The organism is Euzebyales bacterium, assembly GCA_036374135.1.
Classification (GTDB): Bacteria; Actinomycetota; Nitriliruptoria; order Euzebyales; family JAHELV01; genus JAHELV01.
The window spans coordinates 1-57,671 of the sequence record DASUUK010000066.1 but is presented as its reverse complement, the minus strand read 5'-3'; the positions used below and the strand labels follow the sequence as shown (position 1 = coordinate 57,671).

Genomic DNA, 57,671 nt, shown 5'->3' with positions numbered 1-57,671 from the left:
CGTCGCCGACGACGACGGTCCGGCGCTGCTCTACGTCGACCTCCACCTCGTCCACGAGGTCACCAGCCCGCAGGCCTTCGAGGGCCTGCGGCTGGCCGACCGCCCCGTGCGGCGCCCGGAGCTGACGCTGGCGACGATGGACCACAACGTCCCCACGACCGACCGTTCCCAGCCCGTCGCCGACGAGCTGTCCGCCGCGCAGATCGAGGCACTGCGGCGCAACTGTGACGAGTTCGGGATCCGTCTGTTCGATCTGCACTCCCGGCGGCAGGGCATCGTGCACATGATCGGGCCCGAGCTCGGGGTCACCCAACCTGGCATGACGATCGTGTGCGGTGACAGCCACACGGCAACCCACGGGGCGTTCGGTGCGTTGGCGTTCGGCATCGGCACCAGTGAGGTCGAGCACGTGCTGGCGACCCAGACGCTCATGCAGGCACGGCCCAGGCAGATGGCGGTCGAGGTCGATGGTGAGCTGCCGTTCGGCGTCACGGCCAAGGACGTGATCCTGTCGATCATCGGCCGCATCGGCGTCGACGGCGGGGTCGGCCACGTCATCGAGTACCGGGGCAGCACGATCGCCGGCCTGTCGATGGAAGGCCGGATGACCATCTGCAACATGTCGATCGAGGGGGGCGCTCGTGCGGGTCTCGTCGCACCCGACGAGACCACGTTCGTGTACCTGAAGGGCCGGCCGCACGCGCCCCGGGGCGATGACTGGGACGCCGCTCTGGAGCACTGGCGGTCCCTGCCGACCGATCCCGATGCGACGTTCGACCGGGTCGAGCACTTCGACGCGACGACGATCGCGCCCACGGTCACGTGGGGCACGACACCGGCGATGAGCGTCACGGTCGACGGCCACGTCCCCACCCCCGAGGAGACGGCCGACGCGGATCAGACCCGGCGTGCGCTGGACTACATGGGCCTGCGCGGTGGGGAGGCGATCACCGACATCCAGCCGGACCGCGTGTTCCTGGGGTCGTGCACGAACGCACGCATCGAGGACCTGCGTGCGGCGGCCCGGGTCGTCGACGGACAGAAGGTCGCCGGTGGCGTCCGCGCGATGGTCGTTCCGGGGTCGTACCCGGTGAAGCTGCAGGCCGAGGCCGAAGGGCTGGCCGACATCTTCACCGAGGCCGGGTTCGAGTGGCGCGAGCCCGGCTGCTCGATGTGCCTGGGCATGAACCCCGACATCCTGGCACCCGGTGAACGGTGCGCGTCGACCTCCAACCGCAACTTCGAAGGCCGGCAGGGCCGCGGCGGGCGGACCCACCTGGTGTCGCCGGCGATGGCCGCCGCCGCCGCCATCCACGGCCACTTCGTCGACGTCCGCGAGTTGGGCGACAGCGGCCGGGGCGGGGACCGCCATCACATGAACGGAGCCGCCTGATGCAACCGGTCACCACGATCACCGGGACGATGCTCCCGCTCGACCGGGCCGACGTCGACACCGACCAGATCATGCCCAAGCAGTTCCTCAAGCGGATCGAGCGGACGGGCTTCGGCGAGTTCGTGTTCCACGACTGGCGCCGCGACCCCGACTTCGTGCTCAACGACGAGCGGTACGCCGGGGCGAACGTGCTCGTCACCGGGCCGAACTTCGGTTCGGGCTCGTCACGGGAGCACGCACCGTGGGGGCTGCAGCAGTACGGCTTCGACGCGGTCATCGCTCCCTCGTTCGCCGACATCTTCCGCAGCAACTGTGACCAGATCGGTCTGCTGACCGTCGCGCTGCCCGTGGACCGCTGCAGGGAGCTGATCGCGCTCGCGACCGACGAGCCGGCGGCCACGGTCCGCATCGACCTGCCGGAGCAGGTCGTCGTGACCGGACTGGGCACCGATCACTTCGAGGTCGACGCGCATACCAAGCGGCTGCTCGTCGAGGGTCTGGATCCCATCGCGCTGACGTTGCGGCGCGAACAGCAGATCGCCACGTTCGAGGCGCGTCGACCGTCGTTCATGCCGGTCACGGCGATCTGACGTACACGGGCGCAGCGTCGGCTACAGTGCCGTGCCATGCGTGTGCTGCGAGCCGACCAGGTCCGCCGGATCGCATTGGCGGCGCAGGGCTTCGACCGGCCGCGGCCGGGTGGACGCATCGACATCCGCCACGTGCGCCGGGTGCTGCGGCACCTCGATCTGCTGCAGATCGACGCGGTGCAGACCGTCGAGCGCTCGCAGTACCTCCCCCTGTTCTCACGCCTCGGGCCGTACCCGCGGCACCTGCTGGACGAGACGGCCTACCGTCGCCGTGAGCTGTTCGAGGCCTGGGCGCACGAGGCGAGCCTCGTGCGGGTCGAGCGCTGGCCCACCCTCGGCCCGCGCAGGGGTCACTGGTCCAGCCGGAAGGCGGCCCGGCTGGAGGCAGAGCGCCCCGGCTACATCGCGCGGGTCCGCGACGAGGTCTCGGCCCGCGGCCCGTTGAGCGTGGGTGACCTGTCCGAGCCGGGGGAGCGGACCGGGCCCTGGTGGGGCTGGTCGCCCGGCAAAGCCGCACTCGAGGCGCTCTTCGCCTGGGGTGAGGTCGCGATCGCGGAGCGTCGCGGACAGATGCGGACGTACGACCTCGCCGAGCGGGTCATCCCCGACCGGATCCGGGCGCAGCCCACGCCCGACCGCGATGCGGCCCACCGGGAACTGCTGCTGGCGGCGGCCGAGGCGCTGGGCGTCGCCACTGCCGACGACCTGGCCGACTACTACCGCCTCGGTGTGGCCGAGACGCGTCCGGCGCTGGACGGTCTGGTCCGTGACGGCCTCCTCGAGCCGGTGACCGTCGAGGGCTGGGATCGTGCCGCGTTCCGCGCGTCAGGCGCGCGGCTGCCACGACGCATCCGCGCCGCGGCCCTGCTGACGCCGTTCGACCCGCTCGTGTGGTACCGCGACCGGGCGGAGCGGGTGTTCGGCTTCCACTACCGGCTGGAGTTCTACGTGCCCGCGCCGCAGCGGCGGTACGGCTACTTCGTCATGCCGTTCCTGCTCGGCGACGCGCTCGTCGCCCGCGTCGACGTGAAGGCGGACCGCCGGACAGGGGTCCTGCGGATACCCGGCGCCTTCGTCGAACCAGGGGTGGACGTCGCCGACGTCGCCGGCCCGCTGCTCGACGAACTGCACCTGCTCGCCGACTGGTTGGACCTGGACGGGGTGGCCATCGCCGGCGACCGCCCGCTCGACGTCGCGCTCAGGCACGCGGCGGGGCGCCCGCGCGGGGCGTTCAACGGCGTCACCACCGCATCGTGACACGCGGCGAGCAACGCTGGTGCGACGAACGTGCACGCGTCCCGGTACCCCGCCGCGCGGGCAGGTCCTTGATTTCCGAGCGCGTGGCCGTCACGCTGACACCGCGTGCGGGGTCACCGGCCGCGGTCACGGCCACGACGGATGTCGCCACACCACGATCTCAGGCGCGCGACGACCCGCGGCCGACCGGGGTCGCGACCGTCCGACGATGCCTGACCCCTGGAGTGCTGGTTGGCTGCTGAGCCCGTGCCGAGCGCCGGACCCGTCCGCGACGCACCGGCCCATGCGTGGGCGTGGCTGCAACGGTCGCGGCCCGTCGTCGAGCGACTCGCCGACGTGCTGACGGGACAGCCGTCGCGGGCGGGCTTCGTCGACGCCGTGCGCCGCAGCTACGTCGACGACCCGCTCGTGCGAGATGCCGTCCACGGGGTGGTCGCCGAGGTGGCGTTCCGGGGCCGCGTGCCGCCACGTCGTCCGCCGGGTGCCTCTTGGGATCGGGGGCTGGTGTGGTGGGCCGCGACGCTGGTCGGTCGTACACCGGAGGACTACGCCGCCTCGCCCGCGACCGTCGAACAGCCGGCGCTGTTCGCCGAGGTCGACGCGCCTGCCGTCGATCCCGAGCGTGCGATGCTGATCGCGGCGCTCGAGGACCTGTTGGCTCAGCGCAGCGGCGATCAGATACCAGCAGCTGCCGTCCGGCAGTTGGTCGTCCACCTGCGACGTGGTCCGGAGCGGACCGACCCACACCGGTAGCGTGGGGGGTTCCGTCGCGACGAAAGGCGCACGCGCTGTTGGATCTCGTGTTCTCGCCGTGCCCTGGGCTGCCGTCGGACGGTCGTCTCCTGTGGTACCACCCGCGGTCCGGGCGTGCGCCCGTCGCGCAGGTGGCCGAGCTCGGCATCGTCGCGGAGCCGTCCACCGCATCGCTGTACATGCCCGGCGGCGACCGGGTCGCCCGCTCGGACCATCCCGTCGCCGCGTCGAGAGTGAGCGACGCGCTGCCTGGCATGCTCGAGCTCGGCGGCACCGGATGGGCGACGGTTGACACGTATGCCCGGACCGCCCGCCTCGCGGTCGGACTGATCGCCGAGCATCAGCTCGCGCCGGTCCTGACGGGAGTCGGAGACGACGTCGTCGCCAACTGGCAGGCGCTGCTGCCGAGCGGGAGCATGGCCACCGACGCGCTCGCGGCGCTGGCCGATGCGCTCCCGCCGGCGGGACATGCGCTGCCGTGGCAGGACGGCGAGGTGTGGGATCCCTGGGCGTTGCTGCGCACCTTCGTCGACGCCGTCGCCGACGCGCTCGTGCGTCCGTCGGTGCCCGCCGACGATGGCCGATCCCGGCCACGGGCGCGTCTGCTGCCGTGGACGGCGCGGTGGCAGGAGGCCGGCACGGATCCCCGCAACGCCGTCGTGCCGCTCGGCGCCGAGCGCGGCGAGATCCTGGCGGGCGTGCGCGAGTGGATCAGGCCCTACGAGCGGCCGCGTACCGATCACGTACCAGAGCTCGTGCTCGCGCCTCCCGCGGATCCCGCGGATGCCTGGTCACTGCGGTTCGGGCTGCGGGGCCGCGACGGTACGGACCTCCCGGCCGCGCAGGTGTGGCGTGACGCCGACGCGCATCCCGAGCACATCGAGGACCTGCTGGCGGCGCTGGCGCGCGCGGCGCGGGTCTGCGAACCCGTCGAGCGCGCGCTTGACGAGCGCCAGCCGCAGGCGGCCAGGCTCGACAGCACCGACGCCTGGCGGTTCATCGACGAGACCGCGCCCGTGCTCGGCGATGCCGGGTACCGCATCGTGCTTCCCGAGACCGTCGCGGAGCTCCGCCCGCGCCTGCAGCTCGGGGATCACGACGGCACTGGGCCGCGTGACGGCACCGTGCAGGCGCGCTGGCTCGCGACCATTGACGACGAGGTCGTCGGTGCGGAGGTCGTCGCGGACCTGCTGGCGCCGGATGTGCCGCTCGTCCACTGGAGCGGACGGTGGGTCCGGATCACGCCGGCGGTGCGTGCGCAGTGGCGCGAGCGTGCTGGCGCCGACACCAGGATCCCGCTCATCGAAGCCATCGGGCTCGCCGTCGCCGGCGTCGGTGCCAGCCGTGCGGTTGCCGGTGTCTCCGACGAGACGCGGGTGGTCGCGATCGGACCGCTCGCACCGGTGGTCGACCGGTTGCGGCGGGGTGGCGTCGGCGAGCGGCGGGTGCCCGTGCCGTCCGGCTTCCGCGGCGAGCTGCGCGGCTACCAGCGCGACGCGGTCGACTGGCTGCGGATGATGCGTGAGCTGGGCCTCGGTGCGGTGCTGGCCGACGACATGGGGCTCGGCAAGACGGTCATGCTGATCGCCCACCTGCTCGATCGGCCCCAGGGACCGCACCTGGTCGTCTGCCCGACGTCGGTCGTGACCAACTGGGAGCGGGAGATCGCGCGCTTCGCGCCAGGGCTGACCGTCTACCGCCATCATGGCCCTGAACGCGTCGATCGCGTGCTCGACCCCACCGGCGTCGTGGTCACGTCCTACGGGACGTTGCGCCGCGACATCGACATGCTCGCGTCCGTCGACTGGCAGGTGACCGCACTCGACGAGGCGCAGCAGGTCAAGAACCCCGAGACGCTGGGTGCCCGGGCGGTCCGCCGGCTGCGGTCGGTGCACTGCGTGGCGCTGACCGGGACGCCGGTCGAAAACCGTCTGCGCGAGCTGTGGTCGGTGCTCGATCTCACCAACCCCGGCCTGCTCGGCGCGAGGTCGACGTTCGACCGCCGGTTCGCCCGGCCCGTCGAGCGCCGCGGCGACCATCGCGTCCGGGCGCAGCTGCGCCGGCTGATCGCGCCCTTCGTGCTGCGGCGTACCAAGTCGGATCCGCGGGTGGCGCCGGACCTCCCTCCACGCATCGAACGCACCGTCGCGTGCGCGATGAGCGACGAGCAGCGCCGGCGCTACGCGGCGACCATCGACGAGTTCCGCAGGGAGGGCATCCTTGGCCGCAGCGGCATGGCCTACCGCGGTGCCGTGCTGGCGCTGCTGACCCGGCTCAAGCAGATCTGCGACCATCCGGCGCTCGGCGCCGGAGGGACCCCCACCGTCGGACGGTCCGGCAAGCTGGCCGTCACGCGGCAGCTGATCGCGGAGGCCACGCAGGCGGGCGAACGGGTGCTCGTGTTCACCCAGTTCGTCGGGATGGCACGGATCCTGGTCGACGACCTGTCGAGCGCGCTCGCCACCGCGATCCCCATCCTGCACGGTGGGCTGTCGGCGTCAGTTCGTCAGAACGTCGTGGACCTGTTCCAGGGACAGACCGACCAGCCCGCCCCGCCGGTGCTCGTCGCGAGCCTGCGCGCGGGGGGGACCGGGATGAACCTGACCGCGGCCACGCAGGTCATCCACTACGATCGGTGGTGGAACCCGGCGGTCGAGGACCAGGCATCGGACCGCGCGCACCGCATCGGACAGACCGACCGCGTCCTGATCCACCGGCTGATGGCCGTCGGCACGCTCGAGGAGCGCATCGACGCCCTGCTGGCGTCGAAGCGGGAGATGGCCTCGGCGGTCGTCGGTTCGGGTGAGACGTGGATCACCGAGCTCGAGCCCGACGCGCTCCTCGAACTGGTGGAGCTCAGCGACGGCACCGGCGCCGCACGCGAGATGGTGACGGCCGACGCCGGAACACCGAGCGCGGGTGCCCCGTGAGCGGCGACCGGTGGCTGACATCGATCGGCCTGGCGATCGACGATCCCGGCCAGGCGCTCCGGCTGCGGGAGGCCGAACGGCTCTGCTCCGCCGGCCGCGTCATGTCACTGCGGACGACGCCGGGCCGTGTCGAGGCCCGCGTGCAGGGCACGCATGCCCGCCCCCATCTGGTGGAGCTGGCCGTGCCGGTGTGGACCGACGAGCAGTGGCGCACCGTCAGTGACCTCCTGGCGCGCCAGGCGCGGCACCACGCGCGTCTGCTCGCCGGCCAGCTGCCCGATCAGTTCGACGTCGCGTTGACCGAGCTCGGGCTGTCGCTGACGCCGAACGCCGACGAGTGGTCGTTGCACTGCACCTGCGGTGACCGAGCGGTTCCGTGCATCCATCAGCTGGCGGTGTGGCTGGCCGTCCACGATCAGCTCGACACCGACCCGTATCTGGTGACGCGCCTGCGGGGGCGCAGCCGCGAGCAGCTGCTCGCCGACATCCGCGACCGGCGCGGCAGAGGTGAGCGACGGGGGATCCCGATCGCCGAACTGGATGTCGCGCGCTGGTCACAGGGCAGCGTGCATTCCAGTGAGGTGCCGCTGCCGGTCGTCCGGCAGCCCGGCACGGTCGCAGGTCCGCTGCGCATGCTCGGAGACCCGCCGGGCTGGTCCGGGCCTGCGGACGTCGTCGCCCTGCTCGGTCCGGCGGTCGTCGCCGGAGCCGAACGCGCACGGATGTTGCTGTCCGAGGATCCCGACGAGTTCGCCGACGGGACCTGAGAGCCGGCGAGGACCGGTCCGGCTCAGGCGACGTCCTGGAGGCCCGGCGGCAGGGTGCCGGTCGCACGGCGCCAGCCGGCGGCCGCACCCCGGCTGGCCACCATGCGCGCGACGCCGATGACCAGGCCGGTGGCCGCGGTCCACGCGACCGCCTCCCCCCAGCCCGTGGCCGGATCCGCCGGGTTGTTGGGTGGCTCGGTCTTGACCACGCCACGCCACAGCGCCATCAGCAGGTTGCGCACCGCGATGCTGGCCAGCACCGCGGCCCCCGTCGCAGCGATCTTCCAGACCGTCTTCTCCATCGCCCGTCCCATCTCTGCACGGATCTCGTCATTGAACACGTCGAGGTCGCGCCCCAGGCGCTCGCGGGCGGCACGGACCGCTTCGTGCTGGGGGAGCAGCCCGTCGGCCGCGTTCACCGTCCTGGCAGGTGTGTCTTGAGCCACGCCACGTCCTCCTGCACGTTCGTCTTCGCCTGATCGACCGACACCGGGGTGCCCAGCTTGCTGCGCGCCATCAGCCCGAGGATCGCGGCGATCACGAGCAGCACCACGGTCACGATCAGCGCCGCAGCCCACCCCGGCACCCACAGCGCCAGCAGGAAACCGAAGAAGATCAGCAGGCCCTGGACCGCCAGCCACATCAGCACCGCGGCGCCGATGCCCATACCCAGCCCGATGCCGTTGGCCTTCAGGCCGTGGGTCAGCTCGGCCTTGGCCAGGTCGATCTCCGCGCGCACCAGTTCAGAGGTGTCCTGGGCGACCGCCTTGAACGCAGTTGCCGCGCCGACCGTCGGCTTGGCGCCGAAGGTGTACCGCGAGCCCGGGGGCGGCTGGCCGCTGTTGTCGGTATCCGTCATCTCCCACTCATCCATCGTGCGACGCCATGGCCGCGACTGATCGTACCTACTCGTCGTCTGTACCCACGTCTTCCGGTGCACACGTCCGTCGATGTGGAGCACGCACCCCCGAGCCCGGGGATGGGTACGGAATGGTATGTCCGGGTATCTGTCAACGTCAGCATGGCGAGACGCTCAGTTGCGAGCACGGACGTGGCCGCGCACCATGTGCAACGCGCCTGGTGCCACGGGTGCACGTCACGCGGCTCGGTTCGTCGTATCTTGGCTACCAGGCACGTGCGTGCGCACGCCAGGTCGTACCGGATGTTCGTAGCAGTCCGGCGGACCAGTGGAAGCTGGCTCCGTCTGCCGGGGCACGCGCAGGTGATGGTCGGTCGAACGAAGGGTGACGGCGACGGTGCCACAGATCGTTGAGGAGATGCCGCTCCACGATCACGTGCAGTTGTACCTGCGCGAGATGGCGCGGACCGCGCTGCTGACCGCTGAGGAGGAGGTCGACCTCGCCAAGCGGTACGAGGCCGGTCTCGAGGCCCACCGCCTGATATCGACGACCCAGGATCTCGTCAGGACCAGGCTCGTCCAGCTGCGTCAGGTCCTGCGCGACGGCGAGCGCGCCAAGGAGCGGCTCGTGCAGGCAAACCTTCGCCTGGTCGTCTCGGTGGCGAAGCGCTACCAGGGTCAGGGCCTGCCACTGCTCGACCTCATCCAGGAGGGCAACCTCGGCCTGCTCCGGGCGGTCGAGAAGTTCGACTACCGCCGCGGCTACAAGTTCTCGACCTATGCGACCTGGTGGATCCGTCAGGCCGTCGGCCGCGGCGTCGCCGACAAGGGACGCACGATCCGACTGCCGGTCCACATGATGGAGCGTGTGCGGCGCGCGCTGTCGATGCAGCGCGATCTCGCGGAGAGCCTGGGTCGCGAACCCGCGATCGAGGAGCTCGCCGAGGAGCTCGGCGAGGACGTCGAGACGGTCGAGGAACTGCTCACCTATGCTCGCACGCCGACCTCGCTCGAGACGCCGGTGGGCGAGGACGGTGACGCCGAGCTCGGCGACTTCATCGAGGACCGCAACGCCGACGACCCGATGGAGGTCGCGGCCAAGGGCATGGCCCGCCGTGAGCTGCTCGACGTGGTCGCGGGACTCCCCGAACGCGAGCGCATCATCCTCGAGCTGCGGTTCGGCCTGCTGGACGGTGAGGCGCGCACGCTCGACGACGTCGGCCGCTACTTCGGCCTGACGCGCGAGCGCATCCGGCAGCTCGAAGCACGGGCGTTGTCGAAGCTGCGCCACCCCTCCCGGGGTCGTGCGCTGTCCGACACGGCCGCCTGACGGCGCCGATCGGATTGACGATGCCGTCGGGCTCGAGCGCCATCCAGGCCGCGGGCGGTGTGTTGTGGCGTGCCGACGACGACGCCCGACGCTGCGCCGTCATCCACCGGCCCAAGTACGACGACTGGACGCTGCCCAAGGGCAAGCTCGACCCCGGCGAGACCCACGAGCAGGCCGCGGTACGCGAGGTCCACGAGGAGACGGGCTGGCGCGCCGAGGTCGGCGTCGGGCTGGGTGAGGTCCACTATTTCCACAACGGCCGTCCCAAGACCGTCATCTACTGGGCGATGCAGGCGGTCGACGGCCGCTTCCAGCCGAACGACGAGGTCGACGAACTGCGGTGGATGGTGCCCGACCTGGCCCGGGCGCTGCTGACGTACGACCGCGACCGAGAGGTGCTCGACCGGTTCCTCGCCGCGGACGTCGCCGGCTGATGGGTGTCTGACCTGCACCGTCGCGGCTGCCGTCCGCGCTCGCCGGCCCGCTAGATGTCCTCTTCGAGCAGGTCCATCAGCAGGCAGTCCTGCCAGGTGCCGTCCAGGGCGCGCTCGTACTGCCGCATCACACCGACGGACCTGAACCCCACGCGGGAGAACGTGCGGATCGCCGGTTCGTTGTCGACCGCCGGATACACGGCCACCCGGTGGTGGCCGCGGTCGTAGATCAGGTGACGCACGAGCGTACGCACGGCGTCGGTCGCCAGGCCCTTGCCCTGCTCCTCGGGGTCGAGGAACAGGTCGAGGCTCGCGTGCCGGTAGTCGCGCGCCGGTTCCTCCACGTACTGCACCGACCCGATGACCCGGCTCTCCAGCGCGATCACGTAGACCGTCATCTCGGTGCTCTCGACCAGCACGTCGCGCACCCGGGCGTGGTCGTACCGCGGCCACCACCGGGTGACCTCCGGCAGCGAGAGGATGTGCGTCAACGGCTCTGCATCGGTGTCCGTGGCCGGACGCAGCGTCACGTGCGCTCCGTGCAGCCTGGATGCCATGGCTGGCGGTCACCTCCGCAATGCGGTGCCGTCGGCCACGGCACCCGCCGCGTATCGTGCCAGATCCGCACGGTCCGCGCTCGCATGTCGTACATCGTCCGATGCGTCGTGCAGTGCGCGCACCGCCCGGTGCGCCCGGGGGCCGGCGTGTGGCAGGCTCGGTCCGCACATCGATCACCAAGGGGACGGCCATGGCCACCGACACGACGGACAGCGCGACGCCCGCTGCCTCAACCGATCTGCAGATCGCTGTCATCGCGGGTGACGGCGTCGGGCCGGAGGTGACCAACGAGGCGTTGAAGTCACTGCGCGTCGCCGCGACCCGGTACGGCTTCTCGGTGGACACCACCACCTACGACCTCGGCGGCCAGCGCTACCTGCGGACCGGCGACGTCCTGCCCGACAGCATCCTCGAGGAACTGGCGGAACACGATGCCATCCTGCTCGGGGCGGTCGGCACACCGGACGTGCCGCCCGGGGTACTCGAGCGGGGACTGCTGCTGCGCCTGCGGTTCGCCTTCGACCAGTACGTCAACCTGCGTCCCGTGCGGTTGCTTCCGGGCGTCGAGTCGCCTGTCGCCGGGCTGACGCCCGAGCAGTGCGACCTGGTGGTCGTGCGCGAGAACACCGAGGGCGCGTACACCGGCGCCGGTGGCACGCTGTACCGCGGGACGCCCGCCGAGGTCGCGACGCAGGAGTCGATCAACACCCGACACGGTGTCGAGCGTGTCGCCCGGTTCGCCTTCGAGTTGGCCCGGCGTCGGCGTGGTGAGCTGACGCTGTGCCACAAGACCAACGTGCTCACGCACGCGGGTGATCTCTGGCAGCGGACCGTGGACGAGGTGGCGGCCGACCACCCCGACGTGACCGTCGGCTACACCCACGTCGATGCTGCGTGCCTGTATCTGGTCACCGATCCGGGCCGCTTCGACGTGGTGGTCACCGACAACCTGTTCGGCGACATCATCACCGACCTGGGCGCCGCGGTGCAGGGTGGCATGGGCCTGGCGGCCAGTGGCAACCTCAACCCGACCGGTGCCGCACCCAGCATGTTCGAGCCCGTGCACGGCTCGGCGCCGGACATCGCCGGCACGGGACAGGCCAACCCGGTCGCGGCCGTGCTGTCGGTCGCGCTGTGCCTGGAGCACCTCGGTCACGACAAGGCGGCCGCGGCCGTGGGTGACGCGGTCGCGGCGATCCTTCCGCAGCTGGGGTCGATGGCTGGGGACCGCATGGGCTACTCGACGAAGGAGATCGGGGACCGGATCGCCCAGGCGGTCGCGTCGAGTGCGACCTGACGTGGTGTCGATGACCCCGCGGTTGCGTCCACCTGACGGGTCCGGCACACTCGCAGCCATGCGCGACCACGCGTCGACCTGTGCGCGCCGGCTCCCGGGTGCCGGCCACTTCGGCGTGATCATCATCCGCAGGTCCTGAGCAGGACCGGCTGGTGCCGGGCCGCTCGGGGCCCGCACCACCGTGCTCCGACGGCCTTGGCAGCGGCCACGCCGCAACGAAAGGCCATGCCGTGACCGAGACATCCGAGCAGTCCCCCGCACGACGCGGGCTCGTGCCGGAGCTGTACGACACCACGCTGCGCGACGGGACCCAGCAGGAGGGCATCTCGCTGACCGTCGACGACAAGCTGCGCGTCGCACGGATCCTCGACACGTTGGGTGTCGCGTTCATCGAAGGCGGCTGGCCGGGCGCGAATCCCAAGGACACCGAGTTCTTCAAGCGCGCCGCGTCGGGCGAGCTGGCGCTGTCCCGCGCGGTGCTGACCGCGTTCGGGATGACGCGCCGACCCAACGCGGACGCCGCCGGCGACCCGACGCTCGAGGCGCTGCTGGGTGCGGACACGTCGGTCATCTGCCTGGTCGGCAAGTCGGACATGCTGCACGTCGACGCCGCCCTGCGCACGACGGGTGACGAGAACGTCGACATGGTGGCCAGCTCGATCGCGTTGCTGCGCGGCGAGGGCCGGCGCGTGCTGTTCGACGCCGAGCACTTCTTCGACGGGTACCGACGCGACCCCGCGTACGCGCTGTCCGTGCTGCACGCGGCCGCCGACGCCGGCGCCGACTGCGTCGTGCTGTGCGACACCAACGGCGGCGCCCTGCCGGCCCAGGTCCGCGACGTCGTCTCGACCGTCGTCGACGATCTCGGCGGACGGGTCGACGTCGGCGTGCACGTGCACAACGACGCCGACTGTGCCGTCGCCAACTCGGTGGTGGGTCTGCAGGCCGGTGCCACGCACGTCCAGGGCACCGTCAACGGCATCGGCGAACGCTGCGGCAACGCGAACCTGATGTCGCTGATCCCCAACCTCAAGCTCAAGCTCGGTCTGGATGTCGTCGGCGACGCGGACCTGGCGCGGCTCACCCACGTCGCGCACGAGGTCGCCGAGATCATGAACCTCACTCCGGATCCGCACGCGCCCTACGTCGGGCACGCGGCGTTCGCGCACAAGGCCGGCCTGCACGTGTCGGCGGTCGCGCGCCGCGCCGACCTGTACCAGCACGTCGAGCCGGCCTCGGTGGGCAACTCGCTGCGGCTGCTCGTCAGCGAGCTGGCGGGCCGGTCGACGGTGGTGCTGAAGGGGCGCGAGCTCGGCCTGGACCTCGAGTTCGACCGCACGGCCGCGGACCGCATTCTGGAACGCGTCAAGGAACTGGAGCACATCGGCTACAGCTTCGAGGCGGCCGACGCGTCGTTCGAGCTGCTCGTGCGGACCGAGACCGGTCTGGCGCGCGAGTACTTCCGTCTCGAGAGCTACCGCACCATCGTGGAACGTCGCGAGGACGGCACGACGGTGGCCGAGGCGACCGTCAAGGTCTGGGTCGGCGACGACCGCTTCATCGGCACCGGCGAGGGCAACGGCCCCGTCGACGCACTCGACCATGCGTTCCGCGCAGCGCTCGCGGGTCGCCTGGGCGCGATCGGGGACATGCACCTGCGCGACTACAAGGTGCGCATCCTCGACGCCAACGCCGGCACCGGTGCGACCACGCGGGTGTTGATCCGGTCGACCGACGGCGCGCAGGAGTGGGACACCGTCGGCGTCTCGTCGAACGTGATCGAGGCGTCCTGGGTGGCCATGGAGGACGCGTACGCCACGGCGGTCCGCCTGCACGAGCACGCTGCCGCTGACGGTAACGCCCCTGCGTCCCGCCGCGCAGACCCCGCAAGGTGAGCCACCGCATCCCGCATGCGGCACCCTGCGTCTGCGCGGCGCCAACGCGCGGGTGGTCGACCCGGCACCCCGCTGCTGTGGCGTCGCGACCACGACACCGGTGCGGCGAGCTATCGTGCGGTGCTGTGCGACCGCGACGGCCCGTCGCGGTCGTGTGACGGTCGTAGGGCCGGCATGACGCCGATCACGGCGAAGGAGAGAGTCGCGATGGCACCGCCCGCACGTCCACCACGGGTCCGCTTCTGCCCGGCCCCGAGCGGTTGGCTGCACGTCGGCAGCGCGCGCACGGCCCTGTACAACTGGTTGCACGCTCGCCGGCACGGGGGGTCCTTCGTGTTCCGTGTCGAGGACACCGACGCCCAGCGCGCGACCGACGAGTCGATGCACCAGATGCTCGACGCGCTGGCCTTCCTCGGTCTTGACTGGGACGAGGGCCCACACGTCGGCGGTGCGTACGGACCGTACCGGCAGAGCGAACGGCAGGCGCTGTACCGTGACGTCGCGCGGCGCCTCCTGGCAACGGGAGCAGCCTACGAGGCGTTCGAGACGGCGGAGGAGCTGGCGGCCCAGCGTGAGGCGGCGCAGGCCGCCGGTCGCCCTCCGGGTTACGAGGGTGGGCACCGCGACCTCACCGACGCCCAGCGGGAGGCGTTCCGGGCGCAGGGTCGTCAGCCCGTGCTGCGGCTGCGCACGCCCGACACCGGCAGCGTCGAGATCAGCGACGAGGTGCGGGGCACCGTGTCGTTCGCATGGTCGGACGTCGCCGACTTCGTCATCCAGCGTGCCGATGGCACGGCGACCTACGTGCTCGCCAACACCGTCGACGACCTCGCGATGGGCATCACCCTGATCGCCCGTGGTGAGGACCTGCTGTCGACGACACCGCGCCAGGTGCTGCTGATCGAGCGACTGCTCGCGCCCGGAGACGACGGTCGTCCACTGCTCGCCGCGGCACTCGACGAGGTGGGGCTGGCGGGAGCGCCGGAACCGGAGCAGCCCCGCTATGCACACCTGCCGCTGATGGTCGCTGACGACCGCAAGCCGCTTTCCAAGCGGCACGGCTCCGTCGCGATCGACGAGTTCCGGGCGCAGGGTGTGCTCCCGGAGACCCTGGTCAACTTCCTCGCGCTCTGCGGGTGGAGCTATGACGGCGTCACGGAGCGCTTCACGATCGACGAACTGATCGCGCGATTCTCGTTCGACCGGGTCGGGCGGAACCCCGCGGCATTCGACACCGACAAGCTGCGGTCGATGAACGGTGACCGCATCCGCGACCTGCCCGTCGACGATCTCGCCGACCGGCTCGTGCCGTACCTCGAAGCGGCGGGGGTGCTGGACGGTCGGCCGACCGAGCGCGAGCGTGCGCTGCTGGTCGCGCTGACGCCACTCATCCAGGAGCGCATCCAGATGCTGGCCGAGGCCGTGCCGCTGATCGGGTTCTGCTTCGCCGACGAGGTGGCCTACGACGACGCCGCCGTGCGCAAGCACCTCAAGGGTCGCGCGGGGGAGGTGCTCGACACCGCCGTCCCCGCGCTCGAGAAGCTCGACGCATGGACGACCGGCGACATCATGGCCGCTCTGGACGGGGTCGCCGCCGAGCTCGGCCTCGGTCGTGGCAAGACCTTCCAGCCCGTGCGCGTCGCCGTCGCCGGGACCGCCGTCAGCCCGCCGTTGCCCGAGACGCTGGCGGTCATGGACCGCGACGTCGTCATCGACCGCATCCGCGCCGCCAGGCCACTGGTTGCCGCACCTGGCGACGCCTGAGGCGTGTTGTTGGCGCATCCCACCGCTGCTATCGTCGGGTCCGCCCTTCGGGGGTGGTGTAATTGGCAACACAGCTGGTTCTGGTCCAGTCGTTGAGGGTTCGAGTCCTTCCCCCCGAGCGAGTGCTTCCAGCACGCATGCAGTAGCATTCGGGAGGCACGAGGCCCCGTCGTCTAGCGGCCTAGGACACTGCCCTCTCAAGGCAGCGGCGCCGGTTCAAATCCGGTCGGGGCTACTCTCTGTATCTCGCAGTTGACCGCTTGTTGCGTCTTCATGTGCCGTGAGCAGATCAGGCCGATAGCGGCTCAGCATTGTTGTCGCGAACGCGATCTTGTCGGCGATGCGCTGACCCCTGGGGTGGGCCGTCGACCAGAGCTCAAGGTTCTCGATGCGGTTGTCGGTCCGCACACCGTTGCGGTGGTGGACAGTCTCATCAGGGTGGAGCGGTCTGCCCAGGGCCCGTGCCATGACGAGCCGGTGCTCGAGGGCCTGTGTGGCTCCGTCCGTCAATGGACGCTCCGAAGGCGTCACCGGAACCTTCCGGCAACCATGGCTGATGGATCCCTCCCCGGTCACCGAGCGGATCGGGACGTCGGCCTGCACCGACCCGGTCGCCTGGAGTCTCTTGTGGTGGGCCTTGCACAGGCCGCGGGAGTGGCAACGGCGCCCGCACGCGTCGACCGTGCACGTCTCGGGTTGCGTGCGTCGTGTCAGCGGCTTGTCGGGTTGCACGTCGCCGGTGCGGTGCCAGCGCAGATAGTGGCCGTGACACCAGCCACGAGCCTCGACGGGATGCTCGCAGGTGGGGACAGCGCAGGTGGTCGGCGGTTCGGTGCCCTGTGCGGGAACGTCGGCTCTGGGATCGCCGTGTCGAAGGACACGCTTGTAGTGCATGCCACATAGACCGCGGGCGTAGTGCCGCCTGTCGCAGCCGTCCACCGTGCAGGATCGTCGCGGCACCCCAAACCCCGCTGTCGAATGTGTGTTCGATCACCGTAGCGGGGCGGAGTGCGCCGAATCGAACCTGCGCCACGCGGGCTGTGGACAACGATGGATGGTCACCCGCGGGCGGTTGTCGAATGCGTCCCGGTCGACGATTCAGGACGAGATGCGCGACGCGTCCGAGCGCGAAGGGAGCAGGGCCGAGCGGACGCCCCCGCTGAGCAGCAGCCCCAGCTGGAGTCCTGAGAGCGCGATGCCGGCGATGCTGCCGGCCCCGCGGAACGGCACCGCGGCGCCGAGCAGCGTGACGCCTGCCGCGAGGACACCCAGCGGCCACGCCCACGTGCGCCGGCGTGCGACGCCGTACGCCACGGCGCCGTGCAGGCAGGCCGCCGCCGTGAACGCGATCGCGACCGGAACGACCGCGCGCGAACCGCCGGGTCCCAGCCCGGACACGACGGGGATGCGCACGCCGGCGTGGCCTACCGCCAGGAGCGCGGATCCGAGGGCCAGGGTGCCGCTGATCCAGCTGGTGGCGCGCAGCGCCCGCCCCGACCCGCGGTCATCGGGCGTCACAGGCTGACGACCTGCAGATCGGTGACCCGGTCGTCGTCGCGGCGGAAGCGCACGCGCTGGCCCAGCCGCAGCTCCTCCAGGCCACTGTCGAGGAACGCCTGGCTGTCGAACGCCAGTTCCTCGCTGTGGTCATCGACCAGTGTGCCCGCGCCGGTCTCGATGTTGAAGTCCTTGATCGTGCCCTGCGGCATTGCAGCTCCTCATGGTGGCCCGGGGGAGGGTCGCGGTCAGCAATCCTAGGCGGCACGGACGCGACCACGCGACGCGCCTCCGCGACCGCGTCAGCGGTGGTCAGCGCGCGCGGACCGGCCAGCGTCGGCGGCCGCGTCGAGGTCGGCCGGCCGGTCGACGTCGTGACGCAGCCCGCGAGAGGAAAGGAGTGTCGCACGCAGACCGACCCGTGCGGCCGCAGCCAGGTGGGCGGCCGCCGACCGCTGCCCGAAGGCAGGGGCCACCGCCGCGCGTGGGCGGCGCAGCAGCGCGCCGGTCCCACCGTCGCGCGTCGCCGCGACCACGACGCCCGGCCACTGTCCGCAGTCCAGCACGAACGTCAGGTCGGCGACGCGCAGCAGGGGCAGGTCGGTGACCACGACCAGCGACGCGTCGCCACCCGCCCGCGCCGTGGCGTGGGCGACCGCGGCGTTGAGGTCGGGCGTCGGCTCGGCGACCCACTCGATGCCTGCGGAGCGCGCCAGCCCGGCACCGGTCGCGTCCCCGACGACGGCGCACACCCTGTCGATGCCGGGCGTCGCCGCGCAGACGCGCGCCACATGGGTGAACAACCGGGCCATCAGCGCCTGCCGCTCACCGGCGTCGAGCCTTGCGGCGAGCCGCTGCTTGGACCGGTCGAGCGCCTTGAGCGGCAGGATCGCGCTGATGGACACCCCCGCACTGTAGGTCGTGGCTCCCGCACAGGCTCTACACTGCGTCCACGATGTCTTCCCGCGCACCTTTCCGAGTCGTCCGAGCTGCGGTGCGACCATGACCGCGCTGTACCCGGTGCGCGTGCTCGTGCTGTTCGGCGGCCGCTCCGCCGAGCACGAGATCTCGTGCCTGTCGGCGCGCAACGTCGTGGCGGCGCTCGATCCCGACCGCTACCGCGTCACGATGGTCGGTATCACCCGTGCGGGCCGTTGGACGCTGGTCGACGAGGTGCCTCAGTCCGCCGAGGGTCTGCCGGAGGTGCCCGACGACGGTGACACCGTCGCGCTCGTGCACGGCGTCAAGGGCCCCCGGCTCGTGCGGTTCCTCGATGACGACCGGGTGGACGTGCTCGGTCCGATCGACGTGTGCTTCCCCGTGCTGCACGGGCCGTACGGCGAGGACGGAACGGTGCAGGGCCTGTTGGCGAGCATGGGTGTCCCGTACGTGGGGTCGTGCGTCGCGGCCAGCGCCGTGGGCATCGACAAGCGCCAGATGAAGAACGTGTTCACGGCCCGCGGACTGCCGCAGGTGCCGTACGTGGTCGTCTGGCGCTGGCGGGTGGAGCAGGACCGCGACCGGGTGCTCGACGACGTCGAGGCGCAGGTGTCGTATCCGATGTTCACCAAGCCCGCGCGCCAGGGGTCGTCCATCGGCATCCGCAAGGTCCGCAACCGCGATGAGCTGAGCGCCGGCATCGACGAAGCGCTCGGCTACGACCGCTGCGTGCTGGTCGAGCGCGGGCTCGACGGACTGCGCGAGCTCGAGTGCGGGGTGATGGGCAACACGCAGGTCGACGTCACGCCTCCGGGCGAGGTGCTGACCGGTAACGAGTTCTACGATTTCGAGGGCAAGTACCTCGACGAGGAGTTGCGCCTGCACTGCCCGGCGGACGTGCCGGCCGACATCACCGTCCGCTGCATCGACCTCGCGCGACGTGCGTACCGGGCCATCGGCGCACGCGGCATGGCCCGCGTGGACCTCTTCTACGTCGACGGCCAGGTGCTGGTCAACGAGATCAACACGATCCCCGGGTTCACGGCCGCGTCGATGTTCCCGCACGTGTGGGAGACCCAGGGCGTGTCGGCTCGCGAGCTCGTCGACCGCCTGCTCGCGCTGGCGCTGGAGGCGGGCGACTCGGAGGGGCGCTTCTCGCCGTGACCTTCTGCCGTCAGAGGTCGACGACGGGGCAGGTCAGCGTCCGGTCGATGCCATCGATCGCCTGGATCCGGGCGACGACCAGCCGACCCAGTTCGTTGATGTCGTCCGCGCACGCGCGCACGATGACGTCGTAGGGCCCGGTCACGTCGTCGCTCGACTCGATGCCGGGAAGCGATCGGATCGCGGCGGCGACATCGGCCGACCGCCCGACCTGGGTGAGCACGAGGATGTAGGCCGTGATCATCACTGGTCGCCGATCGGTTCGTCGCCTGTTGTCGGACCGGGCGACCGACCAGCCGACCGTGTCAGGGGGACGTACGGCCGCCCAGGCCGCCCGGGCATGCAGGTCGATCCTCACATGTCACGCGCTCGAGCACCAGCGAGCGGTGCCGTCCCGTGTGCGACACCCGGGTGACGGCCGCGTCGAGCGCGCTCAACGGGCTGCGTGACGCCGGTTGCGTGGACGACGCAGGCCGGCATCGCGCAACCGGCGCACCAGCTCGCGGCTGTCGATCGGCGTGGCGCCCAGCGCGACGGCGTCGTCCCACGCATCCTCGGGCAGATCGTAGTGGTCGCCCTGGAACCACTCGCGACGAAGACCGAGCCGTGCCGCGAACTCGTGGAGCTCGTCGTAGTCGGTGTCGCTGGCCAGATGTGACCAGCGTCGACCGCGCCACCGCCACAGTGGCCGGTCGATGACGATCACGCTCGTCGGCGTCAGCTGGTGCGCTGCGGCGGACGCTGGACCTTGCCCGCCTTCATGCACGACGTGCACACGTCGGCGCGCCGCGTCCTCGTGCCGTCCCACACCCGGATGCGCTGGATGTTGGGGCTCCACCGACGCTTGGTGCGGCGATGCGAGAAGCTCACCTGGTAGCTGAAGTGGGGACCTTTTCCGCAGATCTCGCAGACGGCAGCCATCGGAGGTCGTCCTTGTGGTCGGTCATGGATGTTCGTGGGCCCGCGTCCTGGCGGTGTGCGCTGCGTGCCCACGGTTGCCTGGCCGTCGCGACGCACAGGTCGCGGGCTCGTCGGGTGAGCGGATGCGCACGGTGCCGAGCGGCGGGGCATGGATGAACCGCCGACGCGTGGACCGGCAGCCCGAATGGTATCGGCGCCGTGGTGCTTCGCAAGCGGTGGCGGCCCGCTGCATACACTGCGCACGCTGGCTCACCCGCCCCGACGTGTCAGGACCATGGCCGACCCCGACCTCTCCGACCTCACCGGTCACCGCGACGGCGCCGCCGCGCTGCTCGATGCGGCGGTCACGACCGTTCCCGGCGTCAGTACCAGGGTCGCGGGCATCCTACGTTCGGCGTTCGGCATCACGACCGTGCGGGACCTGCTGACCCACTACCCGGTGCAGGGCAAGTACCGGGACCTGGGCGCGGTGACCGAACCCACGCTCGACCTGCTCGACGAGCAGGTGACGATCGTGGGCACCATCGACCGGTGGCGGATGATCCGCCCGCGCGGCCGCAGGTTGACCATTGCGCGGGCGCGGGTCCGGACCGACCACGGGGTGTCAGTCGACGCGCCGTTCTTCAACCAGGACTGGCGCGCCCGCCGCCATCCGCAGGGCAGTCGTGTGGCGCTCTCCGGCACGCTGGCGCGGTTCCGCGGCGATCTGCAGCTGAAGAACCCGACGGTGATCGAGCTCGACGACGACGGCGGCGTGGCCGCGCAGGCACGCATCGTCCCCACCTATCCGGCGACCGAGAAGCTGTCGAGCGCCCGACTGCGCACGCTGATCGAGTCCGCCTTGGATGCGCTGCCGCCCGTCGAGGACTTCCTGCCCATCGTCCTGCGCGCGGAGCACGGACTGGTCGAGCTCGACGACGCGCTGCGCACGATCCACCGCCCCGAGTCGCTCGCCGCCGTGCGCCCCGCCCGCACGAGGCTGGTCTACGACGAGCTGCTCACCCTGCAGGTCGGCCTGCAGCGTCGCCGGCGCCGCCTCGAGGTGGAGGAGGTCGGCATCACCCAGCCGCCGGTGGCGGGCGGTCTGGTCGCCCAGCTCGAGCTCGCGCTGCCGTTCATGCCGACGAAGGCGCAGCTGGCGGCCTTCGCCGGGATCGAGACCGACATGACGCGGCCCCGGCCCATGCACCGCCTGCTCCAGGGCGACGTCGGTGCCGGCAAGACGCTCGTGGCCGCGCGGGCGATGCTCACGGCGGTCGACAACGGGCGGCAGGCGGTGCTCATGGCGCCCACCGAGGTACTCGCCGAGCAGCACCAGCGCACCTTCGAGCAGCTGCTCGCGCCGCTGGGGTTGAACATGTTCGACGGCCCGCGTCTGGCGTTGATCACCGGCAGCACGACGACGGCGCAGCTCCGGCAGGTCCTCGCGGAACTGGCGGCGGGCGACATCCAGATGGTCGTCGGCACCCACGCCCTGCTCGAGCCGCGCGTGCAGTTCCACGACCTTGGCCTGGTGGTCGTCGACGAACAGCACCGCTTCGGCGTGCGCCACCGGGCGCGGCTGAAGGACAAGCGTGCGGACGGCGGGTCGCCGGATGTCCTCGTGATGACAGCCACGCCGATCCCCCGATCGCTGGCGTTGACGATCTACGGCGACCTCGACGTCACGACGCTCGACGAGCTGCCGCCGGGTCGCCAGCCGGTGACGACGACGGTGCTGCACAGCTCGTCGCCGCGCCGGCGGCGTCTGTACGACTTCGTGCGGGATCGGGCGGCCGCCGGTGAGCGGGCTTACGTCGTGTGCCCGCTGGTCAGCGACTCGGACGCGCTGCCCGACGTCGCTTCGGCCGAGGCGATGCACCGGCACCTGACGGAGCAGGTCTTCCCCGACCTCGACGTCGGCCTCGTGCACGGGCAGCTCGCGTCCGCGGACAAGGACGCGGCGATGGCGGCGTTCCGCGCGGGAGGGACGCAGATCCTGGTGTCGACGACGGTGATCGAGGTCGGTGTCGACGTACCCGAGGCCACGATCATGATCATCGAGGACGCCGACCGGTTCGGCCTCAGCCAGCTGCACCAGCTGCGCGGACGGGTCGGGCGCGGCGCCGCACGCAGCTACTGCGTGCTGTTTGCGCGGGTCGCCGACGACAACGAACGGCTGGCGGCGCTCGCCGGGACCAGCGACGGGTTCGACCTCGCCGAGATCGACCTCCGTCTGCGCGGCGAGGGCAGTCTGTTCGACACACGGCAGTCGGGGCTGCCGGACCTCAAGCTGGCCCAGCTGATCCGCGACGCGTCGTGGGTCGCGCGGACGCGCGCCGACGCGCGCGCCCTGGTCGAGGCCGAAGGCGGCCTTGACCTGTACCCGGAGCTCGAACAGGAGGTCCGCCGACGTTACGGCGACGAGCGCATCGCCGAGCTCGAGACGTCGTGAGCGGCGACGCGACGGGCCGGCCGACGGGTGAGGGCGAGCGTCAGCGCGCCGTGGGGCGGGGAGCCTCGTGACGCGGGTCGTGGCTGGAGCGCTGGGCGGCCGGCGGTTGCGGGTGCCGCGGGGGAGCGCGGTGCGACCGACATCCGACCGGGTCCGCGAGGCGCTGTTCTCGACGCTGGGAGCCCGCGTCGTCGATGCGGTCGTGCTGGATCTCTTCGCCGGGAGTGGCGCCCTGGGCATCGAGGCCCTGTCGCGGGGCGCCCGCGCCGTGACCTTCGTGGAGCGGGACCGTGGGGTCGCCAGGATCCTGCGGGCCAACCTCGCGGCGCTCGACCTGAGGGCCGATGTGCGCGTGGCCGACGCCGCTCGGTTCGTCGATGACCTGGCCGTCGCGTCGGCCGTGACACCATTCGACCTCGTGCTGTGCGATCCCCCCTACCGCGTCGCATCCGGGCAGGTCGCGGACCTCCTCACGCGCCTGGCGGCGACCGGCCACGTCGCCGCGGATGCGATGATGGTCGTCGAGCGTGACCGCCACGGCGAACCGTTGGACTTCCCCCAAGGCGGCCCGCGGGTGACGGATGCGCGCCCGTACGGCGACACGGTGCTGTACTACGTGTCGGCCGCCATCATCGACGCAGGAGGCTGAGGACATGCGGGCCTTGAGTCGCGGCAGCGACAGGACCCGGCCGTGAACGCATCCGCGCGCAGCGCCGTGTGTCCGGGCACGTTCGACCCGGTCACCAACGGGCACGTCGACGTGATCGAGCGTGCCGCGGTGCACTTCGACCAACTGCTCGTCGCCTGCCTGCGCAATGTCGGCAAGAAGCCGCTGTTCGAGCTCGAACGCCGCGTCGAGCTGCTGTCTTCGGCCACCGCGCACCTCGACAACATCGAGATCGCCACCTTCGACGGCCTGCTCGTCGACTTCTGCCGCCAGCGCGACGTGCGGATCGTCGTCCGCGGCCTGCGGGCGGTCAGCGACTTCGAGAGCGAGCTGGAGATGGCGCAGATGAACCACACGCTGGCCGACGTCGAGACGTTCTTCGTGGCGACCAGCCCCCTGCATTCCTTCCTCTCGTCGACACTCGTGAAGGAAGTGGCACGCTTCGGTGGGGACGTCACGCCGTTCGTCCCGTCGGCGGTCAACCACAGCCTCCGGACGCAGTTTGCGGGCAAGGGGACCAGACATGAGTGAGATCACCCTGGGCGAGCTCGAGGAGCGTCTCGACGAGCTCGAGCTCGCCCTGTCCGAGGCCCGCCCGATGCCGTTGTCCGCGTCGGTGCTGGTCAGCCGCGAGGCCCTGACCCAGCTCGTCAGCGAGATCCGTGACCTGCTGCCCGACGAGCTACGGCAGGCACGATGGGTGCTCCGCGAGCGGGAGAGCCTGCTCGAGGAGGCCGAGCACACCGTGCAGCGGATGATCGCCGATGCGCGCCAGGAGTGCCTGCGGCTGACGGGCGAGACCGAGGTCGTGCGCACCGCCGAGCGTGAGGCCAGGCGCGTCGAGCGCGAGTCGACCGAGCAGGCGCGCGCGATGAGGATCGAGGCCGAGGACTACATCGACGGCCAGCTCGCCCGTTTCGAGCTGGTGCTCACCAAGACGCTCAAGACCGTCTCGGCCGGTCGCGATCGACTGCGAGCCGACGGCGAGGAGGCCTCCGCCGACCTGACCGGGACCGACCAGGCGCTCTTCGATCATGAGCGCAGCTGACGACGCGTTCGAACGCCGGGGTCGTGATAGACTCCGGTGTTCGAACCATTGATGCTCATACCACCGAGGCGCAGAGCGCCTCCTTTTGGTTGCCCACACGTGATCTTCATGCCTTCGCACGCTGACACGACGATCGACGTCCGCGCGTTGATCGACCGCCCGGGAGCGACCCGATCGCTCGACCGGGAGCTGCCCGTGCCGAGGGACCTGTCCGACGACCTCGTCGTGCCCGGTCCCAAGGTGCGCGCAGACGTGCTCATCGAGCGGGTGGTCGACGGACTGCTCGTGCGCGGGACGGTGACGGCGCAGGCGCGGGTGGCATGTGCGCGGTGCCTGGTGACGCGCGACGGGACGCTGCGCACCGACGTCATCGAGCTGTTCAGCAGCGAGGTCGGCGAGGACGACGAGCCCGGGTACGCGATCGTGGACGCGACCATCGACCTCGACACGATGCTGCGCGACGCGCTGGCCGACGCGATGCCGATGCGTCCGTTGTGCCGGCCCGACTGCCGCGGGTTGTGCCCCGTCTGTGGCGCAGATCTGAACACGCAGCCCTGCGACGGGCACGAGGAACGCGCCGACCCGCGGTGGGCGACGCTGTCCGAGCTCCAGCTGCCCGACGCCAACCAGTCCTGAGCCACACGAGAACCGAGAGAGACCATGGCTGTCCCGAAGCGCAAGAAGTCCCGCTCACGCACCCGTCACCGCCGGTCCAACTGGCTGGCCGCACGCACGCCGACGGTGGCGAGTTGCGCGCGGTGCTCGTCTCCGGTCCAGCCGCACACTGTGTGCGGCGTCTGCGGCTACTACCGCGGCCGCAAGTTCCTCGAGGTGGATTCCTGAGGCTGAGGATCGGTGCACGCCAGCGCCCCTGACGGCGACGACCCGGCAGGAACCTCCGCGCCGGGCGCACCCGCGCTGCAGCGTGCGCTGGGCGTCGACGTCCGCAACGAACAGCTGTGGGACCGGGCGCTGACCCACCGCAGCTACGCGTTCGAGGCCGGCGGAACACCGAACAACGAGCGGCTCGAGTTCCTGGGCGACGCCGTGCTGCAGCTCGTTATCACCGACGAGATCTTCCGCAGCCTGTCCGACGCACGTGAGGGTCGGCTCGCCAAGCTGCGTGCGGCGATGGTCAACACTGCGCGGCTGGCCGATCTGGCACGGACCGTGCAGCTGGGCACGGCGATCAAGCTCGGGCGCGGCGAGGAGCAGTCCGGCGGCGCCGACAAGGACTCGATCCTGGCCGACACGCTCGAAGCCGTCTTCGGTGCCATCTACCTCGACCTCGGCCTGCGGACGGTCACCGACGTCATCCTGCGGCTGTTCGGACCACTGATCGACGAGCTGTCGACCCAGCACGCGGCGCTGGACTACAAGACGTCGCTGCAGGAGCTGGCCGCGGCCCGGCTGTCGGCGTTGCCGGTGTACCAGGTCACGGACTCGGGTCCAGACCACGACAAGGCGTTCGTGGCGGAGGCGATCCTCGAGGGCGAGCGGCTCGGGCGCGGCGAGGGGCGCAGCAAGAAGGCCGCCGAGCAGGAGGCGGCGCGCGAGGCCTATGGCGTGCTCGCCGCGCGCGTCGGCGAGCCGGCCGACGTGGTTGACGCACCCGGTACGGTTGCCGCCAGTCCCCCGGATGCGACAGGAGAACGCCCGTGACCTACCTGCCCGAGGTCGAGGTCATCCGCAAGGAGCTCGAGAAGGAGGTCCAGGGCAAGCGCTTCAAGACCATCAACGTCAAGAACGCCGCCGCCGTAGGTCGCCACCGCAACCGTCCGGAGTTCTACAAGGCGCTGGACGGGCGCAAGATCGAGTCGGTCACGCGTCGGGGACGGTTGCTGCTGTTCGAGCTGGACGAGGAGCAGACACTGGTCGTGCTGCTGGGGTCACGTGGGGCCCTCTCGCGGGAGACGGCCACCGAGGAGGGCGGTCCCGACACGCAGTTCACGGCGTCGTTCACCACCGGTGGTGCGCTGCACCTGGTCGATCCGGTCAAGGACGCCGAGCTGTTCGTCGTGCCGACCGCCGAGCTCGACGCCCTGCCCGAGCTGTCCACGGGCGGGATCGACGCGCTGGCCGACACGTTCACGTGGCACGCGTTCGGGCAGGAGCTGATCGCGCGCCAGCAGCCGCTCGCGCTGCTGCTGCGTGACGAGACGTTCATCCTCGGACTCGGCGACCTGTACACCGACGAGATCCTGTGGGCTGCGGGCCTGTCGCCCAACCGTGCCAGCAACAGCCTCACCAGCCAGGAGGTCCGGCGGCTGTACCGCGCGATCTTCGAGGTGCTCTACGAGGCGGTGAAGCAGGGTGGCGTCGAGGTCAGCGACAGCGACGCCGACGATGACGAGATCGAGTACGCCGACTTCGTCAAGGTGTACGAACGCGCGGGTGAGCAGTGCGTGCGGTGCCGCCGTCCGATCGAACAGGTCACGATCGACGGCGTCGACATCTTCGCCTGCTCGGGCTGTCAGACCTGAGCATCGATGCCGCCGGTGGCTGCCAGCGCCCGCATCAGTGCGGGAACGAACACGTCGTCGCGGGCGATCATCGCGTCGTGGTCGACGTCGATCTCAACGACCGTGGTGTCCGGGCCCAGCCGCGTGGCCAGGTCGCGCTGGTTCGCGACCGGCACCAGCGTGTCACGTGCGGTGATCACGACCGCCCTCGGCACGTCGACGGTCGGCACCCAACCCCGCGCGTCGAATCGTGACAGCTCGCGACCGGCCTCCGCGATGTCCTCGGCGCTGCCGCGGTCGACCTCACCGATCATCCACGGGAGCAGGGGCTGCAGCCTGCGCGGTAGCTCATCGCCGATCATGCGGGTCAGCTGGAGCGGCAGTCGCTCGTCGACGACGGCCCGCAGGCCGCGCTCCCACCAGTGGCGTGGCAGCAGGCGCATCACGAGTTGCAGCAGGCCCATGCCGCGCCACAGCCACTGATCGACGCGGGTGACGTTGAACGTCGCGCTCGTGGCGCACAGGACCAGCCCTGAGACCAGGTCGGGGTGGCGCTGCCACAGCAGCAGCGCGATGGGGCCACCCATCGAGTACCCGACTGCCGTCACCGGGCCCGTGTCGAGCGCGCCCAGCACCGCGGCCACGTCGTCGGCGGCGTCGACGAGGCGGAACGGGCGGGACGGACGCGGTCCGCGCCCGTGGCCACGGTGGTCGGGAGCAACCACCCGCGCGTGCTCGGCGACCGCGTCGTAGGACGTGAACCAGTGCATGTCTGCCGGGAACATCCACCCGTGCAGCAGCAGCACGGTCGGTGCGTCCGGGCGGGGTCCGGGCGCGTCACGGAGGAACTGCTCGCCGCGACCGTCCACCGCGACCACCCGCGCGGGCGGCAGGCCCGGCGGGGGATCGGGGCTCGCGTCCTCGGGGGGTACGGGGCGCGCACGTCCGGCCGCCCACAGCGCGGCCGCGACCGCGGCCAGTGTCGATCCGGCCCACCACGTCAGCGCTCGTTTCAGCACACGCACGCCACGAGCGTAGCCATCAACCCGACGGCGGTCGGAGGCATGGTGCGGCGCCGGATTGACCAGGTCGCCTGCCACCTGCGATGATCGGATCGCACACGGGTCACGAACCAGCGCGCCTGTTGCGTGTATTCGCCCGTGTTGGGGTATAGTGCACTCGTGAAATGACGACGAGTCGACGGATCGCGTCGAGACCGTCATCGCATCGCTCAACCGTGATCGCTGCGGCCGCGATGTGCGGTTGCACAAGCCGTGTGGACCTGAGAGGACGACCCTGGGATGAAGGCGCTCATCGGAGCCATGGACCGTCGGCCGTACCAGATGCTGGCGGAGCTCACCTCGTTGCGTGCACGAGTAGCCGGCCTGCGCGAGGAGCTTGCGGCCGCCGAGGCCGAGAAGCTCGCGTTGCAGGAGGAGGTCACGCGCCTACGCGCGCTCGCTGAGCGGGAGGTCGTCCTCACGAGCTGACCATCACCGACCACCACACGAGCGGCAGCACCTGCCGCTCTTTTTCGTGCCCCGACGGCGGTGTTTGGACCCGTTCCGCACGCTGCCTACACTCCACGCCGTGCACCTGTCCTCGCTGACCCTCCGCGGCTTCAAGTCGTTCGCCGACAAGACGACGCTCCCGCTGGAGCCGGGCGTCACCGTCGTCGTCGGTCCCAACGGGTCCGGGAAGTCGAACATCGTCGACGCGCTGACGTGGGTGCTGGGCACGAACAGACCCCGGTCGCTGCGCAGTGGCGCGATGGCCGACGTCATCTTTGCCGGGGCCCCGGGGCGACCCGGACTGGGCCGCGCGTCGGTCGAGATCACCATCGACAACTCGGATCGCGCCGTTCCGCTGGACTTCGGCGAGATCACCATCGGTCGGGCGATGTTCGCGTCCGGCGAGACCGAGTACACCATCAACGGCGAGACGTGCCGGCAGCTCGACATCGCCGAGCTGCTCAGCGACACCGGACTCGGTCGCGAGAGCCACACGATCGTCAGCCAGGGCCAGCTCGACGCCATCCTGGTCGCCCGGCCCGAGGAGCGGCGCGCGTTCATCGACGAGGCCGCCGGCATCACCAAGCACCGTCGCCGCAAGGACCGGGCGGTCCGCAAGCTGGACCAGATGGCCGAGCACGCCGAGCGCCTGGAGGACGTCGGCCGCGAGCTCAAGCGCAGCCTGCGTCCGTTGGAGCGCCAGGCCGAGGCGGCGGCGCGCCACGCCGAGCTGACCGCGCGGCTGCGGATGGTCCGCGCGGAGCGCGCGACCGATGCGCTGATCATGGCGACGCAACGGTTCGCCGACGTCGAGGCGCACCACCGCGGCACCGCCGCCGCGACCAGAAGCCTGGCCGAGCGGGTGGACACGCTGCGTGCGGAGCAGGACGCGGCGGAACGGGCCGTCGCCGAGCTGCGGCCCGCGGCGGACCGTGCCGCGGCGAACCACTTCCGCCTCGCCAACGGGCTCGAACGGCTCCGCGCGGTGCAGACGCAGATCGCCGAGCGTCGGCGGGGCCTGCACGACGCACTCGACGAACCGGTCATGCTGCGCGACCCGGCGGAGTTGCACAAGACGGCGGCCGCGGAGCAGGAACGACTGGACGCCGCCGACCAGGACGTCGCGGCACGCCGGAGCCAGCTGGCCGAGGCCGCGACGGCCCGCGGTGAGGCCGACGCGGCGCGCCGGGCGCACATGCAGGCGCAGGCGGCGGAGAGCCGTCGACGCGCCGCTGCCCGCGAGCACCGGCTGCGCTGGGAGGGACAGGTGGCCGCGCTGCGGTCGGCCCTGGCGCGCGCTGTGAGCGAGCAGGCACGCATCGGCGGCCGGCTCGTGGCGCTGCGCGAGCGCGAGGCCCGTCACGCCGAGGACATCGCCGTGGCACGTGCCGCCTACGACGAGCAGCGTGCGCGCCGGGACCGGCAGGCGGACGCCGTCGCCGACGCCGAGCAGGTCGTGGCGCGGTGTCGTGCCGCAACCGATGACGTGATCGCGCGGGAGCGCGACGCCGAGCGACGCCGCGCGGGTCTCGGCGCCCGCGTCGACGCGCTGACGGCGGCTGCGGCCGAGGTGCCCGACGGTACGCGCGGCGTGCTCGACGCCAGCGATGACATCATCGGCCGCCTCGCCGAGCAGCTGACCGTCGAGCCCGGTTACGAACGCGCTCTCGGCGTCGCGCTGGGTCCCGCCGCCGACGCGGTGGTGGCGCCCGGGATCGACGCGGCGGAATCGGCGGCACGCGGTGCCCGCGAGCGCGACGACGGCCGGGTGCGTCTGGTGGTCGGTGGTGGCGCCGGTCCGGCGGCGTGGCAGGCGCCCGACGGAGCCCGTGTCGCGGCCCGCCTCGTGCACGGCCCGCCCGAGATCGTCGTGGCGGTCGCGCGACTGCTGCGTGACACGGTGGTCGTCGACGACTATGACGCCGCGTGTGGCCTGGCGCGCCGGCGTCCGGACCTCACCGTCGTCACGCGCGCGGGCGAGTTGGCCGGCGCCGGGGGCTACGTGGTCGGCAGGACGCCACCGCGCAGCACCGTCGAGCAGCAGGCGGCGCTGACCGACGCCCAGCGCAGCCTCGCTGCCGCCGAGGACGAGGCGAACGCCATCACCGACGAGGTCGCGGCCGCACGCTCGGCGTTCGCCGAGGCGGAGCAGGCCCGCGCCGCCGCCGAGGCCGAGCTGCGCGCCGCGACGGTCGCGCACGACGAGCGCGCAGGCCAGCTGCGGCGGCTCGAGACCGAGGACGCGGCCTATCGCCGCGAGCTCGAGGCGGTCGCCCGGTCCGCTGAACAGCTCGACGGCGAGGTGACCACACGGACCGCGGAGCTGGCCCAGCTCGAGACCGACGAGCAGCCCGACGTGGATCCGGCCGACGACGGTCCCGACGTCGAGGCCGAACGGCTCGCCGACGCCTTGGGCGCCGCGCAGGAGGCGGATGTCGACGCACGGGTCGCGCTGTCATCGGCAGTGAGTCGACGGGACGAGATCGCCCGGCGCATCGGCGTCGCGGAGCGGGAGGCGGCCGAGCTCGAACAGGCGTGGGCCGCGGCCGACGCGCGCAGGAACCGGCGCCGCGCCGCGCTCGACCGCTGCGGGGAGCTCGCCGTCGTCGCCGACGACGCCGTCCGCGCGGCGGCCGCGGCGCTGGAAACGTCGGCCGACGAGCGCTCCGCCGCCGAGTCGCGCCGCGACGAGCGGCAGGAGGCGCTCGGAGCCCTGCGATCCAGACTCGCCGACGCCCAGCGGGAGATGACCGACCACACCCGCGACGAGTACAGCGATCAACTGCGTGTCACGGAGGCCCGCCACGTCCTCGACGACGCCCGGGCCCGGGCACGCGACCTGGGGCTGGACCCTGATGCGCTGGTGGACGATGCGGCGGATCCGCTCGACGACGACCGGCGCTCGACGCTGGCGTCCACCGAGGAGGACCTTGCCCGACAGGTCGCGCTGTTGGGTCCGGTCAACCCGTTGGCGGTCGAGGAGTACGAGGCGTTGCGTGAGCGGCAGCGGTTCCTCGCCGAGCAGCTCGACGACCTCGCACGGTCGCGCCGGGACCTGCTCGAGATGATCGCCGCCGTCGACGCACGCATCCGGGAGATCTTCGAGCAGGCCTACGGTGACGTCGCGGCCGAGTTCGAGCGGCTCTTCGAGCGGCTCTTCCCTGGCGGTGAGGGCAGGTTGGTCCTGACCGATCCGGATGAGCTGCTCACGACCGGCGTCGACGTGCAGGCGCGTCCGGCGGGCAAGCGCGTGTCGCGGTTGTCACTGCTGTCCGGTGGCGAGCGCTCATTGGTAGCGCTGGCGCTCGCGTTCGCGATCTTCGCCGCACGGCCGTCGCCCTTCTACGTGCTCGACGAGGTGGAGGCCGCGCTCGACGACGTCAACCTGCAGCGTGTGCTCGACGTCATGGACGAGTTTCGTTCGACGAGTCAGCTGATCGTCATCACCCACCAGAAGCGCACGATGGAGATCGCCGACGTGCTGTACGGCGTGACGATGCGCGCGGGCGGCGTCTCGAGGGTGCTGAGCCAGCGCCTCACGGACGTCGCCTGACACGCGACGGGTCGGCGCGATGTCGACACGTCTGCGCGCCACGCGGCCGCACGGCACGATCGTGGTCCGACACCACAAGATCGGGCTTGCGCACATGACGCTCAACCACCCCACGACCGGCACGCTGACCGCTGCGGTCAGTGACCGCCGGATCGACCGCCGGACCCTGCTGCGAGGGCTGGCCCTCATCGGAGCCGGTGGTGCCCTCGCCGCCTGCGGCGGCGGCGGAGCGGATGTGTCCGTGGCCCCCAGCCCGGCCGCGTCTGCCGCGGGGGACCCGGGCGCGGACGCGGTGGCCGCGGTCGCGCCCGACGCGGCCGTGGCGCTCGCGGTCGTCGCCGCCACCTACGAGCAGCTCGTCGACCAGCCCAACCCCTTCGTGTTCGGGATGTTCACGCTCGAACAGGAGCCCATCGCCGACGCGGCGGCCGAGGTCTGGGCGGTGCCCCCGGACGGTGGGGACCCGATCGGGCCGTGGCCGGCCCGCTGGGCGGACGCCGGCCGTTCCGCCACGCCCAGCGAGGCGACCGAGAGCGCCGGTGCGACGGCCGCCTTCGACAGCCTGTACACCGTCGATGCCGCCTTCGATACGACCGGCGTGCACGAGATCGTGGTCGTGACCGACGACGGTCGCGCCGGGACGGTCGCGGTCGACGTCCGCGACGCCGGCTCGAGCCAGCTGCTCGCGCCGGGCGACCAGGCCGAGTCGGTGCCGACCCCGACGGTCGACGACCCGCTGGGCTACGACACGGTGTGCACCCGTACGCCCGAGCCGTGCGGCATGCACGAGGTCAGCCTGGACGAGGCGCTGGCCTCGGGCCGACCGGTCGCGCTGCTGTTCGCCACACCGGCGTTCTGCCAGACCGCCGTGTGCGGCCCGACGGTCGACATCGTCGACCAGGTCCGTCGCGACGGGTACGACGACGTCACGTTCATCCACTGCGAGATCTTCTCCGACGCGGGCGCGACCGTCGGCGATCCCGTCGCGGCGTGGCAGTTGCCGACAGAGCCGTGGCTGTTCGTCATCGGTCCGGATGGTGAGATCCTGCGCCGGGCCGACGGGCCGTTGCTCGTCGTCGCCGATGAAGTACGGTCGCTGCTCGACAACGGCCTGCAGGCCTGAGCCTCTCCCCAGCAGGAACGATCATGGAACCTGTCATCCTCGCGGTGATCGTCGGCATCCTCGTGGCGGTCGTCTTCCTCGCCCTGTTGCGCGTGCGCCGGCAGCCGCCGAAGCTCGACGAGCAGACCGCTGAACAGCTGGCCGATCGTGCGCCGACGCTCGACGTGCCCGACAGCGACGAGCCGATCCCCGCAGGCGCCCCAGAGGTCACGGAAGCGGCACCGTCGGTCACAGCGCCACCGCGGCCGACGCTCTCGCCGTCGGAACGCTTCCAGGCGCGGCTCGGCCGCGCACGGACGGGCCTGGGCGGCGCGATCGCGTCGATCTTCGGCGGTCGCCTCGACGACGATGCATGGGAGGAGCTCGAGGACTCGCTGATCGGCGCGGACGTCGGTGTCGATGCGACGCTCGAGCTCGTCGCCGGCCTGCGTGACCGTGTGCGCGCGGAGAACATCCGCCGCGGCCCCGAGGCGCTGGCGCTGCTCAAGGAGGTGCTGCGGCTTGAGCTCGGCGTCGCCGACCGCAGCCTCGCGTGGCGGGAGGACGGCACCACCGTCTGGCTCGTCACGGGTGTCAACGGCACGGGCAAGACGACGTCGATCGGCAAGGTCGCGGCTCGCGAGACCGCTGCCGGCCGGAACGTCGTGCTGGCCGCGGCCGACACCTTCCGCGCCGCGGCGGCCGATCAGCTCGAACTGTGGGGTGAGCGCGCCGGCGCGCGCGTCGTGCGCCAGCAGTCCGGCGCGGATCCGGCCGCCGTCGCGTTCGACGGCTGGAGCGCAGCCTCGTCCGCGGACGCCGATCTGCTGATCGTCGACACGGCCGGCCGTCTGCAGAACAAGCGGGCGCTGATGGACGAGCTCGGCAAGGTCAAGCGCGTGCTCGACCGTGAGGCCGGTCACGTCGACGAGGTGCTGCTGGTGCTCGACGCGACCACCGGTCAGAACGGGCTCGTGCAGGCGTCGGCGTTCGCCGAGGCGGTCGACGTGACGGGCGTCGTGCTGACCAAGCTCGACAGCACGGCCAAGGGCGGCATCGTCATCGCGATCCAGCGTCAGCTCGGTCTGCCGGTCAAGCTGGTCGGTCTCGGCGAGGACATCGAGGACCTGGCGGTGTTCGACCCCGACGCCTTCGTCGACGCGTTGTTCGCGGCGGGGCCGCAGGACGTCGAGATCGAACAGGCCGGCGCCGGCGAGGAGCGCTGACGCGTTGGATCGGCGAGGGCGAGCGCAGCGGGCTGACGGGTGGGGGTGCGACAGCCTCCCGCTCGACGATGTGCGGGAGGCGTTGCAGCTGCTGGGCGTCGAGGCACCGGCCGGACGCACGAGGGCGCTGCGGGCGCTGCGGGACGCGTACGCCCAGTTCGGATTCGTCCGTCACCAGCTCGAGCAGGCACCGCCGGCCGCGCGCGCGGCCTTCCTCCGTCTGCTCCACGAGGGTCCGCTGTCCGTAGAGCAGCTGCTCGGTCGCGGCTGGTGGGCGCGCGGCATGCTGCCGTCACCGTTGGACTGGCTGCAGCGTCGGGCGCTCGTGCTGGTCGACGACGCCGGCCGGGTCGTCGCGGTGCGCGAGGCGCGCGAGGGGTACCTGGCGGGGGCGACGCCGTCCCCGGCATCCGGCGACGACCGCGCGGTGACCGGCTCGGCGCGCCTCGGCGTCGAGCCTGCGGGCGCCGTCGTGATCTGTGAGGATCCGGACCTGCTGCACCGTGCGGTCGCGCTTGCCGACGGTGGCCTGCAGCTCATCGCGCCAACCGTGGCGGTATCGACCGCGTCACCCGCTACGGTCGTGCGCGTGCTCCGCGAGGCCAACCTGCCGCTCGTTGAGGATCTGCAGGTCGCCGCCAGCTCCGACCAGCCGGCACTGCCCGACCGCGTCGAGCAGGCCGTCGGGCCGGGCGCGATCAGGGCGCTGCTGACGCGCGCGGTCGACGAGCAGCGCCAGGTGCGTCTGGACTACTACGCGTCCTCGCGTGGCGGCGCCCCGACCGACCGCGTCGTCGACCCCTGGCACTTCGTCGACGACCTGCTGACGGGCTGGTGCCATCTGCGTACCGCGGAGCGCACGTTCGCGCTCGACCGCATCGGTCGCGCGCGGCTCCTGCCGGCGGCGATCACCCACCACCACCACCACCACGACGACGCCTGAGGCGGCGGCCCGCGAGGGCCCGGTCGCGCGGTGCGCCGCTACAGTGACACGGGGCGGCCACGGCCGCCGCACTCGCAGCCCATCCGATCCAACGCTGGAACCCATCCATGTTCGACGCCCTCGGCGACCGCCTGGAAGCCATCTTCGCCAACCTGCGTCGCGGCGGGAAGCTGACCGACGAGCAGGTCAGCGCCACGCTGCGCGAGATCCGACTGGCCCTGCTCGAGGCGGACGTCAACTTCAAGGTCGTCAAGGCGTTCGTCACACGGATCCGCGAGCGCGCCGTGGGTGCCGAGGTGCACGAGGCGCTCAACCCGGCGCAGCAGGTCATCAAGATCGTCCACGAGGAGCTCATCGAGATCCTCGGCGGCATGTCGGCGCCGCTCGACCTGGGCAGCCGGTCGCCGGCCGCCATCATGCTGGCCGGTCTGCAGGGCTCCGGCAAGACGACCGCCGCCGGCAAGCTGGCGATGCTGCTGCAGAAGCAGGGGCGCCAGCCGCTGCTGGTCGCCTGCGACCTCCAGCGGCCCGCCGCCGTCGAGCAGCTGCGGGTGCTTGGCGAACGGGTGGGCGTGCCCGTCTACGCGCCCGTCGAGTCGGGCGACCCGGTGCCGGTCGCGCGTGACGCGATGGACGAGGCCCGCCGGCTGGGTGCCTCGGTGGTCATCGTCGACACGGCAGGTCGGACCAACATCGACGAGGTGCTGATGGCGCAGGCGGCCGACATCAAGGCCGCGGTCGATCCCGCCGAGACGCTGTTCGTCATCGACGCCATGATCGGCCAGGAGGCCGTGAACGTCGCCAAGGCCTTCCAGGAAGCAGTCGACTTCACGGGCGTGATCCTGTCCAAGCTGGACGGCGACGCGCGCGGCGGCGCGGCGCTGTCGGTCGCCGAGGTGACGGGACGCCCCATCAAGTACGCGTCGGTGGGGGAGCAGCTCGCCGACTTCGAGGCGTTCCACCCGGACCGCATGGCTGGGCGCATCCTGGGCATGGGCGACGTCCTGACCCTGATCGAGAAGGCCGAGGACGTCTACACCGAGCAGCAGGCCCAGGACATGGAGGCCAAGCTGCTCGCCGCCGAGTTCACGTTGGAAGACTTCCTCGAGCAGTTCCAGCAGCTCAAGAAGATGGGCCCGCTGCAGGGGCTGCTCGGCATGCTCCCCGGCGTCGGGCGCCAGCTCAAGGACCTCGATCTCGACGAGCGGGAGCTCGTCCGCGTCGAGGCGATCATCCAGTCCATGACCCCGGAGGAGCGTCGGAAGCCCGCCATCCTCAACGGACGTCGCAAGAAGCGCATCGCCCGGGGATCGGGACGGTCGGCGCAGGAGATCAACCAGCTGCTGCGCTCCTTCGAGCAGATGCGCAAGATGATGAAGCAGCTCGGTGGCCCGAAGGGCATGAATGCGCTGCGGGGCATGGGCGACCTCGACCTCGACGCGCTGGCCGCGGGTGGTGGGATGCCCGGCCTGGCGGGCACGCCGTCGCTGGGTGGCCCGCCCCTGCCCGGCGGACTCGGCGGATCGGGGGGTGGCCCGCCCCTGCCCGGCGGGCTCGGCGGATCGGGTCCGCCCGGTGGTCTCCCGGGCGCATCCAAACCGCGCGGCAAGTCCGTGCCCAAGCGCAAGCGCAAGGGCAACAGGCGCAAGGGCGGCAAGCGCCGCTGACGCGCCGCCCAACGTGGACCGCGCGACCCGCGCGCCGCCCAACGTGGACCGCGCGACCCGCGCGGCGCGCTAGGCTAGGCTGCCACGGTGCTGTGGCAACGGCATGCGCGCGTATGTGATCATCTCGAGCGCGGCCACGTCACCCATCCGGATCAGTGACCGACCCCCACCGCTCGCGCCGTGCGACCACGACGGCGGCGCGGTGCACCTCCAGCGAAAAGGACGAGGCAGTCAGATGGCTGTGAAGATGCGCCTGCGGCGCGAAGGAAAGCGGAAGCAGCCCTTCTACCGGGTCGTGGTGGCGGACGCCCGCTCACCCCGGGACGGGCGGTTCATCGAGGACATCGGGTACTACCACCCGCTGCGGGAGCCGTCAGAGATCGAGATCAAGCGCGAGCGTGCGCTGTACTGGCTCGGCGAGGGTGTGCAGCCGTCCGACGCGGTCCGCCAGTTGCTGCGCGTGACCGGGATCTGGGACGAGTTCCGCCCGGGCGACCAGGGCCGTCAGCGGGAGTCGGCGAAGGCCGCAGCCGCCGCGGCCGCCGAGAAGGCCGCTGCGTCCGGGTCGGCGGCCGACGCCACCGCCACCGACGAGGACGCCGCCGCGGCGGACGCTACGACCGCGGGGGCCACCGACGACGATGCGGCGACCGCGGGGGCCACCGTCGACGCCGAGACGGAGGACGCCGGAGCGCCGGACGGGGCGGAGGACGCCGGGGCCACCGACGATGCCGAGACGGAGGATGCCGGAGCGCCGGACCCGGACGAGGCGGAGGACGCCGACGAGGCCGCGGCGTCATGATGACCGACGAGGTCCTCTCCTTCATCGCCCGCAAGCTCGTCGACCACCCCGACGACGTGTCCGTGACGCCGGTCGATGGCGAACGCGTCGACACGGTGCTGGAGCTGCGCGTCCACCCGGAGGACATGGGCAAGGTCATCGGCAAGCGCGGCCGGACCGCCAAGGCCATCCGCACGGTCGTCAAGGCCGCGGCGACCCGTGAGGGCACCAGCGCCACCGTCGAGATCGTCGACTGAGCACCGTCGTGCCGGCACGCGCGACGCTCGGATCGGTCGGCAAACCGTTCGGACTGGCCGGCGAGGCCTACGTGTGGCTGGACGCCGATCTGCAGGACGCGCTTACGGCGGGCGTCCGCTGCGTCGCCGACGGACGCGAGCTCGAGGTGACCGGCGTCCGCTGGCACAAGGGTCGTCCCGTCGTGCGGTTCGCCGGCGTCGATGATCGCGACGCTGTCGCGGAGCTGCGGGGCATGGAGTTGGAGATCGACCGTGCCGCCATCGCGGCCAACGACGTGCTGTGGACCGATGACGTGCTGGGACGCGAGGTCGTCGACGCGAGCGGCGCCGTCGTCGGTGTCGTCGAGGCGGTGCTCGACGGCGCGGCGCACGACTTCCTGCAACTGGCGCGCCCAGACGGCGGCGAGCTGCTGATCCCGGTCGTCGACGAGATCGTCGACCTCGACGATCCGATTGTCGTCCATGGCCCGCCCGGGCTGGTCGATCCGGGCGAGGCCATCGACTGACCTCGTGACGCCGCCACCCACCGGCACGGCCGCCGACACGGCGGCGGCGCCCGTCCTGCACATCGACGTGGTGACGCTGTTCCCGGGCTACTTCAGCGGTCTGCTCGACGCATCGCTGCTCGGCCGGGCGCGTGCCGCGGGCGTGGTGCGCATCGACGTCCACGACCTGCGCGACTGGACCACGGACCGCCACCGCACAGCCGATGACGAACCGTACGGCGGCGGTGCGGGCATGGTGCTCAAGCCCGAACCGTTCTTCGCGGCCGTCGAGACCCTCTACGGCGCCGTCGAGGACCGACCGCGCACCGTCGTGCTGACGCCGCGTGGCGCGCTGCTGGATCAGCGGCGTGTGCGCGACCTGGCGGCCGCGGGGCGACTGCTGCTGCTGTGCGGCCGCTACGAGGGGATCGACGAGCGCGTGCACACCGCGCTCGCGCACGACGAGCTGTCGATCGGCGACTACGTGCTGGCCGGGGGTGAGGCCGCGGCCGCGGTCGTCATCGAGGCGGTGACGCGACTGTTGCCGGGCGTCATGGGCAATGCCGCGAGCGCCACCGACGAATCGCACGCGGACGGGCTGCTCGAGTACCCCCAGTACACCCGGCCCGCGACCTATCGTGCGATGGACGTCCCCGACGTTCTGCGCTCCGGCGACCACGGTCGCGTCGCGCGGTGGCGTCGCGAACGGTCGATCGAACGCACGCGACGGGTCCGCCCCGACCTGTACGAACGCTGGACGCGCACGCAGGCCGACCCGGACGCGTTGCCGGGAGCACGACAGGATCGCCGGACCGATTGAAGCCGGGACGTCGGCGAAGCTATCCTCGGCGGAGCTATCCTCCAGTGGTTGACCTCATTTCCGGGCTGCCGTCGCTACGGCGCTCACCATCCGTGCGTGAAAGATGTGCTGCCATGAACCCGACCGACATGATCGACGTCGAGAGCCTGCGCGCCGACATCCCCGACTTCCGGGCCGGCGATCGCGTCCGCGTCCACGTCCGGGTCGTGGAGGGGAACCGCTCCCGGATCCAGGTGTTCGAGGGTGACGTGATCGCGCGCCGCGGCAGCGGCGTCAGCGAGACGTTCACGGTCCGCAAGATCAGCTTCAACGGCATCGGCGTCGAGCGCACGTTCCCCATCCACGCGCCGGTCATCGACCACATCGACGTCGTCCGGCGCGGGCGCGTGCGCCGCGCGAAGCTGTACTACCTGCGTGACCGGGTCGGCAAGAAGGCGAAGATCCGCGAGCGGCGCGATGTCGCAGGCGTCTGACGCGCGACGTCGCACCTGATGGCCGACACCCGGTCCGACATCGACCGCACCGACCGTGCGGGCGTCGACGATGCCGGGACGGCGTCACCGCGGCCGCAGCGGCGGGCGGGGGTCCTCGCCGAGCTGCCCGTCCTCATGCTGATCGCGTTCGTCCTGGCACTGCTGCTGCGCAGCTTCCTGGTGCAGGCGTTCTACATCCCGTCGGAGTCGATGATGCCGACGCTCGAGATCGGCGACCGGGTGCTGGTGAACCGGTTGGCGTTCCGTCTGGGCGAGCCCGGACGCGGCGACATCGTCGTGTTCTCCGACGAGGAGGGGGCGCGGCGCAACAACGCCAACCCAATCGTGGGCGGCCTGCGCTCGCTCGCGGCGGGTCTCGGGCTCGCGCCGCCTGCCGAGCAGGACTACATCAAGCGCATCATCGGCCTGCCAGGCGAGACCATCGAGATCAAGCAGGGGGTCGTGTTCATCGACGGGGAGGCATTGGAGGAGGCGCCGACGTCGGAGGGCGGCTACCTGTCGGTGCGCGACGATTCCTTCCTGCCGCCAACGCGGATCCCTGAAGGCGAGTACTTCGTGATGGGGGACAACCGCCCCCGCTCGTCGGACTCCCGGAGCCTGCTGGGCACGATCGGTGAGGATCAGATGATCGGACGGGCGTTCGTGCTCGTGTGGCCGTTCGAGCGGGCGCAACTGCTGCCGGCGACCGACGCGTCAGCCGCCGCCGCGCGATGACCCGGCGTCGGGCGGCCGTTGCCGTCGGATCGGACATCGTGATCGCCGCGATCATGCGGGGGGTGGCTTCGTGAGCAGCTCGGAGGAGCTCGAGCAGTACGAATCGGACATGGAGCTCGCGCTGTACCGTGAGTACCGCGACGTCGTGACCATGTTCGCCTACGCCGTCGAGACGGAGCGACGCTTCTACCTCGCCAACGAGGTCGACGTGGTCGAGCGCGACGACGGCGTGGTCGACATCGAGCTGACCGATGCATGGGTCTGGGACATGTACCGCCCGGCGCGGTTCGTCTCACACGTCCGGGTGCTGTCGTCGCGCGACGTCAACATCGAACGCATCGCCGACGCCGACGCCGAGATGCCCGGGTTCCCACCCGCCGCGCTGTCGGATCCGGAGGGTTAGGCTCGCGGCATGGGCTTCAACGCGACGCGGCGCTACCGGGACGGCAAGGGCACCGACATCGCGATCCTGGTCGTCGGCCTGGTCGTGCTCACGGTGCTCGCGCTGTGGGGGTTCGGCATCATCTGACGTCCGCCGTCCACAGGTCGGCCGCCGCGTGGCGGGTGCGGCCGGGCATCGGGCTCTACCGTGCGTGCCATGGGACGCAGCGCACAACTGGGACGGGACGGCGAACAGGCCGCGGCGAGCTACGTCGCGCACCTCGGATGGTGTGTGCTGGCGCGGAACTGGAGACCGTCCGGCCGGGAGCTGCGCGGCGAGCTCGACATCGTCGCCGTCGACGGCCGCGCGCTCGTGCTGTGCGAGGTCAAGACCCGCCGCGGCACGGCCGCAGGTCACCCGATCGCGAGCGTGACACCACGCAAGCTCGCGCAGTTGCGCCGCCTGGCGGGGGCCTGGCTGGCGGAGCACCCGACGTCGGTGCACCGCGACGTCCGCTTCGACATCCTCGGGCTGCTCTGGCCGGACGGTGCGGTCGCGCCGGTGATCAGCCACCACCGTGACGTCGGTCGCTGAGCCGGCGGTCGGCACGGCGCGCAGCGCAGCCGTGATCGGGCTGCGCGCGGTCGACGTCACCGTCGAGGTGTCAGTGAGCGCCGGGCTGCCGGGGTTCGCCGTGATCGGCGTGACCGGCACCGCCGGCAGGCAGGCCGCCGACCGGGTGCGCGCGGCGCTGGCTGCAACCGGCATCCGCTTACCGCCGCGCAAGGTCCTCGCGTCGTTGGCGCCTGCCGACGTGCCGACGACCGGTGCACGCTTCGACCTCGCACTGGCCGCCGCGCTGCTGCAGCGGCTCGGCGACGTGCCACCCACCGCGCTGGTCGACACCGCACTGCTCGGTGAGCTCGCGCTCGACGGCTCGGTCCGGCCCGTGCCGGCGGTGCTGCCGGCGGCGGCGCACCTCGCGGCGGCCGGTGTGCGCCGCCTCGTGGTCGCTGACGGCAACGCCGCCGAGGCCTGTCTCGTGTCCGACATCGCCGTCGTGGCGGTTGCCGACGTCGCCGAGCTGCTCGCCGTCTGCCGGGGCGAGGCCGCACCGCGGTCGGCGCCACCGCCGTCCGCGGCCGCCCCCCCGCCGCTGCCCGACCTCGCCGACGTCCGCGGCCAGGCGGAGGCCCGTCGAGCCTGTGAGATCGCGGCCGCCGGCGGACACCACATGCTGCTGCTCGGCCCACCCGGCTGCGGCAAGTCGATGCTCGCCAGTCGGCTGGTCGGGCTCCTGCCACCGCTGACCGACGCACAGGCGCTGGAGCTCACCGCCGTCCGGTCGGTCGCGGGCCTGCTGACCGGACCCGCCTCCGCGGCGCTGGACCGTCGTCCACCGTTGCGCTGTCCGCATCACGCAACGACCGCGGCCGCGCTGCTCGGTGGTGGTTCGGGCATCGCCCAGCCCGGTGAGCTCAGCCTCGCGACTCACGGGGTGCTGTTCCTCGACGAGCTGTTCGAATGGCCGCGCCGTCTGCTCGACGCGCTGCGCGAACCGCTCGAGGAAGGTGTCGTGCGCATCGCGCGGTCCCGGGCGACCGTGCGCTATCCGGCGTCGTTCCTGCTGGTCGCGGCCGCGAACCCGTGTCCGTGCGGCGGTGCCGGTACCTGCGCGTGCACCGACACCGACATCTGGACATACCGTCGCAGGTTGTCGGGTCCGCTGGCCGACCGCATCGACCTCGCCCCCCGGCTCCAGGCGCTACGCGCCGACGACCTCATCTCGCGGCGCGCCGGTGAGCCGACGACGGTGGTCGCAGCCCGCGTCGCGGCGGCGCGTGCCGCGGCGCTGGAGCGGTGGGGCGCACCCAACAGCGGGGTCCGGGCGCCCCAGCTGCGCGCCGCCACCGGTGCGGCGGCGCTGCGCACGCTCGGCAGGGCGGTCGAGACCGGCGCGTTGTCGGGGCGCGGGTTCGACCGCGCCCTGCGGGTCGCACGGACGTGCGCGGACCTCGCCGGCGCGGAGGTCGTTGGTACGGCACACGTGCACGAGGCGATGGCGCACCGTGCGGCGCTGCGTGGCGTCCACGAGCCACCGCGCACGACGCCCAGGCTGCCGTGACCGCGTCGACCGCAGCCAGTGGCGGGGAGGACCGCGTCGCCGATGCCGTGCAGCCGGCGGACGACGCTCGCGGAACCGACGTCGCCGAGCGGCACGCGCGGGTGCTGCGGATCGCGGCGACGGGACGCGGCGGCGCGTCCACCCAGCAACAGGCGCTCCGCGACCTGCTCGATGCGGGCGGATGCTGCACCGCGGACGACGTCATCGCCGAGCTGCACGGGCGCGTCGGCGGCGCGGACGAGGCGACCGTCGCGCGCACAGCCGCGCGCCTGCGCGCGCTGGCGGGTGGACTGGTCGTCGTGGGTGACGACCACTACCCGGCGCAGCTCGCCGACGCCTGGCCGGAGCTGGGCGCGCCGTTGTGGCTGTTCGTCGCCGGCTCGCCGCTGCCGCGCCCTCGTCGCCCCGCCGTCGCGATCGTCGGGACGCGGGGGCCGACGCTGGACGGCGTCCGCACCGCGCACGATCTGGCCGCCGCCCTCGCCGAGGCGGGCGTCGACGTCGTGTCCGGTCTGGCGCGGGGCATCGACCAGGCGGCGCACCGCGGAGCGCTGGACGCCGGTGGGCGGACCTACGCCGTGCTCGGCACCGGGCTGGGTGTCGACTACCCGGCCGGGTCGGCGACGCTGCGGGACCGCATCGTCCGATCCGGTGCGCTGTTCACGGAGCTGCCACCGGCGACGGGGCCACGCCCGTGGCAGTTCCTCGCGCGCAACAGGATCATCAGCGGGCTCGCCGACGCGACGGTCGTCGTCGAGGGACGCGCACGCAGCGGTGCCCTGCAGACGGCCAGGATGGCGGCCGGCCAGGGGCGGGACGTGTGGGCGGTGCCGGGGTCGATCAACGCACCGACCAGCGCGGCGCCGCTGGCGCTGCTGCGCGACGGCGCGATCCCGCTCACCGGGATCGACGACTTCGTCACGGCGGTGACCGACACCGCACCGTCGGACGCGCGGGAGGCGGTGGGCGCTCGGATCGACCTGTCGGCCGATGCGCGCAGCGTACTGGCGCTGCTCGGCGCCGTGCCGTCCTCCATCGACGCGCTGTCGCAGGCCGGTACCCTGCCCACCCACGCGGTGATGGCCGCCGTCGGCGAACTGGTCGACCGCGGCGCCGCCGCGATGACGCCGCATGGCGTGGTCAGGGCGTGAGTGTGACGCGGGGTGCGTTGCACGTGGGCCACGCGGGGGTAGCACACCGGTGAGGCGCCACAGACAGCAGCAGAAGGACCGGCACATGGGGCAGACCGTCGCGCAGAAGCTGATCAGCAGTCACCTCGTCGACGGTGAGATGTCACCCGGCGAGGAGATCGCGGTGCGCATCGATCAGACGCTGACCCAGGACGCGACCGGCACGATGGTCATGCTCGAGCTCGAGGCGATGGACCTCGACTACGTCAAGACGGACCTGTCGGCGCAGTACATCGACCACAACCTGCTGCAGACCGACTACCGCAACGCCGATGACCACCTGTTCCTGCGCAGCGCGTGCCGCCGCTTCGGCATCTGGCACTCCAAGCCCGGCAACGGCATCAGCCATGCCGTCCACATGCAGCGCTTCGGCAAGCCGGGCGTGACCATGATCGGGTCGGACAGCCACACCCCGGCCGCGGGCAGCCTCGGCATGCTCGCCATCGGTGTCGGCGGCCTCGAGGTCGCGATGGCCATGGCGGGGGAGCCGCTGTACATCAAGATGCCTGAGATCTGGGGGGTCCGCCTGACGGGCGAGCTGCCGCCGTGGGTCAGCGCAAAGGACGTCATCCTCGAGATGCTGCGCCGTCACGACGTCAAGGGTGGCGTCGGTCGCATCATCGAGTACCACGGCCCCGGCCTCGACAACCTGTCGGCGATGGACCGCCACGTCGTCGCGAACATGGGCGCCGAGCTGGGCGCCACGACCACGGTGTTCCCCGCAGACGACGAGATCCGCCGGTTCCTGGCGGCCGAGCAGCGCGAGGACGACTACAGCGAGCTGCTCGCGGACGACGACGCGAGCTACGACGTCACCGACGAGATCGACCTCGGCGAGCTGGAACCGCTGATCGCCACGCCGTCGAGCCCGGGCAACGTGGTGCCGGTCCGCGAAGTCGCCGGTCAGGAGATCACGCAGGTCGTCGTCGGGTCCTCGGCGAACCCGGGGCTGCGCGACGTCGGCATCGTCGCGATGATCGTCGACGGCCAGCAGTCCCACCACCGCGTCAGCTTCGACGTCAACCCGCCGTCGCGTCAGACGCTCGAGAACCTGGGCGCGATGGAGCTGTTCATGCCGCTCGTCCACGCCGGCGCCCGCATCCACCAGTCCGGGTGCATGGGCTGCATCGGCATGGGACAGGCGCCCGCGAGCGGCCAGATCAGCCTGCGCACCTTCCCACGCAACTTCCCGGGTCGCAGCGGCACCGACGACGATCAGGTGTACCTGTGCTCCCCGGAGACCGCCGCCGCGTCGGCGCTGACCGGTGAGATCACCGATCCCCGCGACCTGCCCGACCGCATGGGCATCGCATACCCGGCCTTCACCGGGCCCGCGACGAACATCGTCAACACGTCGATGCTCGAGGAGCCGCTGTCGCCGGACGCGGCGCAGAAGGAGGAGCTCGTCAAGGGCCCCAACATCGTCTCGCTCCCCGACTTCGACGGCGTGCCCGACGAGCTGGAGATCCCGGTGCTGCTGAAGGTCGGCGACAACATCTCGACCGACGAGATCATGCCGGCCGGCCAGAAGGTGCTGCCGTTCCGGTCCAACATCCCGAAGATCTCGGAGTTCGTCTACTACCAGGTCGACGAGAGCTACGTCGAGCGGGCCGGTGAGGCCCACGAGGAGCACGGCGGCCACGCCATCGTCGGTGGCGCGAACTACGGGCAGGGTTCCAGCCGTGAGCATGCGGCCATCGCGCCACGCTATCTGGGCCTGCGCGTGGTCCTGGCCAAGGACTACGCCCGCATCCATTGGCAGAACCTGGCCAACTTCGGGATCCTGGCGCTGGAGTTCACGTCCGACGACGACTACAAGGCGCTCGAGCAAGGTGACATCCTGCGGATCGAGGGCATCCACGACGCGTTGCGGAGTGAGTCGCGGCAGATCGAGGTGACCAACACCACCCAGGACACGACGTTCACCATGAGCCACCGGCTGTCACCCCGGCAGGTGCAGATGGTGCTCGTCGGCGGGATGATCCCGGTGTTCCGTGAGGAGCTCGCATCTGGGGAGCGCGACTGACCGCCTGCGGATGCGACGGGCGATGATGGGGTCAGCCCGGTGACGCGCATCGAGGTCGTCCGCGATCCGCCCGCGGCGTGGGCGCGGGCGATCGTTGTGCTGCGCACCCATCTTTCCGGCGAGCGCGGGTTGTCCGATCACACGGTGGCGGCCTACGAGCGCGACGCCCGGCAGCTCGCCGGATTCTGCGCCGGGTTCTCCATCGACGACCCGGACGACGTGACGCCGCTCGTGCTGCGCCGCTTCCTCGCCGAGCTCGGACGCCACGGCTACGCCCGCGCCTCGCTCGCCCGGAAGGCGGCGTCCGTCCGGGCGCTGTTCCGGCTGCTCGCGTCACGCGGCCTGGTCGACGGTGACCCCGCGGCCGGCCTGGCGACCGGCCGGGCGGGTCGCAGCCTGCCCCGCGTGCTGCGCACGGACGAGGTGGAGCGGATCCTCGCGGTGCCCGACACCTCGCCGACGGGCCTGCGCGACCGCGCGTTGCTGGAGTTCCTGTACGCCAGCGGCGCCCGCGTCAGCGAGCTCGTCGGGCTCGACGAGGACGCGATCGATCTGCCCACCGGGTCGGCGCGGCTGTACGGCAAGGGCGGCCGCGAGCGCATCGTGCCGCTCGGTGAGCCCGTGCGCGCAGCCGTCGCGCGGTGGTTGACCGAGGGGCGCCCGGCGCTGGTCGCCCGTTCCACGCGCGTGGTGTTCTGCAACGCCGACGGGCAGCCGTTGCACGTGCGCAGCGTGCGGCGGATCGTCGCGCGGTGCGCCGTCGCCGCTGGACTGACCCGGGTCACGCCCCACACGCTGCGGCACTCCTACGCCACCCACCTGCTGGAGGGTGGTGCGGACCTGCGCAGCGTCCAGGAACTGCTCGGGCACGCAACCCTGGCGACGACCCAGATCTACACGCACGTCTCTCGGGAGCAGCTGAGGTCCGCCTACGAACACGCACACCCCCGCGCTTGACACCGCGCTCTGGGGATGGGTTTCAACGTGGGGCGCGGGTTTGTTCCCCAGACGGGGGGCGGCACTGCGCTCTGGGGATCGGTTTCAACGTGGGGCGCGGGTTTGTTCCCCGGACCGGGGGGGCGGCACTGCGCTCTGGGGATGGGTCTCAACGTGGGGCGCGGGTTTGTTCCCCGGACCGGGGGCGCGGCCCTGCGCTCTGGGGATGGGTTTCAACGTGGGGCGCGGGTTTGTTCCCGGACGGGGCGCGGGCCCCTGCTCTGGGGGCGATCCGACCATCCCTGACCGTCCGTTCCCCAGGCTTCCGCGACGGCCCGTGATGGCGGGGGCGGTTGACGTCGCGCTGCGTGACGATCCACAGCGACGTAACACCGCATGTGCCCGAAGCGACGCGCCGTGCGTACCGTCGCCGGCATGACGACGCGACTTCGCCCGCTGACTGTGATCATCGCGAGCTTCGCGCTCGCCGCGACGGTCACGACGGCGCACGCCCGACCCGATCCCGGTCCACACGCCGCGCCGACCCGCACGGTGGTGGCGCGCACCGACGGCCGCGTTGATCCGTCATCGGTGTGGGAGCCCGCGCTGACGGCGATCGCGCCGGTGGGCGGACGCGTCTTGCGTCCGTTCGACCCGCCCGACACGCCGTACGGCCACGGTCACCGGGGCGTCGATCTCGCCGCCGTCCCCGGCGAGCCGGTCCGCGCCGCGCTCGCCGGGACCGTGCGGTTCGCCGGTCGGGTGGCTGGCGTGACCTGGGTCACTGTCGTGCACGCCGGAGGCCTGACCACCACATATGGGGGGTTCGCGGCCACGGTGCGTGCCGGTGACCGCCTCGATCTCGGGACACCGCTGGGACGGGCCGGTCGACGCGGTCGCCTGGACTGGGGTGCCCGCCGCGACGGTGCATACATCGACCCGCTCGGGCTGCTGGGCGCACGGACCGTCCGGCTCGTACCGCTGGACGGCTGATCACGGCCGGATCCCCCGATGTGGCGGGCGCTCCGACCCGTCGGGGACGTGTATGCTCTGTCGTGGCGGTCCGTACGCCAATGTTCTGGTGCCGTCAAATCCACAGCAGCCTGGTGGGGTCTGCGGTCCCGTGCTCTGAGCGCGGGGAAGACCCGTTGCGTGCACCTGCACCCCGCTCGATGCGCGCCCGACGGCTGCGACGCCACAACCGAAGTACGGCCTCCTCGGCCGTGCGCACACCACAGGAGTTCCACCATGTCCGCCGTCACCATGCGCCAGCTGCTCGAGGCCGGCGTCCACTTCGGTCATCAGACCCGTCGCTGGAACCCGAAGATGAAGCGCTTCATCTTCGGCGAGCGCAACGGCATCTACATCATCGACATCCAGCAGACCATCGGGCTGCTCGAGAACGCGTACGACTTCGTGCGCGACACCGTCGCCAAGGGCGGCAGCGTGCTCTTCGTTGGCACCAAGAAGCAGGCGCAGGAGGCCATCGAGCAGCAGGCGCTCCGGGTCAACATGCCCTACGTCAACTTCCGCTGGCTGGGCGGGATGCTGACCAACTTCGAGACGATCAAGCTGCGTCTGACGCGGTTGCGCGAGCTCGAGGACATGGAGACCGACGGGCGCATGGAGGTGCTGCCCAAGAAGGAGGCGCTGTCGCTGCGTCGTGAGCGCGACAAGCTGCTGCGCAACCTCGGCGGCATCCGCAACATGAACAAGCTTCCATCGGCGATCTGGGTCGTCGACACCGTCAAGGAGCACATCGCGGTCCGTGAGGCCAACCGTCTGGGCATCCCGGCCATCGCCGTCGTCGACACCAACTGCGACCCGGACGAGGTCCAGTACGTCATCCCCGGCAACGACGACGCGATCCGCTCGGGCGCGCTGCTGACCCGCCTGATCGCCGACGCCTGCGCCGAGGGCTACCAGCTGATGGCCAGCCGCAGCCGCGACGAGGTCGTGGCCGAACAGGCCGCGGCCGTGGCAGCCGCCGCCGAGACGCCGACTGCAGCGACGACCGACAGCAACGAGCCGCTCGCCGAGTGGGAGATCGCGCTGCAGCAGGAAGAGGCCGCACGTCAGGCGGCCCAGGCGGCGGGTGCCGGCGACGAGACCGCGCCATCCGCGGCCGATGACGCCCAGTCCCAGGCGACGCCGGCTGCCGATGCCGAGGCGTCGCAACCGACCGCGGACGCCCCCGAGCAGGCGACGGCCGACGAGCAGGCGACGGCCGACGAGCAGGCTCCCGCCCCGGAACCGCAGACCAGCTGACCCCGCCACCCACACGACACCACACCACACCACGGCGCTGCGGCGCCCACGCGACGCTGCGCTCGAGACGATCACGAGGGAAGTACACGAACATGGCCGACATCACCGCCGCCGACGTCAAGCGCCTCCGTGAGGCCACGGGCGCCGGCATGATGGACTGCAAGCGCGCGCTCGTCGACGCCGACGGCGACTTCGACGCCGCGGCTGCGCTCGTCCGCGAGCGAACGGGCGCGAAGATGGGCGACCGGGTGGGGGAGCGCACCGCCACCGAGGGCATCGTCCACGCGTACCTGCACGCCCCGACCCCCGGTCTGCCGCCGAAGGTGGGCGTCATGGTCGAGCTGAACTGCGAGACCGACTTCGTCGCCAAGGGCGACGGGTTCCGCGAGCTGGCCAACGACATCGCGATGCACGTCGCCGCCATGCGGCCGGCCGTCATCTCCGAGGACGAGGTGGATGCCGAACAGCTCGCGGCCGAGCGCCAGTTCGCCGAGAAGCAGGCCCGCGACGAGGGCAAGCCCGAGCACATCATCGACAAGATCGTCGAGGGCAAGGTCAACGCGTTCTACAAGGAGCGCGTGCTGCTCAACCAGCCCTACGTGCGCGACGACAAGCGCACCGTCCGCCAGCTGCTCGAGGAGTTCCAGCGCACCTCCGGCGAGAAGATCGTCGTGTCCCGCATGGCGCGCTTCGAGGTCGGCGCCTGAGGCACGAACCCGCCGACACACATCTCGGGGCCGGTCCATCGGGCCGGCCCTGTTCCGTTGCATCCGCACACGTCGACGACGTCGGGTAGGCTGCGGGCGACGCCGACCAGGGAGCCGACGATGGACACCTGCAGCGGGGCTGTTGCCACGCGCGATCGCGCGACGGCGACGGGCGGGGCGTCATGACCGTCTCCGCTCCCGCGCGCCGGTCATCGGAGGTCATGCGTGACACAGGCCGTGACCGGATCCTCGTCAAGCTGTCGGGCGAGGCGTTCGCCGACGACGGGTCGAGCATCAGCCCGGCGATCCTGCAGTCGCTGGCGCGCCAGTTCGCCCGGCTGGCGAGTGACGGCATCGAGGTCGGCGTCGTCGTCGGCGGTGGCAACATCTTCCGCGGCACGTCGCCGCAGGCCACGGGCATGGACCGGTCGAGCGCCGACAGCATGGGCATGCTGGCCACGGTCATCAACGCGTTGGCGCTGCAGGATGCGATCGAGAAGCAGGGCGTCGCGACGCGGGTGCTGTCGGCCGTCACCATGCAGGAGCTGTGCGAGCCGTACATCCGCCGCCGGGCGATCCGCCACCTGGAGAAGGGCCGTGTCGTCATCTTCGCGGCGGGCCTCGGCGAGCCCTACTTCTCGACCGACACGGCTGCGGCGCAGCGGGCGCTGGAGATCAACGCCCGCGTGATCCTCAAGGCGACGAAGGTCGACGGCGTCTACGACAAGGACCCGAAGCGGCACACGGACGCGCGACGGTTCGACGAGTTGACCTACCTGGACGCGCTCCAGCGGGGGCTGAAGGTGATGGACGCGACGGCACTGTCGTTGTGCATGGACAACGATCTGCCGATCATCGTGTTCGACGTGTTCGCCGACGACAGCATCCGCCGGGTGGCGGCCGGTGAGGCGATTGGGACGGTGGTGCGCGCCGACGCGCACGGAGGTGACGACGGTGATCGATGACGCGTTGACCGAGGCCGAGCTGCGGATGTCGGACACGGTCGACCACACCCGCGGCGAGTTCGCGAAGATCCGCACCGGCCGGGCCAACCCTGGACTGATCGCGAACCTGCCGGTGGACTACTACGGCACCAAGACGCCGCTGCAGCAGATCGCCGGCGTCACCGTCCCCGAGCCGCGGATGCTGCTGGTCAATCCGTACGACCAGAACGCGCTGCGCGACATCGAGCGCGCCATCCAGGCGGCCGACCTGGGCATCAACCCGTCCAACGACGGCAGCGTCATCCGTGTGGTGTTCCCCGAGCTCAGTCAGGAGCGGCGCAAGGATTTCGTGCGCCTCGCCCGCGAGCGCGCCGAGGAGGGGCGGGTTGCGGTCCGCAACATCCGTCGCGGCGCCAAGAGCACGCTGGAGTCGCTGCAGCGTGACGGTGACATCACCGAGGACGAGGAACGCCGGGCCGAGGTCGACCTGCAGAAGCTGACCGACACGTACGTCGGCTCGATCGACGAGCTGCTCGCGAACAAGGAACGCGAGCTGATGGAGGTGTGATCGGGCTGGCGCATGGCGCAGTCTGACGACGAGGATTCCACAGCGGAGCCCACGTCGAAGCAGCCGCGTGCCGGCCGGAACCTGCCGTTGGCGATCGGTTCGGCCGTGCTGTTCGCGGTGCTGTTCCTCGCGAGCGCGTTGGTCAGCAAGTGGGCGCTGCTGGCGTTCATCGCGCTGATCCTTGTGATCGGCGTGCTCGAGGTCGACGCAGCGTTGCGCACCACGACGGCGCGGCCTCCGACGGCGCTCGTGCTCGTCGCCGGGCTGGCGATGCTGGCGGGATCGTACGTGTACGGTGCGCGGGGACAGCTCGTGACCCTCGTGGCGCTCGTGCTGGGCGTGCTGACCTGGACGTTGCTCGACCGCGCCGACCCCGCGCCCGTGCGCAGCGCCGCCAGCGGACTGCTGATCGGGATGTGGGTGCCTTTCCTGGCGAGCTTCCTGGCCCTGCTGCTGCGCCGACCTGACGGACAGTGGTACGTCATCCTGACCGTGCTGCTGACCGCTGCGAGCGACATCTTCGCCTACGCGGTCGGCTACCGGCTGGGACGCCACAAGCTGGCGCCGGCCGTCAGCCCCGGCAAGACGTGGGAGGGTGTGGCCGGCGGCTTGGTCGGCGCGATGCTTGTCGCCGCCCTGGTCGCGCCGCTCATGGTCGACCAGCTGAGCATCGGTCTGGCGACGGTGCTCGGTGCGTTGGTCGCCGTCGTGGCGGTCATCGGCGACCTCGCCGAGTCGGCGGTCAAACGGTCACTCGGGGTCAAGGACCTCGGCCGTCTGCTACCGGGACACGGTGGCATGATGGATCGTGTCGACGCCATGTTGTTCACCTTCCCCGCCGCCCACCTCGTCCTGCTCGCAGGCCGCCTGTGACCGCTGACGGTGATGCCGGAGACCTGACCTCGAGCAGCGTCAGCGGTAGGTCGCGTGACCTGACCTCGAGCAGCGTCAGCGGTAGGTCGCGTGACGTGACCTCGAGCAGCGTCAGCGGTAGGTCGCGTGACGAGACGATCGATCCGTACCGGCCGCCGGACGGGGTGCTCGAGGCACTGCTCGAGGGCGAGCCCGCGTACCGTCGCCGGCAGCTCGATCAGTGGCTCGCGCGCGGGGTGACCGACCCGACGGCGATGACGGACCTGCCGACGGCACTGCGTGATCGGCTCGCGACCCGCCTGCCGTCCGCGCCGGGCGTGCTGCGCCACGTGACCGCCGACGACGGGTTGACCCACAAGGTGCTGCTGGCCCTCGACGACGGCGAGGCCATCGAGAGCGTGCTGCTGTGCTACCCGGCGGACCGGCACGCGCGGGCCGGGAGCGGATCGGCGGCAGGTCGCCGGTCGCGGGGACGCGCGACCGTGTGCATCTCGACCCAGGCGGGCTGCGCGATGGGCTGCCCGTTCTGCGCGACGGGCCAGGCCGGTCTGCGGCGTCAGCTGCGCACCGACGAGGTCGTGTCTCAGATCGTGGCGGTCCAGCACCTGCTCGCCGCCGGCGCCGTGCAGTCGGCGGGCATGCCCGATCACGTCACGAACGTGGTGTTCATGGGCATGGGCGAGCCGCTGGCGAACCTGGACGTGACGCTGGCCACCGTCCGCTGGCTGATCGACCGCGACGGCTTCGACCTGTCCGCCCGCGGCATCACCGTCTCGACGATCGGTCTGGTCCCGGGCATCCGCCGCCTGCAGGCACTCGCGGCGCCGATCACGCTGGCCGTCAGCCTGCACGCCCCGAACGACGAGCTGCGCGACCAGCTCGTGCCGATCAACCGGCAGCATCCACTCGGTGAGCTGCTGGCGGCGTGCGACACCTACGTCGCCGCCACCGGCCGGCGCATGACGTTCGAATACGTCCTCATCGACGGCGTGAACGCCGGCCCCGAGCACGCGCGGGAACTGGTCACCCTGCTGTCGCCGCGCCGCGCGCACGTCAACCTGATCCCCATGAACCCGACTCCGGCCGTGCCGTGGGAGGCGCCGCCGGTGGCCGCGCAGCGGCGCTTCGCGGCCATCTGCGAAGCGGGCGGGCTGACGGCGACGATCCGCCACAACCGCGGCACCACCATCGACGCTGCATGCGGTCAGCTGTACGCGAACTACCAACTGGCCAGCGGACGGAGGCTGCCGGCCGCCGAGCGGGTGCTGCCGCTCGCGGGCATGCGTTCCGGCGCCGGTGAGGACAGATGAGGCGGGTCACGCTGCTCGGGTCGACCGGCTCGATCGGCACGCAGGCGCTGGAAGTCATCGCGCAGCACCCCGACCGGTTCGCGGTCGAGGCGCTGTCCGGCGGACGCAACGCCGAGCTCATGTGCGCCCAGGCGCGGCGCTTCTCGGCCGGGCGCGTCGCGCTGGCCGACCCCCGCGCCGCGGCGGCCGCGCGCCGCGAGCTGCCGGGGCATGTCGAGGTCCTGGCGGGCGACGACGGCATCGCCCAGCTGGCCGGCGATCCGGCCGATGTCGTGCTCAACGGCATCGTCGGCTCGGTCGGGCTGCGTCCGACGCTGGCGGCACTCAAAGCCGGCACGACCGTCGCGCTGGCCAACAAGGAGTCGCTGATCGTCGGCGGGCCGTTGGTGCTCGAGGCGGCCGGACCCGATCAGCTGGTTCCTGTCGACAGCGAGCACAGCGCGCTTGCCCAGTGCCTGCGTGCGGGGGGCCGGGCCGACATCTCCCGCCTGCTGGTCACCGCCAGCGGCGGACCGTTCCGCGGTCGCGGTGCGGATGAGCTCGCGGACGTGACGGTTGACGAGGCGCTCGCGCACCCGACCTGGTCGATGGGGCCGGTCATCACGATCAACTCCGCGACCCTGGCCAACAAGGGTCTGGAGGTCATCGAGACGCACCTGCTGTTCGGCATCGACTACGACCGCATCGGTGTGGTCGTCCATCCGCAGTCGATCGTGCACGGCATGGTCGAGTACGTCGACGGGACCGTCATGGCCGCGCTGTCGCCGCCTGACATGCGTCTGCCCATCCAACTGGCGCTCGCGTGGCCGGAGCGTCTGGACACGGCGCCCGTCCGCATGGACTGGACGGCGGGCCACGACCTCCGCTTCGAGCCGCTGGACGCCACGACGTTCCCGATGGTCGACCTCGCCGTGGAGGCGGGGCGCGCCGGCGGCACGGCGCCGGCGGCCTACAACGCCGCCAACGAGGAGGCCGTGGCGGCGTTCCTGGCCGGCCGCGTCCGCTTCGTCGACATCCCGCGCGTCGTCGCGGCAGTCTTGGAGGCACACGCCAACACGCCGGTCGCCGACCTCGCCGACGTGTTGGGAGCCGAAGCGGAGGCCCGCGCACACGCCGAGCGGGCCCTCGCCGCGCGACAGAAGGTGACGTAGATGGCACTGGCAATCTTCGTGGTGGTGATCGTCGGATCGATCATGGTCCACGAGGCGGGTCACTTCTTCACTGCCCGCTGGTTCGGCATGAAGGCGGAGCGCTTCTTCTTCGGGTTCGGGCCGACCCTGTGGTCCATCCAGCGCGAGGAGACCGAGTACGGCGTCAAGGCGATCCCCGCCGGCGGGTTCGTGAAGATCGCCGGGATGAACCGGTACGAGGACATCGACCCCCCCGACGAGCCACGCGCCTTCTACAACAGGCCCGCATGGCAGCGCGCGATCGTGCTTGTGGCCGGATCCTTGACGCACTTCGTGATGGCGGCGGTGCTGCTGTTCGTGGCGATGGGCTTCTTCGAGCTGCCACGCCTCGAGGACGGGGCGCCGGTCGGCAGCACCGAGGTGACCCAGATCGTGCCCGGCTCGCCCGCAGCGACCGCCGGTCTGCAGGAGGGCGACCAGATCGTGGCGCTCGACGGCGACGCCGTCGAGACGTTCGAGCAGATGCGCGACGCCGTCGCCGCCCAGCCGGGCGCGCGGATCGAGCTGGCCTACGAACGCGACGGCCGTACACGTACGACGTCGGTGACGCTGGACACCCGGACCGACGACGGCCGTGAGGTGGGCTTCATCGGGGTCGGCTCGGAGCGTGTCGCGCTCCAGCGGTGGACGCTGCCCGAGGCCTTCGCCGGTGCGTGGGTCGGCGAGTACTCGCTGCCCGCCCAGACGCGCTACGCGGTGGTCGGCATCGCGCAGGTGTTCCACCCCGACAGCCTGGCCCGCTGGCTCGCACAGGCCGACGGCGAGACACCTCGGACGGCCGACGGGCCGGTCAGCCTGATCGGCGCCGGGCAGGCGGCAACGGCGCTGGCGAGCATCGGCGCGTTCTCGTCGGTCATCGTGCTCCTCGCGCAGCTGCAGATCATCATCGGCACCCTCAACCTGTTGCCGCTGCCGCCGTTCGACGGCGGTCACCTGGCGGTCCTGGCCGTCGAGTCGGTCGTCAACGCCGTGCGCCGGCGCCGTGGCATGGCAGGTGACTGGCAGGTCGAGCCCTCGACGCTGATGCCGCTGACGCTGGCAGTGCTGCTGATGTTCGGCCTCTTCGCGCTGACGGCGATCTACGTCGACATCGTGAACCCGATCTCCGACCTGATCCAGTAGCGCATCCGACCACGGCGTCGGTACCGCGGGCCGCGGATAGGGTGGATGCGGAGATCCACGCGAGTCGTCTGCGAGGTACGTCCAACCATGGGCACGTCACTACCGATCCTGACCCAGCCGGCGCCGCAAGCGGCCGCCCACCAGCCGCCCGCGCGGCGGGCCTGCCGCACGGTGCACGTCGGCGACGTCGCGGTCGGCGGTGACGCGCCGATCAGCGTGCAGTCGATGACCACGACGCCGACCCACGACATCAACGCCACGCTGCAGCAGATCGCCGCCCTGAACGCCACGGGCGTCGACATCGTGCGTGTCGCGGTCCCCCGGCAGGAGGACGCCGACGCGCTCGCGGCGATCGCGGCCAAGTCGACCGTGCCGGTGGTCGCCGACATCCACTTCCAGTGGAAGTACGCGATGGCCGCCATCGAGGCCGGCTGCGCGGGGGTGCGCATCAACCCGGGAAACATCCGCAAGCACGACAAGGTCAAGGTGATCGGTGATGCCGCCAAGGAGCGGGGCATCCCGATCCGCATCGGCGTCAACGGCGGCAGCCTCGAGGACGTCGTCCTCGCGAAGTACGGCGGGGTGACCCCGGAGGCGATGGTCGAGAGCGCCCTGGCCGAGGCGCGCCTGCTCGAGGAGGTCGACTTCTACGACATCAAGATCTCGGTCAAGCACTCCGACCCCTGGGTGATGATCCAGACCTACCGCCTGCTGGCCGAGTCGTGCGACTACCCGCTGCACCTCGGCGTCACCGAGGCGGGCCCGCCCAAGACCGGCATCACCAAGAGCGCGGTGGGCATCGGCACGCTGCTCGCCGAAGGCATCGGCGACACCGTTCGCGTGTCGCTCACGCCGAAGCCAGGCGGCGATCGCCGCGAGGAGGTGTATGCCGCCTGCGAACTGCTCCAGGCCCTCGGGCTCCGGTCGTTTTCGCCGAGCGTCACCGCCAGCCCCGGCTGCGGCCGCACCACGAGCAGCACGTTCCAGGAGCTTGCCGAGCGCACGCAGGACTACATTCGGGAGCGGATGTCCGACTGGAAGCGGCAGTACGAAGGCGTCGAGACGCTGACTCTCGCGGTGATGGGCTGCGTCGTGAACGGGCCGGGCGAATCGCGGGCCGCCAATATCGGGATCAGCCTGCCGGGCACCGGCGAGGCGCCGACCTGCCCCGTCTACATCGACGGCGTGCAGTTCACCACCCTCACCGGCACTTACGAGGAGCTGGCGGAGGCGTTCAGGTCGCTCATCGAGAATTACGTGGCGACCCATTACCTCCGCCGGCCCCGGGCCTGATCAGGCCGACTTCTCCTGGCACGACTCGGCGACGATCGACACCGAGCGCACCTGCATCTCGCGGTCGACGAGCGTGCCGGTCACGCTCACCCGCTGCCCGACGTACGTCGGCAGATGCAGCCGATCCGCCCGATCGATCACGTCGATCGTGGACGCGCTGCGCCGGAGGAAACCGGACCGCCAGCTCCGGCCTTTCGGCGCCGCCTCGCCTGTCGTGTCCTTCAG

58 protein-coding genes, 2 tRNA genes and 1 pseudogene (1 of these 61 running past the window's edge) are annotated in these 57,671 nt (G+C 71.5%); 49 read left to right on the top strand and 12 right to left on the bottom strand.

Going from position 1 to position 57,671, the window contains the following annotated elements:
* From leuC to VFZ70_10715, 6 genes are all read left to right on the top strand, one after another.
* On the top strand, positions 1-1,393 hold the 3' portion of the coding sequence (gene leuC / locus VFZ70_10740; GenBank protein HEX6256271.1) for a 3-isopropylmalate dehydratase large subunit. It extends 50 nt beyond the left edge of the window; only the last 1,393 of its 1,443 coding nucleotides appear in the window; its start codon lies off the left edge, out of view; it ends in the stop codon at positions 1,391-1,393.
* Positions 1,393-1,983: a 3-isopropylmalate dehydratase small subunit gene (leuD, locus tag VFZ70_10735; protein HEX6256270.1), complete on the top strand. Its 591-nt coding sequence runs from the start codon at positions 1,393-1,395 to the stop codon at positions 1,981-1,983. Before leuC ends, leuD begins: the two co-directional genes overlap by 1 nt.
* Before the next feature lie 36 nt (positions 1,984-2,019).
* Positions 2,020-3,240 (top strand): crosslink repair DNA glycosylase YcaQ family protein, encoded by a 1,221-nt coding sequence (locus tag VFZ70_10730; GenBank protein HEX6256269.1) that lies wholly within the window; start codon positions 2,020-2,022, stop codon positions 3,238-3,240.
* 231 nt (positions 3,241-3,471) lie between these two features.
* Positions 3,472-3,993: a hypothetical protein gene (locus VFZ70_10725; GenBank protein ID HEX6256268.1), complete on the top strand. Its 522-nt coding sequence runs from the start codon at positions 3,472-3,474 to the stop codon at positions 3,991-3,993.
* Between the two features lie 47 nt (positions 3,994-4,040).
* A complete protein-coding gene (locus VFZ70_10720; GenBank protein ID HEX6256267.1) occupies positions 4,041-6,923 on the top strand; it encodes an SNF2-related protein in 2,883 nt (960 codons plus the stop codon).
* Complete coding sequence (locus tag VFZ70_10715) at positions 6,920-7,690, top strand: hypothetical protein (GenBank protein HEX6256266.1); 771 nt, start codon at positions 6,920-6,922, stop codon at positions 7,688-7,690. Before VFZ70_10720 ends, VFZ70_10715 begins: the two co-directional genes overlap by 4 nt.
* A gap of 23 nt (positions 7,691-7,713) precedes the next feature.
* Here VFZ70_10715 and VFZ70_10710 read toward each other — a convergent pair whose 3' ends face one another.
* Entirely contained in the window at positions 7,714-8,136 is a 423-nt protein-coding gene (locus VFZ70_10710) for a DUF4235 domain-containing protein (GenBank protein ID HEX6256265.1), read from the bottom strand.
* Positions 8,106-8,564, bottom strand: coding sequence for a phage holin family protein (locus VFZ70_10705; protein HEX6256264.1), 459 nt, complete (start codon positions 8,562-8,564; stop codon positions 8,106-8,108). The genes VFZ70_10710 and VFZ70_10705 overlap by 31 nt, the downstream gene beginning before the upstream one ends.
* Before the next feature lie 382 nt (positions 8,565-8,946).
* On the opposite strand from VFZ70_10705, the gene VFZ70_10700 reads away from it, so the two are divergent.
* Positions 8,947-9,879: a sigma-70 family RNA polymerase sigma factor gene (locus VFZ70_10700; GenBank protein ID HEX6256263.1), complete on the top strand. Its 933-nt coding sequence runs from the start codon at positions 8,947-8,949 to the stop codon at positions 9,877-9,879.
* Between the two features lie 20 nt (positions 9,880-9,899).
* On the top strand, positions 9,900-10,313 hold the full coding sequence (locus VFZ70_10695) for an NUDIX hydrolase (GenBank protein ID HEX6256262.1): 414 nt from the start codon (positions 9,900-9,902) through the stop codon (positions 10,311-10,313).
* 50 nt (positions 10,314-10,363) lie between these two features.
* Here VFZ70_10695 and VFZ70_10690 read toward each other — a convergent pair whose 3' ends face one another.
* A complete protein-coding gene (locus tag VFZ70_10690) occupies positions 10,364-10,870 on the bottom strand; it encodes a GNAT family protein (GenBank protein ID HEX6256261.1) in 507 nt (168 codons plus the stop codon).
* A gap of 191 nt (positions 10,871-11,061) precedes the next feature.
* Here VFZ70_10690 and VFZ70_10685 point away from each other — a divergent pair, with 191 nt between their 5' ends.
* From VFZ70_10685 to VFZ70_10665, 5 genes are all read left to right on the top strand, one after another.
* A complete protein-coding gene (locus tag VFZ70_10685; protein HEX6256260.1) occupies positions 11,062-12,168 on the top strand; it encodes a 3-isopropylmalate dehydrogenase in 1,107 nt (368 codons plus the stop codon).
* A 230-nt stretch (positions 12,169-12,398) separates the two neighbouring features.
* The gene (gene cimA / locus VFZ70_10680; GenBank protein HEX6256259.1) at positions 12,399-14,063 is read left to right on the top strand and encodes a citramalate synthase; all 1,665 of its coding nucleotides are present in this window, start codon (positions 12,399-12,401) and stop codon (positions 14,061-14,063) included.
* 207 nt (positions 14,064-14,270) lie between these two features.
* Positions 14,271-15,827: a glutamate--tRNA ligase family protein gene (locus tag VFZ70_10675; GenBank protein ID HEX6256258.1), complete on the top strand. Its 1,557-nt coding sequence runs from the start codon at positions 14,271-14,273 to the stop codon at positions 15,825-15,827.
* Positions 15,828-15,874: 47 nt separating this feature from the next.
* Positions 15,875-15,946 (top strand) — tRNA-Gln (locus VFZ70_10670).
* A gap of 43 nt (positions 15,947-15,989) precedes the next feature.
* Positions 15,990-16,062 (top strand) — tRNA-Glu (locus VFZ70_10665).
* Here VFZ70_10665 and VFZ70_10660 read toward each other — a convergent pair.
* From VFZ70_10660 to cofC, 4 genes are all read right to left on the bottom strand, one after another.
* On the bottom strand, positions 16,044-16,721 hold the full coding sequence (locus VFZ70_10660; protein HEX6256257.1) for an HNH endonuclease: 678 nt from the start codon (positions 16,719-16,721) through the stop codon (positions 16,044-16,046). The genes VFZ70_10665 and VFZ70_10660 overlap by 19 nt on opposite strands.
* A 204-nt stretch (positions 16,722-16,925) precedes the next feature.
* Entirely contained in the window at positions 16,926-17,345 is a 420-nt protein-coding gene (locus VFZ70_10655; protein ID HEX6256256.1) for a hypothetical protein, read from the bottom strand.
* Positions 17,342-17,536, bottom strand: a complete 195-nt coding sequence (locus VFZ70_10650; protein ID HEX6256255.1) for a hypothetical protein — start codon at positions 17,534-17,536, stop codon at positions 17,342-17,344. The genes VFZ70_10655 and VFZ70_10650 overlap by 4 nt, the downstream gene beginning before the upstream one ends.
* Positions 17,537-17,626: 90 nt before the next feature.
* Positions 17,627-18,229, bottom strand: a complete 603-nt coding sequence (gene cofC / locus VFZ70_10645; GenBank protein ID HEX6256254.1) for a 2-phospho-L-lactate guanylyltransferase — start codon at positions 18,227-18,229, stop codon at positions 17,627-17,629.
* 97 nt (positions 18,230-18,326) lie between these two features.
* Here cofC and VFZ70_10640 point away from each other — a divergent pair, with 97 nt between their 5' ends.
* Positions 18,327-19,427, top strand: coding sequence for a D-alanine--D-alanine ligase family protein (locus VFZ70_10640; GenBank protein HEX6256253.1), 1,101 nt, complete (start codon positions 18,327-18,329; stop codon positions 19,425-19,427).
* A 10-nt stretch (positions 19,428-19,437) separates the two neighbouring features.
* Here the strand turns inward: VFZ70_10640 and VFZ70_10635 are convergent, their stop codons facing one another.
* The 3 genes from VFZ70_10635 to rpmB all read right to left on the bottom strand — a co-directional run bounded on the left by VFZ70_10635 (position 19,438) and on the right by rpmB (position 20,348).
* Positions 19,438-19,671, bottom strand: a complete 234-nt coding sequence (locus tag VFZ70_10635; protein HEX6256252.1) for an Lrp/AsnC ligand binding domain-containing protein — start codon at positions 19,669-19,671, stop codon at positions 19,438-19,440.
* 189 nt (positions 19,672-19,860) lie between these two features.
* Positions 19,861-20,133, bottom strand: a complete 273-nt coding sequence (locus tag VFZ70_10630; GenBank protein HEX6256251.1) for a DUF4031 domain-containing protein — start codon at positions 20,131-20,133, stop codon at positions 19,861-19,863.
* A gap of 11 nt (positions 20,134-20,144) precedes the next feature.
* Entirely contained in the window at positions 20,145-20,348 is a 204-nt protein-coding gene (gene rpmB, locus VFZ70_10625) for a 50S ribosomal protein L28 (GenBank protein ID HEX6256250.1), read from the bottom strand.
* 274 nt (positions 20,349-20,622) lie between these two features.
* Here rpmB and recG point away from each other — a divergent pair, with 274 nt between their 5' ends.
* The 7 genes from recG to VFZ70_10590 all read left to right on the top strand — a co-directional run bounded on the left by recG (position 20,623) and on the right by VFZ70_10590 (position 26,980).
* Complete coding sequence (gene recG / locus VFZ70_10620; GenBank protein ID HEX6256249.1) at positions 20,623-22,782, top strand: ATP-dependent DNA helicase RecG; 2,160 nt, start codon at positions 20,623-20,625, stop codon at positions 22,780-22,782.
* A 67-nt stretch (positions 22,783-22,849) separates the two neighbouring features.
* Positions 22,850-23,431: a 16S rRNA (guanine(966)-N(2))-methyltransferase RsmD gene (gene rsmD / locus VFZ70_10615; GenBank protein ID HEX6256248.1), complete on the top strand. Its 582-nt coding sequence runs from the start codon at positions 22,850-22,852 to the stop codon at positions 23,429-23,431.
* A 42-nt stretch (positions 23,432-23,473) separates the two neighbouring features.
* Positions 23,474-23,980 carry a pantetheine-phosphate adenylyltransferase gene (gene coaD, locus VFZ70_10610; protein ID HEX6256247.1) on the top strand — a complete coding sequence of 169 codons (507 nt, stop codon included), beginning with the start codon at positions 23,474-23,476 and terminating at the stop codon, positions 23,978-23,980.
* Entirely contained in the window at positions 23,973-24,497 is a 525-nt protein-coding gene (locus tag VFZ70_10605; GenBank protein HEX6256246.1) for a hypothetical protein, read from the top strand. Before coaD ends, VFZ70_10605 begins: the two co-directional genes overlap by 8 nt.
* A 108-nt stretch (positions 24,498-24,605) precedes the next feature.
* Positions 24,606-25,133 (top strand): DUF177 domain-containing protein, encoded by a 528-nt coding sequence (locus tag VFZ70_10600; protein ID HEX6256245.1) that lies wholly within the window; start codon positions 24,606-24,608, stop codon positions 25,131-25,133.
* A 219-nt stretch (positions 25,134-25,352) separates the two neighbouring features.
* Positions 25,353-26,159, top strand: a complete 807-nt coding sequence (rnc, locus tag VFZ70_10595) for a ribonuclease III (protein HEX6256244.1) — start codon at positions 25,353-25,355, stop codon at positions 26,157-26,159.
* The gene (locus VFZ70_10590; protein ID HEX6256243.1) at positions 26,156-26,980 is read left to right on the top strand and encodes a DNA-formamidopyrimidine glycosylase family protein; all 825 of its coding nucleotides are present in this window, start codon (positions 26,156-26,158) and stop codon (positions 26,978-26,980) included. Before rnc ends, VFZ70_10590 begins: the two co-directional genes overlap by 4 nt.
* Here VFZ70_10590 and VFZ70_10585 read toward each other — a convergent pair.
* Entirely contained in the window at positions 26,971-27,984 is a 1,014-nt protein-coding gene (locus VFZ70_10585; protein ID HEX6256242.1) for an alpha/beta hydrolase, read from the bottom strand. The two genes, VFZ70_10590 and VFZ70_10585, sit on opposite strands and share 10 nt — an antisense overlap.
* A 276-nt stretch (positions 27,985-28,260) precedes the next feature.
* Between VFZ70_10585 and VFZ70_10580 the strand changes: the two genes are divergently transcribed.
* The 28 genes and pseudogenes from VFZ70_10580 (at position 28,261) to ispG (ending at position 57,446) form a co-directional block, all read left to right on the top strand.
* Entirely contained in the window at positions 28,261-28,449 is a 189-nt protein-coding gene (locus VFZ70_10580) for a hypothetical protein (protein HEX6256241.1), read from the top strand.
* Positions 28,450-28,549: 100 nt separating this feature from the next.
* Complete coding sequence (gene smc / locus VFZ70_10575; protein HEX6256240.1) at positions 28,550-32,023, top strand: chromosome segregation protein SMC; 3,474 nt, start codon at positions 28,550-28,552, stop codon at positions 32,021-32,023.
* A gap of 19 nt (positions 32,024-32,042) precedes the next feature.
* Positions 32,043-33,146 (top strand): hypothetical protein, encoded by a 1,104-nt coding sequence (locus VFZ70_10570; GenBank protein ID HEX6256239.1) that lies wholly within the window; start codon positions 32,043-32,045, stop codon positions 33,144-33,146.
* 23 nt (positions 33,147-33,169) lie between these two features.
* Entirely contained in the window at positions 33,170-34,351 is a 1,182-nt protein-coding gene (ftsY, locus tag VFZ70_10565) for a signal recognition particle-docking protein FtsY (GenBank protein HEX6256238.1), read from the top strand.
* A 4-nt stretch (positions 34,352-34,355) separates the two neighbouring features.
* Positions 34,356-35,294: a WYL domain-containing protein gene (locus VFZ70_10560; protein ID HEX6256237.1), complete on the top strand. Its 939-nt coding sequence runs from the start codon at positions 34,356-34,358 to the stop codon at positions 35,292-35,294.
* A 107-nt stretch (positions 35,295-35,401) separates the two neighbouring features.
* Entirely contained in the window at positions 35,402-36,961 is a 1,560-nt protein-coding gene (gene ffh / locus VFZ70_10555; GenBank protein ID HEX6256236.1) for a signal recognition particle protein, read from the top strand.
* Between the two features lie 235 nt (positions 36,962-37,196).
* Entirely contained in the window at positions 37,197-37,763 is a 567-nt protein-coding gene (rpsP, locus tag VFZ70_10550) for a 30S ribosomal protein S16 (GenBank protein ID HEX6256235.1), read from the top strand.
* A complete protein-coding gene (locus VFZ70_10545; GenBank protein HEX6256234.1) occupies positions 37,760-37,999 on the top strand; it encodes a KH domain-containing protein in 240 nt (79 codons plus the stop codon). The genes rpsP and VFZ70_10545 overlap by 4 nt, the downstream gene beginning before the upstream one ends.
* Before the next feature lie 8 nt (positions 38,000-38,007).
* A complete protein-coding gene (gene rimM, locus VFZ70_10540) occupies positions 38,008-38,505 on the top strand; it encodes a ribosome maturation factor RimM (GenBank protein ID HEX6256233.1) in 498 nt (165 codons plus the stop codon).
* Between the two features lie 4 nt (positions 38,506-38,509).
* Complete coding sequence (gene trmD, locus VFZ70_10535; protein ID HEX6256232.1) at positions 38,510-39,304, top strand: tRNA (guanosine(37)-N1)-methyltransferase TrmD; 795 nt, start codon at positions 38,510-38,512, stop codon at positions 39,302-39,304.
* Positions 39,305-39,417: 113 nt separating this feature from the next.
* Entirely contained in the window at positions 39,418-39,777 is a 360-nt protein-coding gene (gene rplS / locus VFZ70_10530) for a 50S ribosomal protein L19 (protein ID HEX6256231.1), read from the top strand.
* A gap of 18 nt (positions 39,778-39,795) precedes the next feature.
* On the top strand, positions 39,796-40,512 hold the full coding sequence (gene lepB / locus VFZ70_10525; GenBank protein ID HEX6256230.1) for a signal peptidase I: 717 nt from the start codon (positions 39,796-39,798) through the stop codon (positions 40,510-40,512).
* Positions 40,513-40,582: 70 nt separating this feature from the next.
* Positions 40,583-40,915 (top strand): DUF2469 family protein, encoded by a 333-nt coding sequence (locus tag VFZ70_10520; protein ID HEX6256229.1) that lies wholly within the window; start codon positions 40,583-40,585, stop codon positions 40,913-40,915.
* 195 nt (positions 40,916-41,110) lie between these two features.
* Entirely contained in the window at positions 41,111-41,488 is a 378-nt protein-coding gene (locus VFZ70_10515; GenBank protein ID HEX6256228.1) for a YraN family protein, read from the top strand.
* The gene (locus tag VFZ70_10510; protein HEX6256227.1) at positions 41,472-43,019 is read left to right on the top strand and encodes a YifB family Mg chelatase-like AAA ATPase; all 1,548 of its coding nucleotides are present in this window, start codon (positions 41,472-41,474) and stop codon (positions 43,017-43,019) included. The genes VFZ70_10515 and VFZ70_10510 overlap by 17 nt, the downstream gene beginning before the upstream one ends.
* Complete coding sequence (gene dprA, locus VFZ70_10505; GenBank protein HEX6256226.1) at positions 43,016-44,170, top strand: DNA-processing protein DprA; 1,155 nt, start codon at positions 43,016-43,018, stop codon at positions 44,168-44,170. Before VFZ70_10510 ends, dprA begins: the two co-directional genes overlap by 4 nt.
* Positions 44,171-44,255: 85 nt before the next feature.
* Positions 44,256-46,235, top strand: a complete 1,980-nt coding sequence (locus tag VFZ70_10500; protein HEX6256225.1) for an aconitate hydratase — start codon at positions 44,256-44,258, stop codon at positions 46,233-46,235.
* Positions 46,236-46,349: 114 nt separating this feature from the next.
* A pseudogene (locus VFZ70_10495) lies at positions 46,350-47,192 on the top strand (tyrosine recombinase XerC).
* A gap of 414 nt (positions 47,193-47,606) precedes the next feature.
* Positions 47,607-48,164, top strand: a complete 558-nt coding sequence (locus VFZ70_10490; protein HEX6256224.1) for a M23 family metallopeptidase — start codon at positions 47,607-47,609, stop codon at positions 48,162-48,164.
* 255 nt (positions 48,165-48,419) lie between these two features.
* Positions 48,420-49,439: a 30S ribosomal protein S2 gene (gene rpsB, locus VFZ70_10485; protein ID HEX6256223.1), complete on the top strand. Its 1,020-nt coding sequence runs from the start codon at positions 48,420-48,422 to the stop codon at positions 49,437-49,439.
* 92 nt (positions 49,440-49,531) lie between these two features.
* Entirely contained in the window at positions 49,532-50,146 is a 615-nt protein-coding gene (gene tsf / locus VFZ70_10480) for an elongation factor Ts (GenBank protein ID HEX6256222.1), read from the top strand.
* A gap of 221 nt (positions 50,147-50,367) precedes the next feature.
* Positions 50,368-51,111 carry a UMP kinase gene (gene pyrH / locus VFZ70_10475; GenBank protein HEX6256221.1) on the top strand — a complete coding sequence of 248 codons (744 nt, stop codon included), beginning with the start codon at positions 50,368-50,370 and terminating at the stop codon, positions 51,109-51,111.
* On the top strand, positions 51,101-51,658 hold the full coding sequence (gene frr, locus VFZ70_10470; protein HEX6256220.1) for a ribosome recycling factor: 558 nt from the start codon (positions 51,101-51,103) through the stop codon (positions 51,656-51,658). Before pyrH ends, frr begins: the two co-directional genes overlap by 11 nt.
* Positions 51,659-51,670: 12 nt before the next feature.
* The gene (locus VFZ70_10465; GenBank protein ID HEX6256219.1) at positions 51,671-52,531 is read left to right on the top strand and encodes a phosphatidate cytidylyltransferase; all 861 of its coding nucleotides are present in this window, start codon (positions 51,671-51,673) and stop codon (positions 52,529-52,531) included.
* A 95-nt stretch (positions 52,532-52,626) separates the two neighbouring features.
* Positions 52,627-53,841, top strand: a complete 1,215-nt coding sequence (gene rlmN / locus VFZ70_10460; protein ID HEX6256218.1) for a 23S rRNA (adenine(2503)-C(2))-methyltransferase RlmN — start codon at positions 52,627-52,629, stop codon at positions 53,839-53,841.
* Positions 53,838-54,992 (top strand): 1-deoxy-D-xylulose-5-phosphate reductoisomerase, encoded by a 1,155-nt coding sequence (gene dxr, locus VFZ70_10455; protein HEX6256217.1) that lies wholly within the window; start codon positions 53,838-53,840, stop codon positions 54,990-54,992. The genes rlmN and dxr overlap by 4 nt, the downstream gene beginning before the upstream one ends.
* A complete protein-coding gene (locus VFZ70_10450) occupies positions 54,993-56,153 on the top strand; it encodes a M50 family metallopeptidase (protein HEX6256216.1) in 1,161 nt (386 codons plus the stop codon). It begins immediately after the preceding gene.
* 87 nt (positions 56,154-56,240) lie between these two features.
* Positions 56,241-57,446, top strand: coding sequence for a flavodoxin-dependent (E)-4-hydroxy-3-methylbut-2-enyl-diphosphate synthase (gene ispG / locus VFZ70_10445; protein ID HEX6256215.1), 1,206 nt, complete (start codon positions 56,241-56,243; stop codon positions 57,444-57,446).
* Here the strand turns inward: ispG and VFZ70_10440 are convergent.
* Positions 57,447-57,671 (bottom strand): hypothetical protein (locus VFZ70_10440; protein HEX6256214.1); only part of this gene is annotated, 225 nt, incomplete at its 5' end.

Excerpts from the sequence above, each read along its gene's own strand:
- rpmB (HEX6256250.1), bottom strand. The coding sequence starts at position 20,348 with ATGGCTGCCGTCTGCGAGATCTGCGGAAAAGGTCCCCACTTCAGCTAC.
- VFZ70_10730 (HEX6256269.1), top strand. The coding sequence starts at position 2,020 with ATGCGTGTGCTGCGAGCCGACCAGGTCCGCCGGATCGCATTGGCGGCG.
- lepB (HEX6256230.1), top strand. The coding sequence starts at position 39,796 with ATGGCCGACACCCGGTCCGACATCGACCGCACCGACCGTGCGGGCGTC.
- rpsP (HEX6256235.1), top strand. The coding sequence starts at position 37,197 with ATGGCTGTGAAGATGCGCCTGCGGCGCGAAGGAAAGCGGAAGCAGCCC.
- ispG (HEX6256215.1), top strand. The coding sequence starts at position 56,241 with ATGGGCACGTCACTACCGATCCTGACCCAGCCGGCGCCGCAAGCGGCC.
- VFZ70_10675 (HEX6256258.1), top strand. The coding sequence starts at position 14,271 with ATGGCACCGCCCGCACGTCCACCACGGGTCCGCTTCTGCCCGGCCCCG.
- ftsY (HEX6256238.1), top strand. The coding sequence starts at position 33,170 with ATGGAACCTGTCATCCTCGCGGTGATCGTCGGCATCCTCGTGGCGGTC.
- VFZ70_10635 (HEX6256252.1), bottom strand. The coding sequence starts at position 19,671 with ATGATCACGGCCTACATCCTCGTGCTCACCCAGGTCGGGCGGTCGGCC.
- leuD (HEX6256270.1), top strand. The coding sequence starts at position 1,393 with ATGCAACCGGTCACCACGATCACCGGGACGATGCTCCCGCTCGACCGG.
- VFZ70_10580 (HEX6256241.1), top strand. The coding sequence starts at position 28,261 with ATGAAGGCGCTCATCGGAGCCATGGACCGTCGGCCGTACCAGATGCTG.
- VFZ70_10705 (HEX6256264.1), bottom strand. The coding sequence starts at position 8,564 with ATGGATGAGTGGGAGATGACGGATACCGACAACAGCGGCCAGCCGCCC.
- VFZ70_10650 (HEX6256255.1), bottom strand. The coding sequence starts at position 17,536 with ATGCCGCAGGGCACGATCAAGGACTTCAACATCGAGACCGGCGCGGGC.
- rpsB (HEX6256223.1), top strand. The coding sequence starts at position 48,420 with ATGTCCGCCGTCACCATGCGCCAGCTGCTCGAGGCCGGCGTCCACTTC.
- VFZ70_10545 (HEX6256234.1), top strand. The coding sequence starts at position 37,760 with ATGATGACCGACGAGGTCCTCTCCTTCATCGCCCGCAAGCTCGTCGAC.
- dxr (HEX6256217.1), top strand. The coding sequence starts at position 53,838 with ATGAGGCGGGTCACGCTGCTCGGGTCGACCGGCTCGATCGGCACGCAG.
- recG (HEX6256249.1), top strand. The coding sequence starts at position 20,623 with ATGGCCGACCCCGACCTCTCCGACCTCACCGGTCACCGCGACGGCGCC.
- rplS (HEX6256231.1), top strand. The coding sequence starts at position 39,418 with ATGAACCCGACCGACATGATCGACGTCGAGAGCCTGCGCGCCGACATC.
- VFZ70_10465 (HEX6256219.1), top strand. The coding sequence starts at position 51,671 with ATGGCGCAGTCTGACGACGAGGATTCCACAGCGGAGCCCACGTCGAAG.
- pyrH (HEX6256221.1), top strand. The coding sequence starts at position 50,368 with ATGCGTGACACAGGCCGTGACCGGATCCTCGTCAAGCTGTCGGGCGAG.
- VFZ70_10515 (HEX6256228.1), top strand. The coding sequence starts at position 41,111 with ATGGGACGCAGCGCACAACTGGGACGGGACGGCGAACAGGCCGCGGCG.
- ffh (HEX6256236.1), top strand. The coding sequence starts at position 35,402 with ATGTTCGACGCCCTCGGCGACCGCCTGGAAGCCATCTTCGCCAACCTG.
- VFZ70_10640 (HEX6256253.1), top strand. The coding sequence starts at position 18,327 with ATGACCGCGCTGTACCCGGTGCGCGTGCTCGTGCTGTTCGGCGGCCGC.
- VFZ70_10695 (HEX6256262.1), top strand. The coding sequence starts at position 9,900 with ATGCCGTCGGGCTCGAGCGCCATCCAGGCCGCGGGCGGTGTGTTGTGG.
- VFZ70_10685 (HEX6256260.1), top strand. The coding sequence starts at position 11,062 with ATGGCCACCGACACGACGGACAGCGCGACGCCCGCTGCCTCAACCGAT.
- VFZ70_10490 (HEX6256224.1), top strand. The coding sequence starts at position 47,607 with ATGACGACGCGACTTCGCCCGCTGACTGTGATCATCGCGAGCTTCGCG.
- VFZ70_10690 (HEX6256261.1), bottom strand. The coding sequence starts at position 10,870 with ATGGCATCCAGGCTGCACGGAGCGCACGTGACGCTGCGTCCGGCCACG.
- VFZ70_10605 (HEX6256246.1), top strand. The coding sequence starts at position 23,973 with ATGAGTGAGATCACCCTGGGCGAGCTCGAGGAGCGTCTCGACGAGCTC.
- VFZ70_10450 (HEX6256216.1), top strand. The coding sequence starts at position 54,993 with ATGGCACTGGCAATCTTCGTGGTGGTGATCGTCGGATCGATCATGGTC.
- VFZ70_10600 (HEX6256245.1), top strand. The coding sequence starts at position 24,606 with ATGCCTTCGCACGCTGACACGACGATCGACGTCCGCGCGTTGATCGAC.
- VFZ70_10500 (HEX6256225.1), top strand. The coding sequence starts at position 44,256 with ATGGGGCAGACCGTCGCGCAGAAGCTGATCAGCAGTCACCTCGTCGAC.
- VFZ70_10660 (HEX6256257.1), bottom strand. The coding sequence starts at position 16,721 with ATGCACTACAAGCGTGTCCTTCGACACGGCGATCCCAGAGCCGACGTT.
- tsf (HEX6256222.1), top strand. The coding sequence starts at position 49,532 with ATGGCCGACATCACCGCCGCCGACGTCAAGCGCCTCCGTGAGGCCACG.
- VFZ70_10570 (HEX6256239.1), top strand. The coding sequence starts at position 32,043 with ATGTCGACACGTCTGCGCGCCACGCGGCCGCACGGCACGATCGTGGTC.